Below are 57,671 nucleotides of genomic sequence, written 5' to 3'. Positions count from 1 at the left end.
ATCATCCAGGGTTGTTCGAAAATCGTGAATCAGAAGCTCCAGTTCTTTCGCGGCGGCATTGACCGAGTCGCTGGTTTGATCAAACGAAGCGTATTTTTTCGATTGGGAGAGGGTTCCGCCCGGACGGAGCGAATCGGACGAATCGCCCACGACGATATTGATCACTTTGGCCCCCAAAAGGGACTCTTGCGTCACCAAAAGGGAGGAATCTTCGGGAATTTCCACCCCTTCGTCGATTAAAAGGGCCAGTTTTACCCGCTTCCCTTCAATCCTAATCGACTCCACATCTCCGATACTCACTCCGTTCATGAGGACATGCGTATGTTTCTCAAGCCCGGAAGCGTCATCAATGTAGGCATGGATCGGATAGCCGCTTTGCCCCCATTTACCCAGTGATGTGACTTGGGTAGAGAGAAACAACAATGCACCCAGTGCCATAAGGACAAAAAGACCGATTTTTGCTTCGAGTTTCATACCCACCCTCTTTAGTTATTGGTTAGTTTATAATTAAATGCCGATCCGCCGATCGGTTTTAAAATCACCGTAATAAAAACATACGTATCGTTGACCGAATTATTGACAATGGCATTGGTCAAAATCGGCCGCCTATTCTGAACCAGTTTCAAACCGAAATCAAAACAACGCGTCGTATAGAGGAAACCGGCTTCACCCCGTTTCATCAAATCCGCCCGATAATCATACGCTACCAAGCCCGAGAAACGGTAGTTGCGATTGTATTGATAGGCCGCATCCGCCGTCCAATAACTGGCATAAACCGGAATCGTATTACGAATCTGGTCCGTATAATAATGGCTCACCCCTGCCGTTACTGTTTCGCCATTATAGCGCACTGTGTTTTGTTCTTTTGCAATAACGTTTCGATCATGGTTGTATGCCGTCTGATTGTAAAAAGAGATCTCTTTGGTAATCTCCCATTCCAATTCATTCTGAAGTTCTCCATACGCATTTCCCTGATCGTTGTATCGGAAGTTTTGGGATATCCGGTCAACGACAAACGATTTCCCCTCTTTAAGCAGATAATTGTTCAAACCTAAAGCCAGCGAATCGCTCGGTTCATTCAGGGTATAGTATTCGCAGGCCGGATTGGTATTCCCGACTCCGCAGGCGCCGTTATAGGTATCGTAATAGCCGTTATAATAGCGTTTACCGGCAAACGTATAACTCACATGGGGGTTCATGACATGGGTCATATTATTCGTATATGGACGGACCAGAGTGGAGCCGAGATTGACCGTATGATCCAATTGCGCGTAGATCCCCTGCTCATACAGACTACTGACGTCGTCGGATCGCTTATTTCCGTAAAATCCGATCATCTTTCCCGTTGCATTAGCGGTATAGCTGAGATCAAGATACTCATTCAACAAAGAGCCCTGCAGCGTCAAAGGGATATTCAGATTTCCTTCCACCGCCTTTTTCCCTTCAGCCCTGTAAAAATTCGTTGCCGTAGCGTCTGCATTCATCAAAAGGTGATTGTTCAAGAAACTTTCCAAATAACGGTGATAATGCAGACTCGGAAGGGTTTGGATCGTTTGGGCATTATTATTTTGGTCCAGATATTGGTAATGCTTAAGATAACTCCCCAGATAATTATCTTCACTGCTGTAATAGGTATTGATACGGGAGATGACCTGATTGGCAATCACATTTCGCGTTTCGTCGCTGTGCTGCAAATTCAGATAATCAACATCGTTCATCCATGAACCGTTGACATAAAGCCCGGATGCCCCCTCAAGCGGCAAATCAAACCATTCGCGTAAAGGCTCCGTATGCCGATACTTAAGTCCGTAACCGTAATGTTGAAGATGGGCCAGATTTTTTTCTTCTTTATACGATGAGTGTTCTTGAAAATACCCCAGCCGTATCGACCCTTGAGATGAAGGGGTATCGATAAAACGGATATCACCGTAAAGCCCTTCACCTCTGGAAGTCCGGATCTGAGGACGCAATTCGACGTCCCACCAATTACGGGGAGCAAAATAGATCGGCTGCTGGTAATAAAAACCTTCCGATCCTGAAAATCCGAAAGAGGGGACCAATAAGCCGGTACGACGCTTGCGATCGGTAGCATATCCGAAATACGGGAGATAAAATACCGGAAGAGCGCCCACCTCCAGTCTCGCATTGTAAAGATCCACCCAGCTGCTCTGCATATCGTATTTTGCACTACTAAAACGGATTTTCCACAACGGATCGCTTGAATTACAGCCGGAAACCGATCCGCTGACCAAATCAATCTTATTATCGCACCCTTGCGCTTCGGCGGTACTCATCCATACACCCGTCTCCTGATCAAACATATAATAGGGTTTTAAATAATGGGTATCTTCTTGAATATTGTAGGCGGCATAATCGCTGATAAGGTGGTACTTGCCCTCTTTAAAAAGGTTGATCGAACCTTTCGCTTCTACAAGCGTACGGTTGCTATCGTAAACAATTTCATCTGCACTTAAAATTTGATCTTTGTACGTTATCAACGGATCTTCACCGATATGGGATAACGATCCGTTCATATCAACAAAGGTACCGAACAGTTCTACCCTCTCACCCGCATATAAGAATGCCGACGCAGCAAGGCATAACCCTAACGTTTTATGCATCGACCACCAACGTCCTCGCACTTAAATCATGCCAGCTGCGTCGATAAGGGTCGATCATCGCCCATGCAAAACCAAAATAGAAAAGTGCTTCGCTGACGACCCTGAACACACTGCGGTTAAACGCACTCAAAAAGCCGGGAGAAGAGAGTGTTGAGAGTTCGAGTACACGAATTTTCATCACAATCTTGCCGAGACTGGCACCATACTGCATCGTAAAAAACGTTTGATACAGTATTTTAATAGCCATGTATTCCAAAATAAAATTATTGGTTAACGCAAGAATCCCCTCTACCGTATTAACCTTCTGGATCGAATCCCATAAAATGATCATTAACAAGGTCGAAAGTAAGATTTCGTCGATCCCGAATGCAGCTGCGCGCTTCCGTATCGAAGAGAGGCTCAACCGTTCACGCTCTAAGAGCGTTTCGATTTTATCCTCCATTATCGGAGAGCCTGATAGGCTATATCAGTACGAAGTTTTTTACCGGCAAAATGGACTTGACCGCACAGCATATAGGCACGGTCACGCGCTTCTTTGATGCTCTCGCCGACACCGACACACACCAAGACACGTCCCCCCGTCGCGTAGAGTTTCCCCTCTTCCGAACTTACCCCGGCATACGCGATATGGGTGTTTTTGGCAATATCGTCGTGATGAATCTCATCAACGACAATCTCAGCCGGTTCGGAGTTGTCATACGGGTAGTTTCGGCTTGCCATCACGACACCGACGGCAAATTTGTCATAAAACTCTACCTTTAGCGATTCGAGCTGTTTGGTGGCCGCTTTGTAAAAAAGTTCACTGGCAGGTGTTTTCAACAGCGGCATCAGAATTTCACATTCCGGGTCCCCGAAACGGACATTGAACTCCAACGTAATCGGTTCGCCGTTTACGATCATAAGACCGATAAAAAGGACCCCCTCAAACGCAGCCCCCTCCTCTTGCATCCCTTTTAGGGTAGGACGGGCAATACGCTCTTTCACTTTCTCATAAATAAGATCGTTGACCAGCGGGGTCGGCGCATAGGCCCCCATCCCTCCGGTATTTGGTCCTTCGTCATTATCCAAAAGGCGCTTATGATCCTGTGCAGCAGGAAGGAGGATAAAATCTTTCCCGTCGCATAACGCAAACATCGAAAGCTCATATCCGTCTAAAAACTCTTCAACGACCACCCGTTTACCGGCATCGCCAAACGATTTTCCGCTCAGCATCTCCGAAACGGCCACCTTGGCCTCTTCGTAACTCATCGCGATAATCACCCCTTTTCCGGCACACAGACCGTCGGCCTTCACCACGATCGGCGGTGTCAGACTCTCGATAAATTTAAACGCGTCGCCGATATGATCGGTTTCGATGTAGCGCGCCGTAGGGATGGCATATTTAGCCAAAAAGTTTTTCATATAAACCTTTGACCCCTCCAGCTGTGCTGCCGCTTTCGAAGGACCGAAAATAACAAGCCCTTTTGCTTTGAACACATCCACAACACCCTCACTCAGAGGCCCCTCGGGACCGACAATGGTTAAATCGATCGCGTTATCTACGGCAAACTGTGCCAACGCCTCATACTCTTTAATCGCAACGTTTTCGCCCAGCATCGTCGTTGCACCGTTTCCGGGGGCAAAATAGAGCTTACTGACAGCCGGATCTTGTTGCAACACCCTCCCGATAGAAAACTCTCGTCCGCCGCTTCCGATGACCATTACACGCATACAATACCTTGTAAAATGAATTTGTTCCATTGATAATTATCTCATTTCAAGTCCGGGGCGAAATTCAAATGAGATAAATGCCCAGGCGGGCGTTTCGCAGTAGCTTCGGTTCTCAAAGCCGAATAAAGTTACTCGAGCGTCTATCCGGCGGCAATCTCTCGCTTAACGCTCAGACAAGATCACCGACACACCAAGACGTCTACGGCTGTAACTCGTTGAATATGTAGAACCCTCAAAATGCGATTGATCGCTGCGCCCAGAGAGGATAATTATAACCTCAAAAAGCTTAATATGGCTCATGAAAGTTTAATAATTCGCAATTGTACGCGCTATTTTCACACAGGAAGCGACGCTTGCCGAATCGCTTAACGTTGCATCTACCCCTTTTGGAAGTCTCTTTTGCGTCGTTTTTCCGATCACTACAATCTTCTGATCCGGCAAAATTTCATACCGCGCCATAAAGCAATCGATACTTGAGGGGGAAGTAAAAATCAAAACCCCGTTCGACTCAATCGGCGAAAACACCCCCTCTTTATTGCATACCGTTTCGTACATGATCGCCTCATCTATTTCAATTCCTTGTTCGCGCGCCGTTTCAACCCATTCCGATGCGATCACTTTTGGGCGTAAATAGAGCCATTTTCCACCACTTCCTTCCAACGAAAGAGACTCCGGGATCGATTTCCCGTATCCGTCCGCCATACGAATATCATCTCCGCCCGCATTGCGTACCGCAATGGCCGTCGCTTCGGAGACACACATACACGGCAGTCTTTTCCAACTCTCCGAATAGGGTTCAAGCGATTTAACCGCCTGTTTTGAGGTAAAAACAAGCCCGTGATAGGCAGAAAAATCAATATCGGGCGTTAAAAAACGGATTTTAAGGATAGGGATATGGAGTACTCCCGGATAGGGAGTTTGCGAAATCAGATAGATAGGCCGCACAGCGGTGCGCCTTATTCCCACTCGATCGTTGCGGGAGGTTTGGAGCTGATATCGTAGACGACACGGTTGATTCCGTCTACTTCGTTGATAATCCGACGGCTGATCCGTTCTAAAAGGGTATGCGGCAAATGGGCAAATGTCGCCGTCATACCGTCAACCGCTTCAACGACACGGACACATACCGTATTATCATAGGTGCGGTTATCTCCCATAACGCCTACGCTTTTAACGTTAAGCAATACCGCAAAAGCCTGCCATGTTTTCGTGTAGTAGCCGCTCGCTTTGAGTTCATCCAGTAAAATCGCATCGGCTTCGCGCAGAAGATCCAAATCACCTTTATTGACTTCACCCATAATACGGATACCCAGACCCGGGCCCGGGAACGGATGTCGGTTCACCAATGAGTCCGGAAGCCCCAATTCAAGCCCGAGTTTACGCACTTCATCTTTAAAAAGGTCCCGTAACGGCTCAATCAGTTCAAAATCCATCCAATCGGGCAATCCTCCGACATTGTGATGGCTCTTGATCGTCACGGAAGGACCGTTTACCGACACCGATTCGATCACGTCAGGATACAATGTCCCCTGCGCCAGGAATTTAATGCCGTCGTGTTTTTTTGCCTCCGCTTCGAAAACTTCGATAAAGGTGTGCCCGATAATTTTACGCTTCGTTTCCGGATCCGTAACACCGACCAGCTTACCGAGAAAATTTTCCGATGCATCGGCGACAACGAGAGGGACTTTGAGGTGAACTTTGAAAATATTTTCAACCGATTCGCGTTCCCCTTTTCGTAACAATCCGTTGTCAACGAAAACAGGAATCAACTGATCCCCGATCGCTTCGTACAATAACGCTGCAACAACGGAAGAGTCCACCCCGCCGCTGAGGGCACAAAGGACTTTTCCCTCTCCGACCTGCGCACGGATTTTCACAATCTGTTCTTTGAGGAAATGACCCATATCCCATTTTTCGGTAATACCGCAAATTTTACGAGCAAAGTTGCGGAGCATCAGATACCCCTCTTCCGAGTGGTTAACCTCCGGGTGATACTGCATCGCATAGACCATTTTCTCTTCGTTGGCAATTGCGGCATACGGAGAGTTTGGAGAATAGGCGATAGGGACAAAACCTTCCGGCAGCACATCCACTTTATCAGAGTGACTCATCCATACGGCACGCTCATCTTCGCACCCTTGAAACAAGACCGAGTGCTGCGTCATATCGATTGTCAGTTCCGCTTTGCCGTATTCATGGTGATCGCTTCGGATTACGGAACCGCCGAAATCGACGGCAATACGTTGCATCCCGTAGCAGATCCCCAATACCGGAATTCCGAGGGTATAAACCCCTTGATCCACCTCATAAGCGTCCTTATTGTAAACAGAAGAAGGTCCGCCGCTGAGGATGATCCCTTTTGGATTTTTTGCTTTGATACTATCGATTTTAGTGTGATACGGAAGTACCTCACAATAAACTTTATCTTCGCGCAAACGGCGAGCGATCAACTGTGTATACTGTGAACCAAAATCAAGGACGATAATATTGACATCTTTCAAAGGAGAGCCTTTACGTGGAGATAATCGGGAGGGTAAGCTTGTGTGTACCCTTTGCGTTAATGAAAGGGTACCCTAATGTAATTAATAAAAGCCTAAAACGATAAACTGAACATACCATACTGCAAGTGATACAAAGTATCCAGCCAAAACGGTCCAAGCGAGTTTGATATGGGATGAAAAAGTATAAATACCGTGCATTTTTCCCATGACGCCGACCCCTGCCGCACTTCCGAAACTGATGAGCGATCCGCCGATCCCCGCTGTCATCGTCACCAGCATCCATTGCGCTTGATCAATTGTCGGATTGGCTTTCAAAACTGCCGACATTACCGGTACGTTATCCACGATGGCCGAAAGGAAACCGACACCGATATTGACAATCGTAGGATCGAAAATTTCGTAAAGCTTCGCCGCATATTCTAAAAATCCGATAAAGTGCAATGCCCCTACCGCAGCCAGAATACCGAAGAAAAAGAGCAAAGTGTTATTTTCAATTTTACTCATTGCCTGAAAAATACTGACGTCGACATTGTGTCTTTTTTTCAAAAAAAACATATACAGCTGAAGTATCGCCAAACCGAACAGCATCCCCCACATCGGCGGAAGATGGATCATCTGTTTTCCCATAACGGCCAATGCGATTGTTAATGCCCCGAAAACGATGATCATCTTCCCCCCCTTGAGAATTTCAATCCGTTTAGCTGCTTCGGGATCACCCTCTTTGTTCGGATCCAGATCAGGGACATACCGACTCAAGAAATAAGCGGTTACCGCCCATCCTAAAAATGAAGCCGGAAAGAGATACAAGAATTCCCCGAAAGCCCCTTTTTCCGCTGCCCAAACCATCAATGTCGTAATATCCCCGAACGGACTCCACGCACCGCCGGCATTCGCCGCGACCACAACGTTGATCGCAGCGGGTACCAAAAATTCTTTGTTTTTATTGTCGATCGTCAGCAAAACCGTCGAAAGAATCAACGCCGTCGTCAGGTTGTCGGCTACCGGAGAGATAAAGAATGCCAACAATCCCGTAATCCAGAAAAGTTCGCGGTAACTGTACCCTTTGGCAATCAATTTCGATCTCAACGCACTGAAAACCCCGCGCTCAATCAATGCTTCGATATAGGTCATCGCCACAAACAGGAAAAAGAAAATTTCGGCAATTTCCAAAATCATATGATCCACTTCGTGCTCAAACGGAGTGAAATCGACCCCTACGACCGCATAATAGATACCGATTAGCACAAACATCAATGTTCCGACAAAAAGGGCCGGCTTTGCTTTGTCGATGTGGTATTTTTCTTCGGAAGCGATAAAATAGTACCCCACCACAAAAATGGCGAGAAGGAGCCAGCCAAACGGGTGCCCTACCAGATTTATCGCCGTTACGTCCGTTCCGTCCAGTGTCATTTATCCATTCCTTGGGTTATAAAATGGACCCCTATCGATTCATCGCGGTTCAATGCCCCCTCAATAATCGCACGGGCACTTAATAGACGAAGCTTCAACAATCTTCCGATCTTCTCTCTCAACATAGCTTCAACCGCCTCTTTTGCATAAAGCAACCCTTCCGGGGTCCGGACGATTGAGACATTATCCCACATAATATGGCGCAGGGCATCTTTTTTATCTTTATCCCCTTCCAATTCCAATACCTCATCGGAAACGTCAAATACCCTCTCACAGCTTTGGATCGGTGTCTCTAAAATCGACTGTACGGCCTTCGATGCGAATACCAACCCTTCTAACAAAGAATTACTGGCGAGGCGGTTAGCGCCATGCACCCCCGTGCATGCCGCTTCCCCCGCTACATAAAGCCCTTTAATTCCGGGAACACGCGCATCCAAATCGCTCTTGATCCCGCCGATGGCGTAATGAAACGCCGGGGAGATCGGAACACGCTCTTTTGGCAATTGAAACCCCAGTTCGCTCAGTGATTTATAAATATTCGGAAAACGCTCTTTAAAATACTCGACTTCAAAATTCTCACACGAAAGGTAAACCTGTTTGGAGGCCCGTTTCTTGTAATCAAAAATAGCACGGCTGACAATGTCACGGGGGGCTAATTCTCCTCTCGGATCATATTCAAACAAAAATCGGTATCCGTTTTCGTCGACGACATGGGCCCCCTCCCCCCGGAGAGCTTCGGTCAAAAGAAGCTTGCGAGCCCAACTGTTGGCAACGAATACCGTCGGATGAAATTGCATCATCTCCATCGATTCCAGAGGGATCCCATGTTCAATACAGATTCCGTGAACATCTCCGCTGATGGTATGGGCATTGGTATGGTATTCGTACAAAGAGCCGACACCGCCGCTGGCAATGATCACATGATCAGCATAGATAAGCTTTCTTTTTTCTTCGGTCATCACCTCTACCCCGCAACACTGCCCCTCACGAATCAACAAATCGGTAACCGTCGCATTGCTGAGCATAGGATGGGAAATATTGGTCAGTAAAAAATAGTGCAAATGGCGTCCGGTCGCATCTCCGCCGGCATGTAAAATCCGGCTTCGCGAATGGGCCGCCTCTTTAGTATAGAGAAGATTCCCCTCTTCATCACAATCAAACCTAAAACCGCGTTCGATCAGATCACGAATAACCTCTTGGGAATGTTGGCTCATAAACTTCACGGCATCTGCATTGCACAATCCCGCACCGGCATCGAGAGTATCGCTGATATGGAGCACAATATCGGTATCATCATACGCCGTGGTCACACCCCCTTGCGCATAATAGGTATTGCATTCCCACGGATAAGACTTATTGATCAATAACACTTTCAATGATTTCGGAAGATTAAGGGCAGCATAAAGCCCCGCTATCCCCGAACCGACTATAATAACATCATAACGCACCGCGTGAGCCTTCATCAGAGATCGGTTTTTCGTAATAGGGGGGAGCTTTATAGCCGCATCCGCCAAAACTGAATAGGACGAATAAAATGAGTGCGTACCGCATATACTGCCATCCAATAAAAATTCTGCTTCGCCAAACATAGCTTTCGCTACTATAGCGGCACGTCTAACCATAGAGTGCTATACGTTTGGCATTTAAAACATGTAGGGGGATGTTATAATAGCTTCAATAAATTATTGATTAAGTGTAGATTATGATTGAACGCATTCGCTCTTTACCCCAATGTGCAGGAATTTATCAGTACCTCGATGCAAAAGGGAGAATTCTCTACATCGGAAAAGCCAAAAACCTTTCCAAGCGGGTAAAAAGCTATTTTAATCTGACCCCCACTCTCTCTCCCAAAACAACCCTCTCCTTGCGTATCCAGAAAATGCTCTCCGAAACCGTTGCCCTCCATACCATCCTTGTTGACAATGAACATGATGCCCTGATTTTGGAAAACTCCCTGATCAAACAACTACGCCCCAAATACAATATCCTCTTGCGTGATGATAAAACCTACCCCTATTTGTACGTCGACATGGAGGATAAATACCCCCGTTTCGACCTTACGCGCAAAATCATCAAAGGAAAATCGATCCGTTATTTCGGACCCTACTCCAGCGGGGCGCGGGACATTCTCGACTCCCTCTATGAATTATTGACGCTGGTACAAAAGAAAAGTTGTCTCAATTCCAAAAAAGCGTGTCTTTTTTATCAAATGGGGCAATGTCTCGCCCCGTGTGAATTTGAAGTAGAGCGTGAAACCTATCTGCAGTTTGTCCGTCAGGGAATCGAATTTATCAACAATAAAAAACTTCTTATCCGAACACTGGAAAAAAAAATGGAGGGCTATAGCGAACAGCTCCGATTTGAAGAGGCATTGGTATTGCGCGATCGATGTGAACGGATCGGTAAAAGCGAACTCAAATCCCGGATTGACCTTGCCTCGACGGAAGCATTCGATATTTTTGCCATTGCAACCGATGCGAACCGGGGATGCGTTGTCCGAATTTTTATCCGGGATGGGAAAATTGTCTCCGGCTCTCACGATTTCTTTGTTCTGAATGAGGCCTTTTCACTGGATGAGGCCTATGAACGGGCTATAATAGGATTTTACGGCACACAAAAGCCCCCTATCATTGCCCCCATTCTAACCGCCCACCCTTTTGAGTCCCGTGAATGGATTCAGGAGCATCTCACCCTCCTTTTCGAAAAAAAAAGCACCATCGATACACCTCAAAGAGGGAAGAAAAAAGAGCTCATCGAATTGGCCCTTATCAACGCCAATGAACTGTTGCGCACTCCGAAGACACAGAATGAAACCCTTTTGGAAGCAATCAAAGCGCTGTGTCAACTCGAAAAAATCCCTTTTCGGGTGGAAATCTTCGATAATTCCCATCACGGAGGCTCTGCAACGGTCGGGGCAATGGTTGTCTACGAAAACGCTGCATTCGAGAAAACCTCTTATCGTACCTATCACCTGCATGAGCGGGATGAATACGGTCAAATGAGAGAGATGCTACAACGACGTATTGAGGGATTTGAGTCCAATCCGCCTCCTGATTTATGGGTACTCGACGGAGGCGAAACCTTACGTACCTTAGCCTTGGACCTTCTTGCTTCCAACGGTATCCATCTGGAAGTTGTCGCCATCAGCAAAGAAAAAATTGACGCCAAAGCACACCGTGCAAAAGGATCAGCCCGTGATATTCTCCACATAACCGACACTACATTGCGGCTGGAAAGCAGTGACAAACGGCTTCAATGGTTCCAACTTTTACGGGATGAAGCCCACCGGAGCGCCCTTACATTCCATAAAAAAAGCAAACTCAAACTCGACCGCCACTCCAAACTTCTTGCCGTAAATGGTATTACCATGCCTAAAATTTATAAGCTTCTCGAATATTTCGGCACGTTTGAAGCGATCGCAAAAAGTGATTTTGAGACACTCTGCGACCTCATCGGCACAAAAGATGCCAAAAACATTCAAAATTACTATACTTCAGAGGAGTCTAAGTAATATTTTATAGAGTTTATGCCATATTCCACCAGCAAATGTTTTCAGCAGTTATTTAGCAAAGGGGTTCATTGCCATGGAAAAACCTACTCCGGTAGACGAAGAGTATTTTTTCGAAGGTCGCGCTATCGTCAGTGAAACGGATACGAAAGGGATCATTATTTTTGCAAACCGTAAATTTTGCGAAATCTCCGGATACACTGTCAATGAATTAATCGGACAGCCCCATAATATTATCCGCCATCCCGACATGCCAAAAGCAGCCTTTGCTCAAATGTGGAAAACGATCCAAGCCGGTACGTTATGGCACGGTTTGGTCAAAAATTTACGTAAAGACGGTAAATATTATTGGGTTGATACCGAAGTAGCCCCGATGTATGATGAAAACGGTAAGCTCAAAGGGTACATGGCGGCACGTAAACCGGCTTCTCGAAAAAATGTTGAAGAGACCGCTGCGTTGTACCGAAAAATGGTTGAATCAGAACGATAAGGGGAATACGAGTGCTATTTTACAATCACAAACAAGAATTTATCGGAATTGATGAGGAAGGGCTAAAGCTTCTCAATTATACGTCAATGGGGAAACTGTTAGAAGTTTGCAGTGACGTTTCTGATTTGTTCGCCAATGAACCCGGTTATATTCACCGGTTTAAAAATTTCGGATGGATCGATTTTTTGCTTCATGCCGATTCGGATGCCACGTCGGCCATCGTTCACGGCAACGGGCGAACCTTTTCGTGTACTCTCAGTGTACAAAAACTGTTTTTAATTTCAGAACCTTCCCAAAACGGCTATATTGTCGAAATGACCCATATCAAATCACTCAGCGGTGATGAGATAAAACCCCATATTATCCCTTCTCCGACAGCGCAAAAAACTCCATTCGTCCCCCCTCTCGAAAAACCGATCCCTACCGAAGTGAGTGCTGAGCCTTTCGGGCTTCCTGATTATACCCATCTTACCCCTACGCCCCTCAGTGAACCGGGCACGCTTGATGTCCCCACCTTTAACGAGGAAGATTTTCAAGATGAAACGCACCATGATCTCGAACCGTTAGAAGATCTCTACACCAAATTAGCCCATACTCCGGAAGCAAAACCTGCAGAGAAAAAAACAGAACTGCCAACCGTTTCTAGAGAGACGGTTCAACCAACGGTTCAACCAAAAGCGACTGAAAGTTATTATACCCAAGCCGAGCAGGCATTTATCAATACGCTTAAAACAGACAAAGCCTATCGTTTCGATCCGCATATCGCGGCTAATGAATTGGGACTGCCGGTCGATTTGATCGAAGAGTTTATCGGTGATTTTATCCAACAATCGCATGAATTTAAAAGTGAGCTATTCGAATCGGCGCTTAAAGGGGATCTCAACAACCTTAAAATTCTTTCCCATAAACTCAAAGGAGTTGCCGCCAATCTACGTATTCAAGATGCATTTGAAACCCTTAGTGTCGTCAACACCTCCAATGAACCTCTCGAAATCGAAGCGAGTCTCAAATATTTTTACGCCATTATTGCCAAACTCGAAGGGAAAGAAGAAGCACTTCTCAGTGAAAAATCCATAGCTCAGGCACCAAAACCGTTTTCAGACGAAACCCCGTCATCTCCTTCGGAAGAACCGGACAATGACATTTATAATTTCAGTCTTAGAGATGATAATGAGACAATCAAAGAGAAAGAGTTCCTCGATCAATCTCATGACCTCTTTAAATCCCACGATGTTGAACCTCTTGACGAGAATCTCTTTAAATCCCACGATATTGAACCTCTCGACGAAGACCTCTTTAAATCCCGTGATGACGAACCTCTTGATGAGGACCTCTTCAAATCCCGTGATGACGAACCTCTTGATGAGGACCTCTTCAAATCCCGTGATGACGAACCTCTTGATGAGAAATCTTTCTCTACAAATGAACACGAAGTTCTAACAGAAGAACTTCATGAACCGTTAGCGGCACCGATCCCTTCCGTTCCGGAAGAATCGGAGATTGTCCTTCATTATGATATTATTGCTAATGCAGGTGCGCTGGGACTTGAAGTACCGTTTTTTCAGGAATTACTGGATGAGTATAAAATTGAAGCTGTTGTTTCTGCTGAAAAAATTGCCGGAGCAGTCAGTGCTTTTGATACCCATTTATGGAAACGGATCGCCGGAGAGCTCAAAGGGATCAGTGACAACCTCCGCTTGAATGAGATATCGGAGGAACTCGCTATTTTGTCTCGTACCAATGATGCCCAGGAAGCGCATAAAGCGTCTAAACGACTTATCGGCTTCATCGCGAAATTATAAGAGGAAACACCATGCAATTACGACTTATAAATCGACTCCGTCTGATCAGTCTCTTTCCGATTCTGATCTTATTTTCACTAGGAAGCTATTACGTTTACAGTTCGTATGTCAGTTATCAAGGGGCACAACTGCTCCAGACACGACTGGATGTCAACAAACAGCTCAATGACCTGATCAGTAATATCTCGCGCGAACGGGGAATGACGGTTATGTATATGGGGAGCGCGTCTTCCACGACACTGAAATCTCTCCATGCGCAACGTACTATCGTCGATCACAAAATTGCTGCGTATCAGAAACATCTTGCATCGCTTCAAAGCAACCATACAGCAGAGAGTCCCAAAGCCGCCGCCGTATCCGCATTGGTTACCAAACTTCAAAAAGGGATAGTAAAATATCGCCCTCTGGTCGACAACGGTACTGCCGATTTTGATAAAATATTTACCGATCTCTACGGAAAGTCACAAGAAGCGCTTATTAATGAACTCGCTGAGCTTGCGACACTCCATGTAGATGATGAAGTCAACTCCCTCTCCTCAACCTATCTCTCATTGGTGCGTGTTAATGAGTACAGCAGTATTGAACGCGATTACATTACGTATGTCCTCTCCCGTGCCACTCCCCTTTCGGAAAAAGAGTTAAATCAGTGGGTCTCCATTATTGCCAAAGCCGATGCCTTCAATCTTGAAGGGATCCGAAATAAGGAGATCCAGTCAAAATTCAGTACTACCCTTTTCAATGAAGATAATACCGAACTCTATCTGGATATCACCGCAGAACGTACCAGTATTTTGCAGGGGAGCCCGACCGGAACGTACCAAACGCAGTCGGGTATCTGGTTTGCAATGATTTCCGAGAAAATAGATGCAATCAATGAAGCAGAAAAAGTATTGATCGATGCAATGGATGAGCGGACATCGGTTATTCAACACGATTCGATCCAACTTCTGATCATTGCGATTGTTGCATGGATTCTTGGGGTATTACTGGCCATTTTAGGCTATTTGTTCTCTGCTGAAATTACTACCAATATTAAAAACCTTGAATTGGTTCTAAAGCGGGTTGCAACCAATACCCACGATAATGAAGCAGAGGCACTGAGTCAATCGATCAATCTTGATACGGCTGTCGGAACGGCGCAAGCCTACGCCTTGCTCGAACGTATTATTGAACAAACGCTTAACGATAAACAGTACGCGCTTGAAGCGTCTGAAGCCAAGTCGATGTTTCTGGCCAATATGTCTCACGAAATCCGGACACCGCTCAACGGTATCGTCGGATTCACCGAATTGCTCAAAGATACCGAACTGCACGATGAACAGCGTGAATTTATCGATATTATTGAAAAAAGTTCTGAAAATCTTCTCGAAATTATTAATAATATCCTTGACCTCTCTAAAATTGAGAGCAATAAACTTGAAATTGAAGAGATCGTCTTTAATCCGATGGATGAATTCGAAAGTGCGGTTGAAGTGTATGCGGTACGTGCTTCCGAAAAACACATCGACCTTGCCTGCTACGTTGATCCGAGTCTTGAGCGCCCACTCAAAGGGGACCCGACCAAGATTAAAGAAGTTATTATCAATCTACTCAGCAATGCGGTTAAATTTACGAATAGCGGCGGTTCGGTCAGCGTTGATATCCGCCGTGAAGCGTGCGATCGTCTCAATCATGCACGTGTCCGATTTCAGGTTAAAGACAACGGTATCGGAGTTACCAGTGAACAAAAATCCCGCATTTTTGATGCATTTTCCCAAGCCGACACATCGATTACCCGTAAATACGGCGGTACCGGTCTTGGTCTAACCATTTCCAGCCGATTTGTTGAATTGATGGGGTCTAAACTTGATCTTGAGAGTGAACCGGGAAGCGGAACCACTTTCTTCTTCACCCTTGAATTTGAAGAGATTGAGACCCTTAATGAATCGCTTAAATCCTCTTTTTCCAATATCAATGCCGTTATCTTAGAAAGCAACTCGAAGAAAAAACTCCAAACCACCTATTTAAAAGAGTATCTGGACTATTTCGGCGTCAGCTACACCACCTTTCATGAACTTAGCGAACTTAAAATTTTAGAACGGCAAGTCAATTATGACCTCCTCTTTATTGACAACGACTATACGGTTGATGAAGATTTAGTGGATTATGCTTCGTCACAAGAGCAACTTGTCCTCATTACCAAATCATACTACATGAAAAAAATCGATTCGATGGGAATCGATATTTTCAAGGTTCTTTATGAGCCTCTCAACAGCTCTAAAATTCGTACGACACTCGAATCGTATGAGGCTGAAGCCTTTAGCAACCGTAAACAAAAAGCGACCCGACGTAAAAAATTCGATGAAAAGAACTCCCGTTTTGCCGCTTCGGCTCTGGTTGCCGAAGACAATATTATTAACCAAAAACTGATTCGCCGTACCCTAGAAGATCTTGGATTTGAGATTACCATCGCCAATAACGGCCTCGAAGCGTTCGAAAAACGGAAAAACGGCAATTATGATATTATCTTTATGGATATCCAGATGCCGGTACTCGATGGTATCGAAGCGACGCAGGAGATACTTGACTTTGAGGAAGACTACGATCAACACCATATTCCGATCATCGCATTAACGGCGAATGCACTGAAAGGGGACCGTGAACGTTTCATGGCCGCCGGAATGGATGAATACACGACAAAACCGCTAGTCCGTTCTGAGATTATCTCACTGCTTAATAATTTTCTAGCCCATAAAATTATCGATATAAAAGCCATTCCAAAAAGTGCTCAAGAGCTGAATGCTCCTGCCGAAAGTGAAGAAGAGGCTGTGATCGAATCGGAAACTATTTCGAGTGAGACGATTGCGGAAGAGAGCGGGATCAATGAAATTTTGCTGACTTCAATAGAAGCTGTAGAACCTGAAAATCACCCTAGTCCGGAGAGTCCTGCCGCAGAGCCTGCTGTTCTTGACGTACCACGCCCTTCGGCCTATGATGCTGATATCGTTATTGCCAAGAACAATACGATAGAGATGAAACTTTTTTCAAAAATTCTGGATGACTTGGGATATACTTATAAAAGTGTCAACAGTGCCGAGAAACTTATCGACGAAATTACCCATAGACGTTATAAGCTTGCACTCTTTGATAAAACGTTAAATGAACTCAATCTAAAAGATTTGTATGATATAATTAAAGCTAACAATAGCGATATATCTCTTGTCATGCTGATTGATCCAAGTGTAAAAGCCGAGGCGGATGATGCGCTCTACGTACATGAGATTATCAAGAATCTTGTCAACAAAGATCTTTTACGTCTAGTATTTGAAAAATTTATCTAAAATAGGAACAACACAATGGGCGATAAAAAACTAAAAGTACTTGCTGTTGATGACGATATGATTAATCTCAAGCTTTTAAAAACCATGCTGATGAAAGCGCCTAATGTCTCGCAAGTTGTCGAGGCAAAAAACGGTGCGGACGCAATAGGGGTTTTAAAAAGTCAGGATGATATTGATATCATTTTGCTTGATATCATTATGCCGGTGATGGGTGGGATTGAAATGCTAAAAGTGATACGTGCCGATGAATCGCTTCGTCAGCTCCCGGTCATTATCCTGACTACCGATGAAACCAAAAAAACCGAAGCGTTAGAGTGCGGTGCAAACGGTTTTCTGATGAAACCGGTTCGCGAGAAAGATGTCCTCTCCAAAATTGCCCAGCTCGCCCTCTAAATTCTCCTCAGATAGAGTTTCTTAGCTCTATCTACCTTTTAACTGATGTTACGCGCTTTTCGCTCATAGCCCATCAAGTGGCAGGGACGGCCCAGCCCCGGCACTTCGTGTATCGGCTCCTAAGCTAAAAAAGCCAAGCAATTGGCTTTTTTGACGCTTTTCACCCATACAATCCCCTGAAGCTACCCGCATCTTCCGGATGCGGGAGATTACTGACCTATTTCGCCCCTTTTGAAAAAGATGCGTAAGGTCAGCTTTTAATTGAGTCTTTTCCTTCCCCGGTTCGGTTTTGTTTCACCCTTATACCGTCTATCTTTAACTGTCTATACGCATTTTGTCATCCCGTACTTGATACGGGATCCATCTCTTGCATTGGATTTTGTGTCGTAGCACAAAATGACGAGAGTATGCCTAGTTAATAAAGTTTGGTATTAATCTTTGAATATTCCCTCCCCTATAACTTTTGCCAGGTACGCTTGTGAACACGGATCGGTTCGGTACTGATATTACGGTCGGTTACTGCGGTATCGATTAACATTGTCGTCTCTTTGAGCGTATTAACCGCCAAAACATTAACACACGCAGCCGGTGCCGTACCTCTAAATGAATAGCGAATGGTCACATTGGCATCGAACATAGCATGTCCGGTTGCATCGTTTACGGTAATATTGATATTTTCGAGACAATTGCCTCCGCTTGTATCAAATCCCTGTGCCCGCATCACGGCAAATTCGGTGGCGCTTTCATTTAAAAGCTCAGCTTGAGCACGGAGATAATTGTCGCTGACCGACTTGCTCGCCACCGATGCATTGCTCAACAATAGAGCACCCCCACCTGCCACCAACACAACGACAAAAATCGCCAGTATCATTGCAAAACCGCGACGTTTAATACCGTACATGGACACTCCTTTCACGGCATATCTGTTGAGAAGCACTCACCGATTCACTTAAATTGGCATCTATCCCCGTCATACAAATTTTGAGCTTCCATATCATCCCGCGATCGTTGATATTTGCATTATTCTGAAAATCCTGTGCATTGTAATGGATGCTGAAGTGGGCCACATTCTGTCCCAGAAGATTTTGACGTGTTGTCGTATCAGTGTACGTTTCTCCTAACCACGGACGAAAATTGCTGTACATCTTAAAATCACCGTTATCCAAAACACGAAAGGCATAAGCGGTCCGCATTAAGTATTTTTGTTTTCCATCCGTTGCAATATTGCCCGCGACCAACGGAAGCGTTGTCGCGGTCGGAGCACCCGTAATCCTATGATACCCCTCTGTTCCTCCCCCGTTCCAGTTAAAGCGAGTACAGGCATTGACGTTCATACTGTCGGCATCATAAACTGCCGAATTATTCAAATCGGATGTCGGATAGAGCGCGGTAATAATCGTATCGGCTGCCGTATAGTCTGCATCAGGTGCACTTAAAATGTTATTGTTCTGGAGCAATGTATCTTCACTCCATCCTGGCTGCCCGTTGATTCCCCGGAGACTGTCATTATCCACGGCAACAAACGCAACGGTAAAATCACCGTTATTGGTCCCCGGTGTCCCGTAACACGTATTTGAATTGGTTTCATCCAGATTGACAATGGATGCGTTGATGGCTGTTTCAAAATATTTTGAGAGCTGTTCGAGTATGTGATCGGCATCGGCAACCTGTTTGGTATACTCATGAGTGCGAAAAATATTCTCATAATATTGACGGACGGTGTCAAGAGCGAATCCACCGACTACCCCCATGATCACAATCACAAAAAGCAATTCAATCATCGTAAAACCGTTTCGGCGTATGGAGGTTTTCATTAATTGCCTTTATTGGATTTAAAAAATGTCAACACCATATCCGTTTGAGTATCGGGATCACTGAAGCGGGTTACGACACGTTTGAGATGAGTCGCCGCCACGGATGGAGAAGGCTCCATAGCAGTTGATGACCCCAATACCCACGTTGCGGTTGCCGTATTACCGCTAACGCTTACGGTGGAGGGGACATAGCTTACCGCATAACTGGCCGTAATGGTATAACTCTCTGCGCTCGTAGTGTTGATCTCAAGATTTTCACTCCCGCCGTTTAAACGTTCAATTCCGCGAGAAAGGTTTCCGTCCGGATAGGATGACAATATTGCCGAAGGCGTTCGGTTCTGATCATCACACTGCACCGTGGAGTCGGCATTGACTCGGTACCACACGTTCCCGCTTCCGCGTGAAGTACAGTTCAAATCACCGGGAATCCAGAGCGGACCCGAACCGGAGGCGCTGTAATTTCCATCCCATCGCGCCTGTGATTTGTCCATAACCCACCCCGAGAGGCGGGACATAACATCCTCATCGATGACGCTCCCCTTGCTCGATTGGGCCGCCACCGCCATCATGGAGGGGATGGAGAGGAGGCTGATCGCAATGACGACAATCGCGAAAATCAATTCGATCATGGCCATAGCCGAACGCATAACGACTCGCTTCATCGGATAGCCGGAGCATAATCGCTGGTACTTTTCCAGCTCCCGTTGCTGCCGCTCTGCGTTGAGGATTTACTGCTTTTAGTCGATTCCAAACCGCTTTTTGCACTGCCGCTGGTACCGACCACCGGAGAGACAGAGATATTAAAACACGGGTGCGTTAAACAATTTTGATTTCCGGTAGGATCGACATAGGGGGAAGCATTTACACCATACCACAGCCATGGGGAGGTACTCATATGGGCTTTGTATCCGCCGATCGCATAATGGGTAAAGTTATAGGTTTCGATACCGCCAACCGATGCTCCATTGGTCGGAAGGGCACCGTAATTTTCCACTACAGAAACCGTTGCGTTACCATCGCTAGTATCGCTGTGCAAACTATTCACAAACCAGAGAGGATCATTTCGACTCGGAGACAAAGCAGTCCCTCCCAATGTTTGGGCATCAAACACTTCATACCATCCATTTACGCTAAAGGGAACCGTATCTCCGAAGACTCTGACATCGCGGGGGATGAAACGGCCGTATACGAAAGAAGCCGTATTAGGCGGATTGATCGCTGCATTAACCTCATCAATGGTATTTACATCGATATTGGTAATGTCAACATTAAAAGGGGAAAGCTGTTTGGTTTCATTCCGGTCAAAATTGATTTTTACATGCAATTGAGCGGAACCATTATGGTCTGTCGAAAAAACTGCCGGAGTCAGACTGGTCAGATTTAAATCCGTCCCAATATTTTTGCTTGAATCGCCGATCACCGTTGAATCAAAACCGTATTGATACCATGCGCTCGTCAAATTATCTATAAATAGTGGGGTATAGGTTATCTTAATATCCTTTGCTTTCGCATAACATAATGAATTATAATACGTTGCATCATGATTCAAAGCCGTTTTAGCCGTAATGTTCAAATCAAGCAACGCACTCATATTATAATCATTGCCCGGGATTTTAGGATTGGAGAGGTAGGTGAATTTTTCATTATTGAAATTTCGAAAATTGGCAGTAAGATCGAAATGGTGGGGAACAAATCTCACCTGTTTCACCCCTTTTATTAAACATCCGACCGGCGTTGTCGTCCAATCATCCGAACCAAGAATACATCCACCGTTTGCCTGATCCGTTTCGGTCCAGTTACCATCTAAAACGGTTACATCGATATCCATAACATTATCATATACAAAATTTGACGATGATGCTTGACCACTTGTAAAAGTAAGGGATAGTGATTCTGAACCGTTTGCTGGACACGTTATCATTGTGGGTGCAAGTGTTTTAAGAACACTCGTGTTGGGCAAAGTTCCAAGCACAGTATCATAATTTCCTACCGGATTTGTCGATGTCATTGAGGTTGTATTCACATCCAAACGATACGTCTGTCCAGCAACAAGAAGCGGCGTCGTTGAATTGGTTTCAACAATAAAATTTTTAGGTCGAATTGAAAAAGTATCTGAAAATGATTTTGCCGAGATGGTATCATTATGTTTTCCAACAATAAACTGCATCGTTTTGGCAGCGCTTGCGTAATTCACATCAAAACAGGTTGTTGCACTGCCCGATGGGATCATAAGATTGGAAACAAGTTGCTGATTGTAACCGGTGTAATTGGTAAGATTTACATCCACTGCAACACTGCTCGTTAGTGGAAGAGCACTCTCATTGGCACTGGTTCCGGCCAACACGCAAAAGCGTTTATTGATTAAGGGTGCCACTTGCGTTTTAATCAGTTTTTTGGGCCATTTTACGCTCCAGGAGGCCGTTGAACTATCTTCGGTTACACGAAATGCCCCGGATAGAGATGGTACATAAGGGCTACAGTTTCCGTTAACCGTCAAATCATCAATTTCGTGAATATTATTAGATCCACCGGTTGAGCCGGTAAAAGCAAGGCGCACATACGTCGGGCTTGCCCCCTGAGACGCGATAGCATCAAATTTATCGATCACAAATTGATATCCGTTCCCTGTCCCTGTATCGCGCTCTAGTGAGATATAAAGATGTGCAGGATCACGCGCATCCACCGTCATACGAAACTTATCCCCAGGCTTAGGGGTACTTCCAGCCGTATCGATCGACGGAGTCATCGTAGTAGTTCCTGCCAAATAGGTATAGCCTGTTTGATTACTCCCTTTCCCGCGAATCGCTACAGCATCTGAAATGAATCCCGTCCCACCTAAACGTCCTTCAGTAGGACTTGAATAATTCCCATATTCGTCAATCCCTAATCCAAGCCATCCCCCTTGAAATCCCGGGCATCCGCCCGATACCGTACAATCGCTTCCTGGATTGCTTTTTTGTGCATATCCCAGAGATCCGCCGAAAGCTCCAACCGTCGGTGTTGCACCAACCGCTGAATCATACAAAACAAGTGCAATACCGTCTGCTCCGTCACCTGCGTAAGCATAGTGGGTAAATTCAGCAATAATGAGATTTTGAGATGCACTGAATTCATAATCTTTTGTAATTGCTGTTGCTCTATTACCTACGGCATCTGTCAGTTGCATTCTGTTATTCACATAACCGGGTGTATAACTTCCACTGCTTTTGAGTACACGCCAATTATTTGCTGTTGCTGTTCCGCTATTAAAATCATCCTTATAACACAACGGTGCTGTTGTTTGTGCAAGAATGGTTACCGTCGCAGGGGTAATCCCCAGCAATGTACCGGAAGGCTGCGGATTACTCAAAACAACCTGAAACGTCTCATCCAGTTCAATCGGCTGATCATGGATAATGTACATCGGCACGGTTACACTCGTTTGTCCGCGCGGAATAGTCACCGTCGCACTTTGTGCAATATAGTCCTGTCCTGCAATTGCTGTACCGTTTTGTGTATCATACGCTACGGTGACATCATAAGCAGCCGCTTTGGATAATCGAATCGTCATCAATATCGTACTGGTTGATTCAAACGGCAAATTGATATCTTCACTCGTTTGATAATCTGCCGTATCGAATCCGACGGTAACTGCTGCTGCACATACCTGACCACCAAGACGGTCGGCTCTATCGGCATCATAGGTTACGCTATAATTTTGACCGCTGAATGTAAGTGTCCCCTCTGCCGTGATCCCACCCTTAAGACTAGCAGCATTAGCATTATTACTATTGGTGTAATTACCCTTAACGTAATAAAATCCCTGCCATGTCGCATTTCCTCCACCTTGATTGGACGTAGTCATATCACCGCCCGTATACATAAAAAAGGTAGAGGCCGTCGTTACATAGGCAATATCAACGTTGTTGCCGGGATTGGTAAAATCTCCCTGAATAAAAATTCGGACATCCCCATTGATCTTTATGTTGTTTTTGTTATTTCCATTTCCCGAAATCGTCCATGACTTAATATAATAATCCCCTTCATTGAAGGTCATCGTATCTACATTAACATTATTCATATCCCCGATCAACATTACTTTACGCGAATCATTACTGTAGCTTGTCGACGGATTAAACGTAATCGTTCCCGAAAGATTCAGATTAGGCTGATTTAAATCGCTCAACGTATTGGTCCCGGTCAGGCTCACCGTATCCGTTCGATTCGTGATGTAAAGTGGAGCCGTATACATCGAGGTTGGATTGACACGAGCGCAATCACATCCTGTGCCTGGTGTTCCATCATGGCATCCTGTACGGGGATTATTACCGACATGTGCATCGGTCCATGCTCCGGTTGGATATGAAATACTACAACTGTTATAAATTCCGTTATTTTGTGTTGTAAGATGACTAAACGTTGTCAACGGAGTGGGAAAAAGGTTACACATACTATCAGCTGGGAGTTCGGGAACCGTCCCTGTCGCCGCAGAAGTTATTGTCAGGATAAAAGGATCGGCATTCGACGTACCGTCTTTATCGGTCGCCGTCGCCGTAAAACTGAATGTTCCTGTTTGTGTTGGTGTACCGCTGAGGGTACCGGTAGATGTGTTAAAACTGAGCCCTGTCGGCAAGGTTCCGTTCAGAGCGTACGACAAGATCGAATCGTTTTCCGTACGTGTAACATTTCCGCTGATATTCAGCGTAAAAGGGGTATTTTTGATGCCATTTTGATCGGGAATATTCCCCATCACCGGTGGAGAACCGGCTATCACGGTAACCGACGCACTGTTATTGGCACTGTTGCTTTCACTCACACTGTTGGCTGATTCGATGGTAGCAGTATTTACAATCGTACCCGATGAAACGACATTGGCTACAATCGTGACAGTTACCTGTGCGGATGAAGCAAAATCCTGCGTTCCGGTACACGTCACCGTCTGACCGCTGTTGGTACAGTTAAATGAATTTCCCTGATCGTCACTGTCCGATACCCATGTCAAACCTGCCGGTAATGTGTCGGTAATGGTTATGTCCGACGTTGTCGGCCCGTTATTTCTCCCTATAATCGTAAACGTTACGTTTTCTCCCACCAGCGGCGTCGCATTATTAACAGCTTTGGTGATTGAAAGATCCGTTAAAACAAGATCATCATTGCGTATGGTGACAGTTTGAGGAGGGGATGGCAACGTAAAATTTTGCTTATCTGTATTATTCTCAACAACGTTAACAAAAAAAGTTTCGTCCGATTCCACCGCACTGTCACCATTTATCGTTATTGTAAACGTTTTACTTTTAGTAGTTGTATTTTTATTGAATGTAAAATCAGAATCCAATTTCTCGTAATCGTTATCATTCGTTCTTGCGGTGTCGTCAGACGTTTTAATCGTCAATTTTAAGTCATCATTATTAGGGGCCACATCAATACTCACCTCACAGCTAACCAACTGTGTACCCGCATGCCTCTCATCGAGACTGGAAGGGGTACAACTTAACGAAATAACTGGGGTATTGCTTGTCCATGAGGCAGGTGGACCTCCCCACCCCGACACGGCAAATATCATTACCACTCCAAAAGCGGCAAACATCCGTGAAAGCGTTTTATAGAGACTGGATTGCCGCGCTATACTCGCACTAACGGGTTGTATCGATTGCCGCGTCATTTCGCTTCCGGTAATAACGGGAATTTTTACGGTTTTCATCTTATCCTCCTTGGGATTTTTTATAAGTTCCACTCATTTTCGCTAAAAATACCGAGTATCTCAATCCGATCTTTAGCCGTATTGATCCGATAAGGGATCACATATCCGTTAGCAACCAACTCTCTGAGATCGTTATCTTTTGATCTGGACGATTGTCGGCATTTGTAGGGAAAATGAGGTAAATTCATCATTTGATTATTCAAATCACTGCTGAACTGTTCGGCTCTTTTAAAAGAATTTTGAGCGATAAAGTCGATAATCATCTCTAACTCCGCAAAGAACCGGTCTGTTTTATCCACTTGCATATTTCAGCCTCATTCTCTCCATCATCCGATCCATCCCCTCTTTGAACGGAGTCAATGGCATCGTCCCCTCATCAATCTCTTGGATTCGCCTTTTAAGCTCCTGTGCCAATGGATCATTTTCGAGATCAATCTTTTGAGATTGCTCATCACTTTTCAATGGCTCTATCGTGACAACATCTTTGAGTTGTTCCAAAAACCACATCACTTTTTCGACTGCTGAATCTTCGATTTTTAATGTCAATGTTTTCATCTGATCCTCCTCGGGATTCAAAGTCCAGATCAAGCAATGAGAGAATTTTTTTTACTATCTCTATCGCTTTTTGCGACTCTTTTAATGTAGGTTGTCCACCCGGTAACAATCCAAAACTTGCCGGATAACGTGACTCGATATAAACACTGTCAATGTATAGCAGATCATCCACATCCATAGGCTGATCGATTACGTCCGCTATCAATTCGTACAGTTTTTTGGTATTGTGTATCCGAGGCACATCTGCTCCGCTGGCTTCCATAATCCCCTTAAAAAGCTTCTCTATGCATTGCTGGGAATGAAACAATACGATATTGGTCAAATACTCATCACCGTCAAGCTTTTTAAGCGTATAATAGTCCCGTTTGGCAAATTCAATCCACTCGTTATGCAGCGGTTTCAAGCAAAACCCCCTTTGCATTGATTTCCCGGACAAATGAATGACCGCTTTCTTGCAGATCTTCCCACTCTTTTTTTGTATACGCCAACACGTCGATCGGCAAGCCGATCTCGTCCAGTCGTTTGGCAATCTGCATTTTGATATCGATCCGTTCCGAAAAACTTTTGTAGGTCTCTTCGTTATTGATAAACAAAAGATCAATGTCACTCTCTTCATCCGGCTCACCGTACGCATACGATCCAAATAAAATAAGTTTATACGGACGAAGCGGCATTAATCTGGCAACGATCTCTTTTTGGAGTTGTTCGTCCATTGGTATATTTTTCATCTGATCCTCCTCGGGATTTTCAATACACATCGTCGTGTGTTCCGATATTGAATAAAACGATTTCATCGTCTACAATTTTCAGAATCAAAACGATTCGATATTCATACGTCAAACTGACCGCATGATACTCAGACAAATTACCTTTCAATTGATGCGATTTTAACGATGGCTCAAAAATATCAAAAGAAAGTTTCTCTAAAACATCCCCATACTTATCGACTAAATCAGGATGTTTTTTGAAAAACTTTGTCTCTTTTGACGCATACCGCTCGGTTTTACGCAATTTCACGTTTCAATTCCGCAATATAACCATCGATATCACCGATTTCGATGGTTTCAAGCTTGCCCATTTTGTAAAGTTCTAAGTCTTCCAGAAGTTCGCTTTCCATTAGCGAGTTATCCTCTTTTGGTTGAACTTCAAACTTTTTGATCAAATCGCTTTTTAATGAATTTATAATCGTCATCACTTGTTCAAACTTGCTGTCTTCGATCTCTAGCAGAACGGTTTTCATCTGATCCTCCTCGGGATTTTAGTGCACGCACAATCAGGGCTCGGTAGAAAATGTCCGTATCCCCAACTTTACTTATCCGATACTATCGGTAAAAACGCCCCTTTTCTAAAACCGATTAGTGGAGCACGCCAGTGCGAAGATTGTAATCCCAACTACATTAAAATGCGTTTAACCGGTATTTATAATTGTTTTTTATTTTGCTAACGGATTTTACGCACCTTGTCTAAACAAGTGCGAAAAGGTTAGTAATCTCCCGTATCCGAAAGATACGGGAAGCTTTAGGGGGTTGTAGGGACTTCAGTCCCTGCCACTTTCCGGGCTATGCGCGAAAAGTGCGTAACATCAGTTGTTAAAAAAAATATCACCGTTTCGTAATCCTGTGCTATAATCAAATTTCAACCCAAAACAAGGTGGACCTTATGAATATCTCTCTCGTCGGACGTCACATCGAACTCAGTGACGCAATCAAAGACCATTTAATGCATTCTATTGATACTCTCAGCAAATTCAATCTCGACATTATCAGCGTCAATGCCGTCGCTGCGATGAACGAACGAAAAAAAGGGGTTTTGATCGAGTTTACGATCACTATCGCCGGTAAAAATACGATTGTGATTACCCAGCGCGACGACGATATGTATGCCGCGATCGACATTGCGATCGACCGTGCCCAAAAAGCGCTTCGACGGCTGCATGACCGCCAAAGCGATCATAACCATACCGGAATCAACGAGGCTAAAATCGCTGCCGCTTCCACGGTAGACCTCCATGCCGTCGGTGAAGCGCAAGAAGATGAGATCGTTCCGACCGAACTGGAGCTCTACAAACCTCAAGAGGTTGCCGAGGTACTCGAAAAACTCAAAGAGAGTTCCAAGGTTTTCGAGGTCTTTATCGATAACGACGGTAAAATGCGCGTCTTGTTCAAACGTAATGACGGGCGGTTCGGGCTTTATTAACTATTGTTACGCATCTTTCGGATACGGGAGATTAACTCCCTAAGACTGAAGCCTGCCCCTAAGGGGGCAGAAAAATTTATTCCCCCTATCGGGGAAGTTATTCCATCACGCTTTTTTGAATCTGTCTCGCAAACTCTCTAAAATCTTCCAAATACTCTAAAAAATCAATCAATTTGAGATTATCGATAACCGCATATTCATGAACCAATAAATTGCGTAAACCTATCATCCGTATCGTTTTATCCGCTATTATTGCGTCAATGTATTCTTTATTTGCCAACGCACCGATACACTCAGCGTAGCTTTTTGGATGGGCGAGATTGTAGTGCGAAGTTACTTTGCAGGCGACATCGATGATAATTTGTATTGATTCGAATAAGCCGTAACGAACCTCCCATTCCGTCCGTTTTGTGGGTAAATGACCGTTTAACTCTTCTTTGATCGTTTCCAGGAGGATTAAATTATCACTAAGCTGTTTTAATTTTTCCAAAATTTCCATGCTGCAACTCCTCGATCAATTTTTCATTTTGCGTTCTGAGTATCGGTTCAAAATCAAAATATTCCAAATAACTGCGGGTTTTAAATGCCTCATAAAGCTGAGTATCATGACATATAACGATTTCATGCATACCCGTAATATTGTAAGCCAATAAAGGATTTTTAGAGGGAAGCCCATTCAAAACCACCAAATCAATACGATGATCCGTAGCACTTTCCAATTCAGCCACAATTTTCCCGATCATCATAAGATCCGGTTCATTCTTGAAACCTATAGCAAGATCGATATCACTATCAAAACGCGTATTCCCCCTAACCTGTGATCCGAATAAAAGGAGAATCCGAATCTCATCATATTGACCCGCTACACTTTGCACTGCTTCTATTAAATGTGAATTTTTCATCACATCATTATACCTTATTCAACCACACCTTGACCTCTTTCACCACCGCTTCGTCTTCTCCCGTATCGACCCACCGGAATTTTTGACCGCTTTGGACTCTCCCCTCCAACAGATCACCGCTTCGCCGAAATTTTAGATCGAGTGCGGCGATCTCAAACCCGCTCATACAGCGGCTGAACGACTCCAACCGTTCGTTTTTTCCCGCCGTATTGGTATACAGATAGCAGTATCCCTGTAATCCCGTCCGGCTCACGCGTCCTCGCAATTGATGAAGCGTCGAGAGTCCCAGCCGCTCTGCACCGACGATAATAACGGTGGAGAGGCGCGGAAGGGAGATCCCCACTTCCACGACCGTCGTGGCGAGGAGAATAGAGCCTTGGGTGCGAAATTCGAGTAATACCGACTCTTTCTCCTTGTCCCGTCCGTGGGTTACGTAGACATTCTCAAACTTGCTCTCCCAAAATCCCCGTGCTTCGTCGATGCTTTGGTAATTGATACTCTCGCTTTGCTCCACCAGAGGATAGACGATCAACACCTGATGCTCCTGAGCAATCTCGGAACGGATATGTTCCAGAAGGCGAGAGAAATCCGGTTTACGGATGATCTGCGTTGCTATATTTTTCGTATAAGGGGTTTGAACGATCAAACTGACATCAATGTGAGCCGAATCGATCATCGCCTGGGTGCGGGGGATCGGCGTGGCCGAAAACTGTAAAAAATGGGGTGGAGTGTCATTGTCGGTCAATTTAGAGAGGGCGTGGCGCTGCGCGGTACCGAAACGGTGCTGTTCATCCACCATGACCAATCCCGCTTCGGGAAGATCCCGATGCAAAAGGGCATGGGTTCCGATGATAAAATCAAAGCCCTCTAGGGACCCTTTTTTCGTCGCGTTGGTCACCAGGGCAATATTCAGACCGGGGAGGAATTTTTGGGCCTCTTCGTAAAGCTGCGCCGCTAAAATCGTCGTCGGTGCCATCAGAATGGAGCGGTAGGGGTGCATCATAACGGCCGAAGCCAGTATCACCATCGTTTTTCCCGAACCGACGTCCCCCATAATCATACGGCGGGCGGCACTCCCCCCATTCAGATCTTTTTGGACCGATTCAATCGCACGCAACTGATCCTCGGTCAACGTAAACGGAAGGGTTTGAATCCACCGCTTTACATCCCCCGCCGCACGGTAACGGGTCGGATGAAACCTCCGTTTGAGACTTAAACGGCGCATATAATCAAAAAGCTCGGCAAATTTAAGGGCATGCAGCTGCCGTTCATTAAGGGGGGATACAAGTGTCGGAAAATGGATCGCACACAGTTCACGCGCCAACGGCTCAGGGATCCCCTCTTCCATCAGGATCTCCGGTTTCATATACTTCTCCACCGTTCTACGCATCACATCAGCGCGTAAAGGTGTCTTATAGATGGGGACGATTGAGCCTACCGCACTGATCTTCAGCGGATGGATCACCTGCCACCGTCCCTGCTCCAGCACCGCTTTAGCGCTGTAAAAACCCCTCTCCCCTTGGGTAAACTGATGGATCATATAGGGTTTTGGATGAAAAATGATCCCCTCAATCGTCTCTTCCAACGTATGGGCAAAAAATGTGATTTTGAGGGTTTTGGGGGTACGGACCACCTTCTCTACGGTCGCATCGATCACGCAAGAGGCATTATGGGTGAGGTGAGTACTTAGGCGGCGGTCTTCGAATGATGCGGGGGCAATAAGAGAGAGCTCGATGACGCTGCCGATTCCCAATCGGCGGAATTTATCGGCCTCTTCAGACGAGAGTACAGATTGTTTCATGCAATTTTCCTCGGGATTCTTCAAAGCGCGGTTTACTGCGCGCGGGCTTCCTGCCGAAGGCAAAGTGCCCTCCGGGTGAAACTCAGCGTTAGCGTAGCCAACGGGGCTTTGCTCCGGTGGCGTAATGCAATTTATTTCGTCACAATGGCATAACTGAGATTGCGGATCTCACCATGGCGTTTAATAAAATCGTTCAGCTCATCCAAGGTAAGTCCGCGAATCAGTTCGAGTTCCTGAAGCGTATAGCCCAAAGGTTTACCCTGATAATATTCACTGAAAGTACGTCCCAACCGTTGGGAAAGGGTCTCGACACGGAGCGGTTCGGAACCCAGTAAAAATTTTCGGGCCTGATCGAGTTCATTTTGCGTCACCCCGTCACGGACAAAGGTATCGATCACTTCGACAACCGTTTTTTTCGCCTCGGCCTGCGATTCCAGTTTGGTTTGGAGGTATCCGCTGAAATAGGTGTGCGTTTTGGCAACACTCAGACGTGAATAAGCCGAATAGGCAAGTCCCCGTTTGACCCGGATCTCTTCCATCAAACGGCTTCCGAAACCGCTGGTTCCCAGAATAAACATCGCGACGCGTGCTTTATAATATTCAAGATCCCCTTCGCGCATATCAAACGGTGAACCGAAATAGAGATAAGCTTGTTCCGTATTCGGACGTTTAAGCAGCGACTCTTTGGGTGTTGTACGCGGATCGTAATGACGTTCACCACCTCTCTTGCCTGCCGACAAAGAGGCCAGAAGTGTACTCACTTTTTGTTTTGCCTGATCCACACTGATATCACCGCCGATAACAATCAGAGCATTCGAGAGGACAAGATGGCTTGAGGCAAATTTTCGGACATCCTCAAGGGTAATTTTATGAATACTTTTTTTCGTCCCTATGTTGGGGATCGCTATCGGAGTCCCCTCAAACACCACCGCTTTGAGCTCATCGGAAGCGACACTGTCAAAATCGGCCTCTTTGCGGGAAATTTCACTTAGCGTCATGGTTTTGACTTTATCCAGTGATTTTGACGTGAAATTGGGTTCGCGCAGCTGTTCGTCCAAAAGGGATAACCCTTGATCGAACTCCTCTTTAAGCGTTCCGAGTTCAATGACAAAAGTTTCATTTCCGGCGGTTGCGCTTAACTGAATCGCACGTGCATCCAATGCATCGGCAAAGCCTACGGCCCCTTTTTTCAACGATCCTTCATTGAGCATTTTAGCGGTACATTTGGCCAGACCGCCTATTTTACCTTCGTCAATACTTCCGCTTCCGGTAAAGATGATCTGTACCGATACGATAGGGAGACGTTTCTCCTCTTCAAAAATAAAAGGGATTTTGACACCCTTTACCTCAATAAAATCCAATGTACTTGCCATAGCCAATTGCCCTAAAAATAAAATGGTTACTAAAAGCCGATTCATACTACGGCATCCGAACTTCTGCCCCGAACGGGGCTGGCTTCAGTGCCAAAGCGACTAGCATAGTCCGATGGGCTTTGCTCATCGGGCGTAAAAATTTCTAATAGATCGTAAGCCGTATTACGGATCGCCGGTATCTCACCGATATCACGGATAAGACGAACCATTTCATCTTTTGCCATTCGAAACCCCGCCCCAGCGCTTCGGACGACATTCTCTTCCATCATCGTCGAACCCAGGTCGTTTGCACCGTAGAGCAGTGCCATCTGACCGATATACGGCCCCTGTGTCACCCATGAGCTCTGAATATTGGGGAAATTGTCCAAAAAGAGGCGCGAAACGGCTAAAAGACGTAAATAGCGGTTGGAAGATTGCTTCTCGATTTCAGGGTGTTCTTCCATCAATTGAGTATTCAACCCCTGAAACGACCACATGATAAAGGCACGAAAACCGCCCGTCTCATCCTGAAGATCCCGGATCAGATTCCAGTGTTCGATAATCTCTTCATCGGTCTCTACCGTCCCGTACATCATTGTCGCGGTCGATTTTATCCCCAGTTTATGTGCTTGGCGATGGACGTCGATCCACACCTCGCTGTCTATTTTTTTGGGGGCGATGATATCGCGCACCCGGTCGCTGAGGATCTCAGCCCCCGCACCGGGTATCGAAGCAAGCCCCTTCGCGTGAAGGCGTGAGAGACACTCTTGAATCGTAATATGGGAGACTTTTGCGATAAAATCGAGTTCGATCGCCGAAAAGCCGTGAATCGTCACCGTAGGGTATTTGGTATGGATATGTTCGACGAGATCTTCATACCATTCGATTTTCAGCTTCGGATGGACACCCCCTTGAAATAAGATCTGGGTTCCGCCGATTTCGAGGAGCTCGTCAATCTTTTGATCGATCTCGTCAAACGTAAGCACATACGCGTCTTCGTCTTTTCCGTGACGGTAGAAGGCGCAGAATTTGCAATCAACCCAGCAGACGTTCGTGTAGTTGATATTGCGATCCACAATGAACGTCGTGATCCCATCGGGGTGAAGCTCTTTTTTCCGGACTGTTGCCATTTTTCCGAGTTCTTTGAGATCAGTGTGGCGGATCAGCTCAAGCGCCTGTTCTTTAGAGAGTCTCATAAGCGGTTACTTGTCTCTGGCGATCGCGTCAAGGACGCCGTTAATGAATTTAGGCGATTGCTCGCTTCCGAATGCTTTCATCACTTCGATCGCTTCATTGATAATGACGGCCGAATCGAGTTCGCCGAACATGATCTCATAGGCACCCAACCGGAGGGTCGCCCGCTCAATCGAACCAAGACGGTCAAAATCCCAGTCTTTAAGATGTTTTTCGATCGCTTCGTCCACTTTACTCAGATGCTCGGTCACCCCTTTAAACAGATCAAGGGCAAAATCACGCTGCTTGTTACGGATTTTTTTCTCTTCGAGGATCTCGTCACTGAAATCGGCAATACTCTGGTTTCCCAAATCGTACGCATACAAAAGGCTGACAACGGCCATACGGGCTTGATGACGCGTTGCCATTATCCGATTTCCTCATAAAGATCTAACATCTCGATCACAACCGTCATCGCTTCGAACCCTTTATTCCCCGCCTTCGTACCGGCACGCTCAATCGCCTGCTCGATCGTGTCAGTCGTCAAAAGTCCGAAAGAGACCGGTTTTTTGTGTTTCAAACTGACCGTTGCGATCCCTTTGGTCGCTTCGGCGGAAACGTAATCGAAATGGGGAGTCGAACCGCGAATGACAGCACCCAATGCGCACACGGCGTCATATTTGCCGCTGCTGAGGAGCTGCTCGATCACCATCGGAAGCTCGAATGCGCCGGGAGCCAAAACATGGGTCAGTTCATCAGCGTTTCCGCCGTGTCGTGCATACGCATCTTTCGCCCCTTCAACAAGTCGATCAACGATAAAATGGTTCCAACGCGTACTGACGATGGCTACTCTTTTATCCGTACGAACACGAAGTTGTCCTTCGATTAACTTCATAAAAAATCCTTTTTTATTGCATTACACTATCGGAACACGTCCTGATAGACTACGTTAACACTGGGTTCACCTCGGCGGTGTGCCCAATACACCAAATGTTCTTTTTTATTATTTTATCGCATCAAGCTGCAATAATTTTTCGCTGAGTTCTTCCAGTTGTTCTAATTTTAGCATATTCGGACCGTCACTCAAAGCGCAAATCGGATCAAAATGGGTTTCGAAGAAAAATCCGTCCACCCCGACTGCGGCTGCAGCGCGGGCCAAATGAGGAACCATTGAGCTATCCCCTCCTGTTTTTCCGGTGCCGGTACCGGGCATCTGGACCGAATGGGTCGCATCAAAAATTACGGGGGCAAACTGACGCATGATGACGAGGGAGCGCATATCGACGACCAGATTACCGTATCCGAAAGAGGATCCACGTTCACACAGCAATACGCCGTGCTTTAGGGATGCTTCGTAACTGAGTTCATCGCATCCGCGTGTTTTGAGCACTTTCATCACCGAGTATTGCATATCACCCGGGGTCATAAACTGCCCTTTTTTGATATTGACGATCTTGTCGGTTTTCCCCGCCGCCACCAGCAGATCGGTCTGTCGGCACAAAAATGCGGGAATCTGGATCATATCGATCACTTCGGCCGCGATAGGGACCTGATAGCTCTCGTGAACGTCGGTAACGATCTTGTAGCCGAAATCCTCTTTCACTTTTTGGAGAATTCGAAGCCCCTCTTCCAAACCCGGCCCACGGTAGCTCTCCAGTGACGTGCGGTTGGCTTTGTCAAAACTCGATTTAAAATAAAAATCAAAGCGCGGATCGTTATGATAACGCTCCAATGACTTGGCAATTTTAAAAATGGATTCTTCGCTCTCGATGACACACGGTCCGGCTAATAATATCATCCGTACTCCTATGAGTTAATAGCGGTATTGTACTTAGATAACATTAAAATCCCTTACAGTGTTATCCAACCATTGCCGCAGAACAAACAACAGCAGAGCTAAAGGCCCACTGAAAATTATACCCACCCAGTTCTCCGGTCACATCGACCGTCTCTCCGATAAAATAGAGCCCTTTTACCCGGCGGCTTTGCATCGTAGCGGGGTCAATCTCTTCGCACGCCACTCCCCCCCGGCACGCTTCCGCTTTACTCAAGCCAAACGTCCCGGACGGTGCCATAGCGTAATTACGGATCAGTGCAAGCTTTTCCCTCTCCTGCGGCGTCAAACGGTTGCACGGTTTATCTTCAAGACCGATCGCTTCCAAAAACGATTTCATAAACCGTTTCGGCAACGGCAATGCGGTGCTGATGAGTTTTTTCTCTTGTATCAGCGTATTCAGATCAAAATCGGGACAAAAATCGATCACGATCTCACCGCGATGCCAATACAGCGATGCCGAGAGGACGACCAAACCGCTAATCCCCTTGTGTGCAAATAAAAAATCTTCGTCCACTATTTTTTCCGCAACGCGGATACGGGCCGGGAAACTGATTCCGCTGAGCTCTTTCATCCAGAACTCTTTGCTCTGGAGGGTAAGTCCGACCAGTGCGGGGGAAAACGGAACTGTTTTAAGACCGTAACGTTGGGCAATTTTGAGGCCGATATCGGTGGCTCCGAGCTCTTTATAGCTTGCTCCTCCGGTTGCGACGACCACTTTAGCGGCCTGAAATTCCCCTTTGTCGGTTGTCACCGTAAAAGGGGAATTTCCCTCTACACTGAGGATTTTATGGCCCAGCAGCAGATCGCACCCCTTTGCCCTTCCTATCAGGATCGAAATAATTTCGTCGCTGCTTTTGGGACAAAAATAGTATCGCTCTTTACGTATCACGGGACGTAACCCGCCACGGTAGAAATACTCCAGCAGCTTCTCTTTGGGAAAAACCTCCAATGCATAGGAAACAAGCGCCTCATCCCCAAGATAATGGGTGGCATCCACTTTTACATTGGTAAGATTGCATTTCCCCCCGCCGGAAGCTTTTAGCTTCAAAGCGGGGCGGGAATTGCCTTCAATGATCGCTATTTTTAGAGCGCTGTTTTCCCGAAGCTGTGCGGCACACATCAATCCGGCTGCACCCGCTCCAAGGATGATCACATCGTAAGCTTTCATCTCAACGCTTTACCAGCCGAAGCGCCAGCGCCGTTGTCAGCAATGAAATGGCGAGAATGTGTTCCAAACCCAGCACCCGATATCCCGTCAAAAGATGAATGATGATCAGAACAATCCCCAGATAGATCAGACGGTACCATGCCTTGATCCACGGAGCTAACGCCAAAACGACCAATGCCGCCATCCCCGCTATCAAAAATGGATGGGTAACCGACAACCGGCTCAAAAGCGCGGGTGAAAAACCGTGGGATGCGAAAAAGAGCCCCAGATGCAAAAATGCATACCCCACCGCAAACCCTCCTAGCAGTTTCTTGAACGGAACAAAATCAAACCGGACAAAGGTACGCAAAGGGGTAATCCAGAATGCCGCAACAAATAGCCACAGAGAACTGAGCCCCGCCAGTTTGGAGAGGTAATAGAGACGGTGCGACGGATGGGGAAATGAAAACCCGAATGCCGCTTCGAGACTCACGCGGAGCGACTCGAACCACGCCATCTCCCACCCGTCCAGAAAAATCGCACTCATGAGGGCAAATGGAACCAATGCCAAAAATATCAGAACTATACGCATGATGAAAGTGTAGCCAAAAAATGATTGGCTATAATTAGACAATAATTAATGCAAGGCTTTTTATGTCCAAAAAACTTCACATTGTCTCTCTCGGGTGTACCAAAAATCTCGTCGACACCGAAGTGATGCTGGGGCGGCTCAAAAATTACGAGATGACCCAGACGTCCGAAGAGGCCGATGTCATCATCGTCAACACCTGCGGTTTCATCGATGCGGCCAAACAAGAGTCGCTTAACACGGTTCTGAGTCTCGATGCCGGACGCAAAAAAGATTCGGTTCTCGTCATGGCGGGTTGTCTCTCCGAACGGTACAAAGAGGAACTCTCCAAGGAGCTCAGCGAAGTCGATATTTTTACCGGTGTCGGCGATTACGACAAAATAGACGAACTCCTCGCCGCCAAACAAAGCCGTTTCAGCCCCGAAGTCTATCTGATCGACGGTGCCGAGAGGGTCGTGACGGGATCCACCTATCACGCCTACATCAAACTCTCCGAAGGGTGCAATCAACAATGCAGTTTCTGCGCCATCCCTTCGTTTAAAGGGAAACTCCACTCACGCGATTTAGAGAGTATCGCAAAAGAGGTCGAAGGGCTTGTCGCGAAAGGATATGTCGATTTCAGCTTCGTCTCCCAGGATTCGAGTTCGTACCTACGCGATCAAAATATCCAAGACGGGCTTATCCACCTCATCAAACGGATCGAACTAATCGACGGCGTCAAAAGTGCCCGGATCCTCTATCTCTACCCCTCGACCACAACGCTGAAACTGATTAAAACAATCGGCGATTCAAAAGTGTTCCATAACTACTTTGACATGCCGATCCAACACATCAACGATGAAATGTTGAAAATCATGAAACGGGGATTCGGTAAAGATAAAACGCTGGAACTGCTGAATGCAATGAAAGCATTGCCCTCCTCGTTTATCCGTACCAGCTTTATCGTCGGTCATCCGCAGGAAAGCGAAGCCATGTTTGACGAGATGGCAGAGTTCGCGGGCAGTTTCGGATTTGATCGCCTCAATGTCTTCAGCTACTCCGACGAAGAGGGGACAAGCGCCTACACGATGGAAGAGAAAATCGCCCCAAAAATCATCAATGCCCGCGCTAAAAAACTGGGAAAAATCGCTTCGAGCGTTGAAGAAACAAGCCTTCAGAAACTGGTTGGTCACGAAATTGCCATCGTTATCGACGGGATGAGCGACGAACACGAATACCTCCTTAGCGCACGTGCCCTACTCTGGGCACCGGACGTAGACGGAGAGATCTATGTCAACGACCGTGAGATTGAAGGTGAACTCACTTTCGGAAAAATCTACCGCGCCCGCATCACCGAGATTGCCGAAAAACGGCCGCTGGCGACCGTTACGGGCGATGCTTAATCTTCTCCATCTCGATCGTTTAAAAGAGGGGAGAGTTCTCCTCGCCTTCTCCGGCGGGGTCGATTCGAGCGCCCTCTTCCATCTCCTCATAGACAATCACATCGCATTTGATATCGCCCACGTTAATTATCACACCCGTGACACGAGTGACGCCGAAGAGCAAAGTGCTAAGGCACTTGCCGCACATCATGGGCTTACATGCTATACCCACTCATGCCGATTGGGTGAAACCAATTTCGAACACCGCGCCCGTGAGGAGCGATACACATTTTTTGATTATCTGATGAAAAAACACCGCTACACCTATCTCCTCACTGCCCATCAGCTCAACGATCGGCTTGAGTGGCTGATGATGCAGCTTTGCCGGGGTTCCGGACTGCCCGAAATATTGGGGATCCGTTCACACGATCGACGCGACGAAATAGAGATTTTACGTCCTCTATTGGAATGGGATCGCGAATCAATCGAAGGGTATCTGCGCGAGCGCCGTATCTCTCACCACATCGATGAGAGCAATGCCGATGAGCGTTATACCCGAAACTTTTTTCGTCATCGCTACAGCGCTCCGATGATGCGCGACTACCGTGATGCCATCCGTCGAAGTTTTCGCTATCTCGAAGAGGACAACCAATCACTGATAGAAGCAATGGAATTTAACCCCTCGGAAGAACTCTTCTATGCCAAAAATCCTTCGAATATCCGTTCATTGGTATATGGAATTGACACTTTTTTTAAAAACAGAGGGTATCTCCTCAGCCAACATGATAAAGAGGGACTGAAAAAAGGGGGAGAGCATATCATAGGGCGTCATACGGTCGTATCGATCGAACGCGAGTATACGTTTATCGCTCCGTATGAGCAAAATGTGGTAATGGACAAAGGGTTTCGGGAAGAGTGCCGAGGATTAAAGATTGCTTCAAAACTTCGAGGGTACCTCTATGGTGCCCCTGAAGCCATGAGTATTATCCGTCGATTAAAAGGCGCTCCAACACCTCTTCGATCCGACTGACGCCGACAATCTCGACAGAAGCTTTCACCTCATCGGGGATATCGCTCAAATCACGCTCATAGTTTTTCTGCGGTATCAGGGCCAGCTTCATCCCCGCACGATGTGCAGCAATCAGCTTCTCTTTAAGCCCGCCGATCGGTAGAACGTTTCCGGTCAAAGAGACCTCCCCGGTCATTGCAATATCGGCACGTACTTTTTTATCGGTAAGGATCGAGGCAATCACCGTCGTCATCGCGATTCCCGCACTCGGGCCGTCTTTGGGAGTAGCTCCGTCAGGTACATGGATGTGCAGATCGAAGCGCTTATACACTTCACTCGCTTCAGGTACCGTATTGTTTTCGCGCTCCGTCACGGTTGTCGGGATAATCGCATGGTCCACGACAATCTTTCCGCTGTCGATAAGGGTTTTAACGACGGAAAGGGCGATACGTGCCGATTCTTTCATCACATCTCCCAAACTTCCGGTCAACTGCAAATTGCCTTTGCCGTTAATCCGTATCGCTTCGATTTTCAATACGTCGCCCCCTACGGATGTCCATGCCAAACCGTTCACTACCCCTATACGGTCCACGTGATCGGTTCTTTCAATCTCAAAAACGGTTTTTTCCAAAAACTCTTTCAGATTTTTCAAACTGACGTTTACTTTTTGCGTCTTCGAATCTTCCAGTATCTTTTTCGCCGCTTTACGGACAATATCGGCAATACGACGGCGAAGATTACGGACACCCGCTTCACGGGTGTGTTTCTCGATCACATCGGCCAATGCCGTTTTCGAGATCGCCAGTTCGGAGGGTTTTAATCCATGTTTTTTCAGCTCCTGAGGGATCAGATACTGTTTGGCAATCTGGAACTTCTCCTGCGGCGTATACGAGCTGACCATGATAAACTCCATCCGGTCGCGTAACGGCCCGGGAATCTGCCCCACATCGTTTGCCGTCGCGATAAAAATCGCTTTGGAGAGGTCGAGATTAAAATTGAGATAATAATCCCTAAAGTGGGTATTTTGTTCCGGATCCAAAATTTCAAGGAGAACGGCAGTCGGATCCCCCCGGTTCGATTTTGCCACTTTGTCAATCTCGTCGAGAACAATGACCGGATTCATTTTTTTGGCCTCGATTACCCCTTGGACAATTCGGCCGGGCATCGCGCCGATATAGGTACGGCGGTGTCCCCGTAATTCATTGACGTCTTCGAGTCCCCCCAGCGCGATCCGAACCAACGGACGCTTAAGGGCCGTAGCGATCGAATTCGCCAGTGACGTTTTACCGACCCCCGGAGGGCCCGCAAAACAAAGAATCGCTCCGCGCCCCTCTTTATCGGCATGCCCTCTGAGTTCAAGGAGCTCTTTGACCGAAAAATATTCCAATATCCGTTCTTTCGGTTTTTTAAGGGAGAAATGGTCTTTGTTAAGCTGATTCTCGACATCGTGCACGTTTAAAGCTTTTTTCGCCTCTTCCCCGTACGGAATATCCAACACCCATTCCAAATAGGTCTGAATCATCCCCGCATCGGCACTGTCCGGATGCATCCGCGCAAAACGCTCCAGTTGCTTATTGATCTCTTTGTAGGCATCGGGATGCATTTTCTCTTTTTTGGCATCCAGTTTTTTACGGAACTCTTCGATCTCTTCGTCCCGATGGGTATCGGTCCCGAGCTCTTTTTGAATCTGCTTGAGCTGCTCTTTGAGGAAGTACTCTTTATTCACTTTCTCAATACGGGTATGCACTTTGGAACGGATCTCTTTTTGGAGCTTCGACGCTTCGGTCTCCTCGATCAGTTCATCGATCAGCATCAAAAACCGTTTTTCGGGATCTTTCTCAATGAAAAGGGTATAAGCATTCTCTTTTTTAATCTTAATCGAGCTACAGATGAGATCCACAATACGGTTGTATTCGTGATTCTCCTCAATGGTACGGAGTAAATCGGGGGGAAAATAATTGCTTACCTGCGATAAAGTGCGTACTTTTTCACGAAGTACTTCCAAAATCGCATCCATTTTTAGCGCATTCACACTATCGGACTGAATAATATCGACATGCGCCCGTAACGGATTCTCATGCACCATATGCTGGATTCGTCCTCTTGCTAGTCCCTGAAAGAGTACTTTTATACGCCCGTCCGGCAAAACAACCTTTCGCATAATCGAACCGATAACGCCGGCATCATAAACAGCATCCCCTTCACGCTGCCCTTCATGTTCAGGCTTGACGGGGCAGACTATGACAAGTGAGTTGTGCTCAATCGCTTCGGCAGCCGCCGCAATATTTTTCTCATCGTTTAAAAAAAGCGGTGAAATCATAAACGGATATAAAAAAAGCTCATCTTCCGCAATAACCGGCAAATCGGCAGGAAAAGAGTTGTAATTACTAAGTTGCATGTATCCAAATCCTTATAGATTAAAGTTCTTTCATAACTGATGTTACACACTTTCCGGGCAGAGCCCGGAAAGTGGCAGGGGACAAATTGTCCCCTGCACCCCCCTGAAGCTACCCGCATCTTTCGGATGCGGGAGATTACTACCCTTTAGACAAGATGCGTAAGGTCAGTTCTTAACTCATTTTTTAACGCACCGGAGAGATGCTGGGATGCCGCTTGCATCAACAAAATGATGCAAAAATGTTCGACACCTTTCATTTCTCGTTCGAAAATTATTCCTTTGAAACGTCCGAAGTAGCATTATCATCCATCGATACCACACTGCGTGTTTTAGGGATCATAAAGGCATACCAGCTGCTGGTGCCGTCTCCCTCAAAGATCGCACGATACCATGGAACTTCCGGTGAAACAATCTCTTTGGGATCGATCCATGTTACCGGGGCAATCGAACGATAAGCGGCAGCCCCCTTAGGTTTATCCAAACGTTCGTACAGTTGTGCAATCTGTTCGTTCAGTACCCCTTTTGCAAGGTGCAATTGTGTTTCCATGCTGTTGATGATCGGCATGTAGGCCGAACGGGGATAGAGCGTTTTAAACGTATTAACCCCTTTGAGGGTCTCATCAATCAATCCCTGATCCCGCCCCGGATTCGGCAATGCCAGAAATTTGGATTTAATTTTCAAAAATTCGGCATATTCCCGACCTTCGGGAGTCGCATAGCGACGGATATATTCATTTAAAAAATGTTCGGCAAGCAAATACTCTTCATGTGCCATATGTGCCTGCGCCATGATCATCGTCGCCTCAGGCAAAAACGGTGAGCTGACATGTTCACTTTGCAATGAACTATACGCGCTATCACCCTTTTCGAGACTTCCGTTTGAAACGGCAGTCACCATTTTATCGTACCAGTAATCGGCAGGCTTGTTAAACTCTTCCACCTCTTTAGCGCACCCGCTAAAAAAAAGGATAACCGCTGCGACTACCGTCCATGATCGAATCATCATTCAAATTCCATTATTTTAATTTCTGCTTTTTCTAAAGACACCCATACGTGCCGTTTCGGCACGTGCGGTCAAAGCGATTTCATCCCTTTGACGTTCAAAAGTTAGAGCTATTTTACCAAAAAGAGATTAAACACGACTACAAGACGTTGAAACTTTTAGATTGATGTGTTAAAATCTGGCTAATTCTTAAGAAGAGAGGTAATTATGCAGTTTGATTTAAAACTTCCGCTGCTCGGTTTCGAATCAGTGAGCAAAATGGAACTTCAAAAAATAGATGATATTTTTATGCGGCTTGAAAGTATCGGTGAAGGTCCGTCGTTTACCCTTGTCAACCCGTTTGCCTTACGTGAATACTCATTTGATATCCCCAGTTCCCTGCAAGCATTGATGGAAATCACCTCTGAAAGTAATATTCTAATCTACAATATACTTATACTCCACACACCGATTGAAGACTCCACGATTAATTTTGTCGCTCCTCTCATTTTCAATACCGATAATCAGACAATGGCCCAAATTATTATCGATAATCGTGCCGATTTTTCCATTACCGATCCTATCCGCAACTATTTGTCAGTGAATACGAATGACTAAACTAATCACCTTCGTCGGTAACGGAAAAATGGCGCTTGCCCTCGCGAAAGGGCTGGTAGAGACCCATCCGATTGAAGTGATCGGGCGGAGTGATATGGCTCTGAAACGGTTTGAAGATGCGTTGGGTTCGCCCATCAAAAAGACCCTCTATTCGGATGCCGACATCATGGGCAAAACCCTTTTTTTATGCGTCAAACCCTACAACTTACCTGAAATCACCCCTTATCTAAAAGGGAGAGCCCGCGTCCTTTATTCGGTACTGGCAGGGACAACCCTAAACTCTCTTCAAGCCATACCGGCAGAACATACGGTTCGTGCGATGCCGAATCTTGCCGCTGAAGTAGGGATGTCGATGACCTCTCTGGTCGGGGATATTAACGTCAGTACCGAGGCAATCGCCCTTTTTGGCGCTATCGGTAAAACACTATGGCTATCCAGCGAAAAAGAACTCGATATTGCCACCTCCCTTGCCGGAAGCGGCCCTGCCTATCTTGCCCTCATAGCCGAAGCTTTATGTGACGGTGCGGTACGGGAGGGGCTAAAACGAGACGATGCCATGGAGCTGATGCGAGGACTTTTCGGAGGGTTTGGCAGCCTGATTCAGACTATCCATCCCGCACTCCTTAAAGACAATGTCATGAGTCCCGGCGGAACAACCGCAGCCGGTTACGGCGCTCTTGAAAAATCGGGGGTACGTGAGGGGTGCATGGAAGCGATCCGTCTCGCTCATGAAAAAGCCAAGGGGATGCGTTAAGTTTTCTCTTTTTTACCCGTTTTTGGATTGTTGTGTACTTTCATCGTGAAACTGGAGCGGATCTTATCCCCGTCTCTTTCGAAATAGACCGGGAAATTGACACCGATAATCCAGTCGCTTTTATTAACGCTCTCCAAGAAATGGTAAAAGCTTTGGGGAGAAGTGATCTTGGAGGTCGCATTCACCTCATAGACTTTAAACATCCCATCCTCCGAACGTGCCGTGACTTCCGTTAGATAAAGATCCTGAAACTCTTTTTTGTTCAGTTTGGTAAAACGCTCCGCATTAAAAGGGGTCCTAAATGCGCTAATGATATGGCGATTAGCCCCTTTCAACTCTTCCAGCCTATCGCGTGCCTGATTGTAATCGCGTTGTGCACGTTCAAGAGACTGCATCTCTTTTTTACTCTCCAACCTAAGGGTTCGATACTCTTTCCCTTTGGGAATGAGTAGCAAAAACGAGAACAGGAGAACAACGAGCAAAAGGGTCAACGAAAGCAGTATCATCACAATGGTTTGGCGGCTCATTCTACCCCTTTTGTTTCATTCTCATCATCCAGATAATTCGATGAAACAAAACGATACCAACCGTTTTCAATCGGATAAAAGCTGGTGTAGGTACGGTGGAATATTGAGCGTAGCGGTGCATGAAGCATGTATTCGTACGTATCTTTGTTCGGTGTCATTCCATACAAGATCAGAGATTTCTCATCCAATTGCGCACGCGAGAGGGTAACGCTGTCGGGAACAAGATCAAAGAGGTTACGGATACTCTCTTTCATCACCGTATTATCCGTCGTCACCTGTTCCGCTATTTTTGCTTTAGCATCAATCTGAACGATTTGATCTTCAATAAGATGGGCAGCATGCTTCAATCCGTCGGTTTTCTGAGCAATCGACGCCCGTTCCCGATGGAAATCGTACGTTTTATAAAATAAAAACAGATACGCCCCTACCAACATCATAATCGTAACGGCAAAGAAAAAAAGGACCATCCGCAATTCCGTACCGATGAGGCGTTTGGGACGCGGAGCAATAAAACTGTGTTTCATAGCCCCTCTTCCTCAATCTGAGAAAGTGCGATCACTACATCGCCAAGCTCGATCTTCCGAATCATCACGCTCAAAAACAGTTCCTCTTCCAGGAAGCGTTTGAGCTCTGCACCGCTACCGTAAGCATCGGCAATATAAACCTTCTCAACAAAACGGTTATGGCAGTGCTCTCCGGCATAAAATTGCGATAACGTCTTCTGAATCAGTTCGAACCGGCGATAATCTTTGTTAAACCGGTCCATCTGCTCTTTCATCTCTCTTCCGTTCGCTTCATGGACCGGCTGCTCCTCTGAGGTCTGGATATCTTCACTAAATTCGACAATATCCTCAAGTGCGTCCAAATCCTCGATATCGCTTAAATCGTCAAGATCATCAATAATGTCCAAATCATCCAAACTCTCTATATCGTCAAGACGGATCCCGTGCTCTTCCTCCTCGTGCATAATATCTATGTCAAAAGAGACAGGAACTTCTTCCGTCATTCGAGAAGGGTTCATCGGGTAATGATGGGCAAATTCGAGTCTCCCTTTCTCAAAAAACGCTACCGAAAACGAATCTTTTTGGGCCAACGCATAAAGGGCGAAATCCCCCCCTATCTTGTCGGCAAAAAATTGTTCAATGACCGAAAAAGGGGAAAAAATAAAATCCAGACCTACACGATCATACCGATTTTTCAGAAATTCAATCTCCCGTACCGAAGCGTAGATCATCCACTTTTGATTTCGGCACAACGAAACGGCCCCTTCTTTATTGACATCGAGTAACGAGCACCCCTCAATTGCCCCCTGATTTGAATCCGGATTGAGGATTGAGATGTAATACAGTGCAGAACGTTCGATAAATTTTCGAATGTAGGCAAACAATACGGCAGTAGGCTCCGGATCATCAAAGTATCTATGCTCTTTGTACAAAAGCTTTTTGTTTTTCACCCCTACAATGATTACATCACACCCCTTCTCTTCGGGGATCAGAGCAACGTGGATTTTCTGATAAAACTGTTTTAACACGTAGTATCTCTTGCGCATAACGGGTGCGATTTAAGGTAATGATCCATTTTCAGCGCGTTTCCCAATTTGGTATAAATCTGTGTAGTCGCCATGCTTTCATGCCCGAGTAATTCACTAACATCGGCAATCCTGGCTTGATTATTTAATAATTCCGTCGCGTAGGCATGCCGCAATTGGTGTGGAGTCACTTTTAACCCCACCTCTTTAAATGCCTTGGTAATGGTATATCTTAGACTATTTTCGCTTAATTTTTTACCTTTTTCCTCAAAAACAAATTCCTGCACCGGATATCTCTGATGATAGTGTCCGATCATCGTATAAACCGGTTCCAACAGGGGCAAATCACGCTCTTTGGCCCCTTTCCCGACAACCCGGCACCATCTTGCCGAGATATTGTCTACCCGCAAATGGGTCAACTCGGATATTCGAAGTCCCAGAGTATAAAGGAGGGTAATGGCCAAAGCAGCCGTCGGATCGGCATGTTTCAGCGCATGAAGAATATGTTCATGTCCGATCGGCTTAGGGAGGGTTTTGGGGACTTTTACACTCTCGTCCCCCTTTAATTCAATCGTTTCATCATGCTGCTGAAGGTATTTCATAAAACTTCTAATCGCACTCAACTTTCTAGAAATCGTTTTCGGACTCTGCAAAGCGATACGCAAGCGTAGCGGCATAAGATTGATCTCTTTTGCATCAAGATCGATTTCAGCCCATTGCAGCATCTCATTAATCGACTCGTCGTAACTGGCAATCGTCAGTGCCGAGTACCCTTTAAACCCGTCAAGGTATTTCAAAAACTCCTCTTTTTTACGCATCAAGGCAATTGCGCTCATGGGATGGCATGGATCATTAATGCTTTCCGGACAACCTCTTTGGCTTCATCGATCCCAAGCCCTTCCAGATTAATCGGTTCGGAAGCGTAAAAGTCAAGTCTCCCGAACGGTTTGGGAATAACAAATCGATCCCAGCTTGAGAGTTGCCAATACGACGACGGAAGACAATGAAAAACAATCACTTTTGCATGACGTTTTTGTGCCATCACCACAACTCCCTCACTCACCTCATAGCGCGGCCCTTTCGGACCGTCTGGGGTAATACCGATATCGTATCCTTCCGTAAGGGACTTAAGGGCTTGAATGAGGACTTTGGCACCCCCGCGCGTTGTGGAGCCCCGTATCGTTCCCAGTTTAAATTTATGCATGGTTTCGGCGATGATTTGCCCATCAAAATGTTCACTAATCAGTACATTTACTTTTGGAATAATACGAAATTTGGAGTAAAGATAAGGCTGCATCAACAAATCAGAATGCCAGAAAGCAAAAATAAGGGGTTCTTGAGGAATCACGGTGGGGAGATGGAAACGTTTGCTGTTGCTCAGATACAAAAAACGTATCAGTAATGCCCCAAGGGAAGGGACAATCCATAAGGCAATGGTTCGAAGGATCTTTTTACGCAAGAATTTCTCCGTATTGTACGAGACGGGAAACCTCCGTAATTTTGACTTTTGCAATTTTTCCCAGCCACTCTTCGCACCCTTTAACCTTGATCATTACATTGTTGTCACTCCGCCCGGCAACATAACCGTCATTGCGAAGCTCTTCAAAATAGACCTCAACCTCTTTGCCCAGAAGGGTTGTTTTCATCTCATCGAGAATCGTATCCTGAAACGCCTGCAACCTACTCAACCGCTCTGATCCTACCTCAGAATCAACCGTATCGGTAAACCCTTCCGCTTCGGTAAGGGGACGCGGAGAGTATTTAAAACTAAAGACCTGTTCAAAACGGACCTCACGCATCACGTCCAGCGTCTCTTCGAAATCTTTATCGCTTTCACCCGGAAAAGCGACAATAATATCGGTACTGATACTGACGTCCGGAACCAGTTCGCGCAATTTTGCCGCACGATTTAAAAACCACTCTTTGGTATATCCCCGCTTCATCGCTTTGAGAATCTCACTCGATCCGCTTTGCAGCGGCATATGCATCGATTTGCAGATTTTCGGATTACGGGCAAACTCTTCGATAAATTCATCATCCATATGGAGAGGATGGGGCGAAGTAAACCGGATTCGCTCTACCCCCTCCACCGCACTCACCCGGCGCAGCAGTTCGGTAAAATTCATTTTCTCATGATTACCCGAAAAACGGCGACCGTAATTATTAACGTTTTGACCCAATAAAAAAATCTCTTTTACCCCATTCTGAGCCGCTTTACGCGCCTCGGCGACAATGAGATCGGCAGGGATGGAAATCTCATCCCCTCGTGTCTTGGGGACAATGCAAAACGTACATTGTTTATCGCATCCGATAGAAATGTTGATATAGGCCTTATAAGGGCTGGAGCGAAAATCCTTAAACGCGAATTGGGATTCATCATAATCGATCTCCACCTCCACCGCTTTATCACGGTGAAGGACCTCGCCGATTTTGGATACATTCCGCGCACCCAGAACAAAATTGACATAAGGGGCACGCTTAATGATCTCTTTGCCAAGATGGGATGCGGTACATCCGGAAACACCGATTTTTGCCCCCTCTTTTTTAAGCTTATTGAATACACCCAGTTCGGAAAAGAGTTTATGGACCGGTTTTTCACGGACAGAGCAGGTATTGATGAGGATTAGATCGGCTTCCCGCGCATCATCGGTCAGTTCATACCCCTCCTGAGCATTCAATTCGGCAATCATGTGCTCCGAGTCACGAACATTCATTGCGCACCCGAGCGTTTCGATAAAAAGTTTTTTGGACATTTAAGTTACCTTAATCCTTAAAAGACGACTCTCGTCATCCTCGGGCTTGACCCGGGGATCCATCCCCAAAATTCAAAGCTGGATTTACCCGCAGGGGGCACAATGCCCGCTTTCGCGGGAATGACGAAATTAGAGAAAAATAGATTTATAATATATGCACTTCGTACATATATTCGTTTGCAGAGAGGCCGAAACGGACTTCCCGCATATAAAAACTCTTCCCTTCCCCTTCAAAATGGTCTTGAAGAGCAAGAAGATCTTTATGTGAATTCTCGCGATCAAAATAGAGAATCAGCGAATTGCTTTTTTCGACCATCTCCGTAATTTTTTTAAGATCGATTTTTTTAGGCTTTGTATCATGCTCACTTCGGGCAAGTTTCAGTTCCATATGTATCCCTTTCTCCGTTTTTAGCGTTCTTAATAGTAACTGACCTTACGCACCTTGCTTTAGTAAGCGCGTCAAGGGGAATTTTCTCCCGCATCCGAAAGATGCGGGTAGCTTTAGGGGGTTGTAGGGACCCCGGTCCCTGCCACTTTACGGGTTTTACCCGAAAAGTGCGTAACATCAGATAGTAAGACATTGTATCTCTCTTTCGATAAATATCCTATTAAGAGATTTTTTTGTATAATACTGGTCCTTCATAAAAAAGACTTCCCGCACACCACCATTTTTTTATGAGTCACCCTAATAAGGATTTTACTGTGGAAAATATTTTAGATATTATCGATTCGATTGCCAACGAAAAAGGGCTCAAACGCGAGCATGTCCAAGAGGCGATTAAAACCTCATTTATCCAAACCGCCAAACGGCTTATTAACCCTACATTTGCGTTTGAAGCCGATATTGATGATCGGACCAAGCAGGTAAAATTACGTCAAATCATCACAGTTATGGCCGATGATGCACCCGAGTTGAACGGGGGAGAAGCCGGTGCATATATGGGTATCAGTGCGGCGCAAGAGATCGATGATGAAGCCGAAATCGGCGATCAGCTCCAGATGGAGCATGATATCGAAAGTTATGGCCGAAGTGCCTTTGCAACCCTTCACCGGGAAATCGAATTTCATATCCAGCGCCTCGTTGAAAACGAACTCTACGATAAATACAAAAGCAAAATCAACCAAATCGTCTCCGGCCGTGTTACCCGAGTCGATAACGACCAGAATACCGTGATTGAAATCGATGAGATCCGTGCGATTTTACCGATGAAGAACCGTATCAAAGGGGAGAAATTTAAAGTCGGCGATGTTGTCAGCGCCATCGTCCGCCGCGTCCATGTCGATAAATCAAGCGGTATTTCAATGGAACTATCCCGTACCGCCCCAAAATTTCTCGAAGAGCTCCTTGCTCTTGAAGTTCCCGAGATCAAAGACGGCATCGTCATCATCGAAAAATGTGCCCGTATCCCGGGTGAACGGGCTAAAATCGCCCTCTATTCCATCCGTCCCCAAATCGATCCGATCGGGGCAACGGTCGGAGTACGCGGGGTCCGTATCAATTCGGTCAGCGATGAGCTCTGCGGAGAAAACATTGACTGTATCGAATACAGCGCCTCTCCGGAACTCTTCATATCCCGAGCAATGTCTCCGGCTATCATCAGCGCCGTTACGGTCGAAGAGAGCGAAAGCGGTGAGAAAAAAGCGATTGTCACCCTCCCGAGCGATCAAAAATCAAAAGCCATCGGCAAAAGCGGAATCAATATCCGCCTTGCTTCGATGCTGACAGGCTACACCATCGAGCTTAACGAGCAAGGAAGCTCTGCTACCTCGGAAAAAGCAGCTGAAGAGAAAAAAGAGGGGCTTAGCTCTTTGGAAGCACTTTTCGGGAATTAAAATATTCTCATACTTTTCTGTTTAGCCAGAAAAGTACCAAAAGAGCATACCGTGATCCAAGAACGCTCGCTCCTCTCGGCACTGCTGCCTTCGGAGCGGCTCTAGGTATTGGATCACGGAACTTTTATTTTTAATAATTTTCGCATAGCGAAAATAATCGACAACCTGTCCCCTGAGCATCCTTGTAAGCCACGCGCGTAGGCAGACGTGCCGGAGTCGCGTGAGCGATTTGCTCGGGGGACGCTTTTCTTTTGGTACTTTTCTTTTTTAAAAAGAAAAGAACAAATAAAAAATTATCGCCTTACAAACGGATTCAATTTCAAAAGCACCGCATCGGCAATCTGGTTACCGATCAGCGTCAAAAACGCACTCATCATCAAAATTCCCATAATAACCGGATAATCCCGACTCATCGCAGAGAGATAAAAAAGCTGCCCCATCCCCTCTATCCCAAAAATCGATTCCAGTATGACCGATCCGCCGATAAGCCCCGGCAATGAGAGGCCCAACATCGTCACAATCGGCGGAAGAAGATTGGGGAGGATATAGCGGCGGATAATCATCGATTCGGAAATTCCCCGAGCGCGGGCGAAATAGATATAGTCGCTTTTTAAAATCTCAAGAGTCAGCGAGCGGATATAAAGGGTCAGACTCCCGATCCCTACCAGTACCATCACTCCGATCGGCAAGGCCAAATGCCATGCCATATCGATATAATACCCTATCCCCTCCGGCGGTTCCAATGCATGCAGACCGTTGATCGGAAACCATCCCAGCATAACGCTCAGCAGCAACATTAAGAGGAGTGCGAGATAATACGAGGGCATTGCAAAACTCAGAAGCGAAAGCTGAAGAATCGTATGGTCCGTTACACTCTTATAACGCAGAGCAGCCCGGACACCCATCCACAGCGAAAGGGCAAATGTTATCACCATGGCTATCAGATTCATCCACAGCGTTACCGGCAGGCGTTGTAGAACGACGGTACTTACTTTTTCTCCGCTGACAAACGATATTCCAAAGTTAAGCTGAAAAAAGTTTGTGGTCCAATCGCTATATTGTTGCAGCAACGGCTTATCCAGCCCATAAATCGATTTGAGCTGTGCAATCGTCTCCGGCGTCATATTGGGATTGAGCTCCCCCCCCATAAAACTGTTCGGCGCCATATGAATCGCCCCAAACGAGAGAATTGAGATTAAAATAACCATTAAAAGAGTATACGCAACGGAGCTAAGAAAATATTTCATACAACTATTATAGCAAAAAACAGGAAAGTGTGCAGAAGAAAGGTCCACCCCAAAAAAGGGGTGAAAAGTCGAAAATTAGAAATTCACTTTTAGCATTGCAAGAACGCTGTCATAACGAGAACCGGTTGTGTTACCCACTTTGACATTTTGGTCTTTCGCATCGGTGCTGATGTATGCCAATGTAGCATCCAACGGTCCGAATGATTTAGACGCTGACAAGACAAGCTCAGTTACGTCATGATCCGCACCTGCTAAAACTGTAGCACTTTTATTATTGATATCTGTATATTGAGCAAACAATTGCGCAACCCCCGCATCGTAATCAGCAGCCACTGCGAATGATTCTGCACCGGCAGCACCTACATAACCGTAGTTCCAGTATGCTTCAGTATACAATTTAGACTGCGCTGTACCGAGGTTATTTGTCGCGACGTTCGCAACTTTTAGTGTACCGTCTGTGTCAGCTTTTGAATACGATGCTCCCACTTTTAGTTTTGGAATCGCTTCGTACGCCACTCTTGCCGCATACGCGCCGGAATCTTTCGTACCGGTTATTTTTGTGTTAATAGCAGCGTATTGAGCACCGAGTTTCAACCCTTTGACCAATTGGCAATCAACATCCCCCTGCAACCAGTAAGCACTTGCGATGTTAGAAACATTGTAGCTCCACCCTTGGAAAGTAAGAGGTTTGAATGAATTATTAAGAAATCCAACGGTATAAGCGCCATTCTTCGCAAAAGTTGTAAAGCTTGCATCCGCACCGACAACACCGGCATCCAATGCCAAACCAACACTGTCAAGCACTGATTGGTTTTTTCCTCCTAATCCTGCCATACCTGCTGCATTGGTACCGTTGCCTTTCCCAACCCATCCGGCGACGATTGTTGTATCCGCAATCTCTTGGCTAACAGCGACAATCGCATCAAACGTATTTGGAACTACTGACCATTTTTCAGAGAATGCTAACGGAGTATCAAGCTCCATGCGGCCCAATTTTAAGGTTGTTTGGCTAAGAGTTGCGGCTACCCACATCTCACCCATCCATGCTTTATCATCAACTTCAGGATAACCTGCACCCGTCCCCGGTCGTACAGTGTGTGCACCTGTCCAAGTAGCATCTACAAGATTATTTTCCAATCCAAGAGTACTAATCGCATACCCAGTTGCACCGAATGAAACGTTTTTCATCAAGTTACCGGTAACGCCAATACGTAATGCAGCATCCGCAGCACTTGTCCCTTTGGAAAAAAGGCTATTACTTTTAGCCCCTGTTACTGCATTTGTAGTATCAGCATTTTTTGTAAAATAGTAAACTTTTGCATCACCGTCTACTTTTACATTGTCCAATGCGAACGCGCTTGCACCTAGCAGCACCGCTGCCGCAAGACTCATTTTAACTAACTTCATTAATTCTCCTTAAGTTCAACTTGACCTAGTGTTTTTGTTTCGTCGAGGTTAATTGTAACGCCGCTATTCTTAAACACTGCTGTAATTTTTCAACTCTTATTTATTCCTTCTCAATCCGTTTGGGATTCCCTAAAATAGGATTGTGACAAATTTATTACAATAACCTAGGACTCTTTTTATTATCCATCCTCAGAATAATATGGTATATTACGAATTAGTTCAAAAAACTCAAAAAGAATATAGGAAACATAATGCGCTTTTTTATCCTTATCGCTTCAACCCTTCTCCTGCTTGCGGGGTGTTCCGGTCATTCTGCCGTCGCCCCTTCGCAAAACAGCGCATTACAGGCAATATCCCCAAGCACAACGGCGGTTTCCGAAGGGGGCAGAATGCAGCATGCATTGGATCTTTGGCTTAAAAATGAGTGGGCACCCCTCACGGGTTCCGGCACTCCCGCCGACGCCGCCAGCGTATCAGCTCCTGAAGTTTCTCACTCTTCAGTACCTCTGAAAACTGAGAACTCCGCATCTCAGGAAGAGGATACCTTTACCCTTCAGCACTATGTTGACAAATGGGAACGCTATAATGAAAACAAAAAGAAGCAAGAAGAGAGTCAAAAACAGGAACCTTCCCATATAGATGTCGTTAAACAAATACCCATTATCGGGAAGTAATGGTGATCTTTAGGAAGTTGTATGGGTAAAAAGCGTTAAAAAAGCCAACTGCTTGGCTTTTTTAGCTTTGAAACCCGCCTACGTACTGGTGGGCCGTCCCTACAACTTTGCGGGCTCTGAGCGGAAAGTGCGTAAGAGAAATTTATGAAAAAGGGTCGCCCCTTTTATTTTATTTTTGTTCGTCCCAGATAAAAACGCTTTTGCCGTCACTGTTTTTCTCAACAGCCGCCATCCCCATAATGTTATAACCGGCGTCAACATAATGGATCTCACCGGTAACACCCGATGCCAGATCACTCAACAAATACATCGCCGAATTGCCGACCTCTTCAATGGTAACATTTTTACGCATCGGAGCATTCGCCTCATTCCAATTCAGAATCTGTTTAAAATCACCGATACCGCTAGCGGCCAATGTTTTAATCGGTCCCGCGCTGATAGCATTCACCCGCTGCCCCTTGACACCCAGTTCTACCGCCATATAGCGTACGGTTGATTCCAACGCTGCTTTTGCAACCCCCATAACATTATAATTAGGGATATATTTCGGCCCACCGAGGTAACTGAGGGTAATTATCGATGCACCGGGCGCCAATACGGGTTCGAGACGGTTGGTTAAATCAATCAACGAATAGACAGAGATCTCCATTGCAATCTGAAACGCGCTTTTCGAGGTTTTCATAAACCCTTCGGTAAGAGCCTCTTTGGGGGCAAACGCAACCGAATGGACCAAAAAATCAATTGTGCCGAAATCGGCTGCAATTTTTGAAGCGATCGCACCCATATCGCTCTCGTCCGAAACGTCAAGTTTGTAGACCGGAGAGTTATTGAAGCCTGCGGCAATCGGTTCGACCCGTTTTTGAAGCGCTTCATTCAAATAGGTAAACGCCATCTGAGCACCTTGTTCATGAAGTGCTTTGGCTATCCCGTATGCAATCGATTTATCATTGGCCAATCCTACAATCAACCCTTTTTTACCCTTCATTATCATTCAAACTCCTTTATAGTTTTGATACGCCATCGGAGCTAAGCCCCGAATGGCTATGCTTGCGTGCTATTTAAATTCTTAAGCTTTATCTGTATTTAATTGTACCGCTTCCGCGATCATTTCACAAAAATCATGGGCACTCAAAGCGGCGGAACCGACCAAAACCCCATCCACATTGTTAAGGGCCATGATCGCCCCCGCATTCTCCACTTTAACACTGCCCCCATAAAGAATCGGGGCAGTTGTTTGAAGACGCAACGCATCGTGCACACGTTCAATCTCCTCCATGGAAGGGGTAAGCCCGGTTCCGATTGCCCATACCGGCTCATATGCAATGATCAGATCGGGATAGGTTAAATCTATCCCCTCAAACTGAGCTTCTACATACGCCATTAGCTTCCCTTCCCCCTCTTGCCGTACAGCCAAAGGTTCACCGACACAATAAACGATAATAAACCCCTGCTCGGCAAAAAAGCGAAATTTCTCGGCAATCAGTTCTTGAGATTCTTTCATAATATGGCGTCGTTCACTATGCCCGATCAGGATAGTCCGTATATCAAATTCTTCAAGCTGTTCAAGGGCAATCTCTCCGGTGTAGGCACCATTTTGGACCGGGTACCCATTTTGTACTCCGATGAGCACATTTCGTGAAATATGCTCCAACGCCGTAAACGGTGGAAAAACGATGACGGTATCTGAAATATCATTGGCACTGACAAATGACTCAACAACCGCCATATAGGCTTGAGTCTCCTGGCGTGTTTTATTCGCTTTAAAATTGGCGGCGAGTATCATTACATTTCCTCATTTCATTCGGAATAACGCCATCGGAATATATCCCGATTGGCTACGCTAACGCTGTGTTCTCTTCTGCAGAGGACCCACGCACGCTTGCGTGCTTTTATCTTTAACACTCAGGGTGTAAAATTCATTTTTTCATCAGAGGTTTTACTCCGGGTAAAACTTTCCCTTCCAACAACTCCAATGACGCACCGCCTCCTGTCGAGATAAAAGTGATCTCCTCATCCAAACCGATCCGTTGTACCAAATCGGCCGTGTCCCCGCCACCGACTACGGTTGTTGCATACGAATCGGCCACAAAATGGGCAATTTTATTCGATCCACGGGAAAAACGATCCATCTCGTATACCCCCATCGGGCCATTCCACAAAATCGTCTGAACATCCGCAAGTACCTGACGATACAGCCTTACCGTTGCCGGACCGATATCCAGTCCCATCCACCCCTGCGGTATCTCTTGAACCGAAGTAAGACGGCTAGCCGCATCGGGAGCAAACTTTTCTGCCGCGACCACATCTACCGGCAGATAAAATTTCACACCGAGACGTTTTGCTTCCTCCATAACCTTGAGTGCTTCGTCCATCAAATCATCTTCAACAAGAGAGTTTCCGACATTATGTCCGAGTGCTTTCAAAAACGTAAAAGCCATCCCCCCCCCGATCAGAACCTTATCAACGCGGGGAAGAAGATTAATAAGAGCTTCCAGCTTACCAGAGACTTTACTCCCCCCCACAATTGCCGCAAACGGGCGTACCGGACGTTCAAGCAGCGTACCGAAAAATTGAATCTCTTTTTGAAGTAAAAATCCTGCAGCTTTATGGGCATCATCAAAATATTCCGTAATTCCCTCTACCGAAGAGTGGGCACGATGACTTACCCCGAATGCGTCATTAATATACACTTCAGCCATCGATGCCAGTGCTTTGCTCAATATCGGATCGTTTTTCGTCTCCCCTTTTTCAAAGCGAAGATTTTCCAGCAACAGCACCTCACCCCCCTGAAGTTTTTCAGCAAGATGCTTAGCACTCTCACCGATCACATCCTCCGCCATCTGAATATCAATTTTAAGCAATTGATGCAATCGGCGGGCAACCGGTATCAGCGAATATTTCGCATCAAACTCCCCTTTAGGACGACCGAAATGAGATGCTAGAATAACGGCACACCCCTGATCCAAACAAAACTGAACCGTCGCGATCGCGGAACGGATACGGCGATCATCGGTGATATTGCCGTAATCGTCCATTGGGACATTGAAATCACATCGGATAAAAACTTTTTTTCCGGTGATGTCACAATCTTTAATACTAAGTAGCTGCATTTTTTCCTCTTACTGTAAGATTAAAATTTATTTTACCATGATTTTTATAACACATCTGTACATATAGACTCACCTTTGCGGTGAATTCATCCTAAGGAGGATCTACTCCTGCGGTATGTATGCATGGATGTAACGTGCCATTTCCACGATTCGGTTGGAATAACCCCATTCATTATCATACCACGCCATAATTTTAATGAGATTACCGTCAATCACCTGAATCAGATCATCGGCCACTGTGGCACTGTAAGATGACCCTACAAAATCCTGCGAAACGCGAAAGCGTTCATCCACCTCTAAAATACCTTTCAGTTGCGTCGATGCAGCATGTTTGAAAAGATTACGCACCTCTTCGACCGTTGTATCCCGTTCCACCAAAACATTCAGATCAACCATAGATACATCCGGCGTCGGAACACGTACGCTTTGACCGTGAAGCTTCCCTTCCAGATTCGGAAGAACCAAACTGATTGCTTTTGCCGCACCTGTCGTCGTCGGAATCATATTGACTCCGGCTGCACGGGAGCGACGTACATCTTTTGGATGAGAAACATCCAAAATATGCTGATCGTTCGTATACGCATGAATCGTCGTCATCAGCCCTTTTTGTATCCCGAATGTCTCATCCATAATTTTGGCAATCGGCCCGAGACAATTGGTCGTGCACGA

Annotated in this window: 55 protein-coding genes (2 of these 55 running past the window's edge); 12 read left to right on the top strand and 43 right to left on the bottom strand. The window is 46.0% G+C overall.

Annotated features, from left to right (window positions below; translation table 11 throughout):
- The 8 genes from M0P91_RS01200 to nadB form a co-directional block, all read right to left on the bottom strand.
- A protein-coding gene (locus tag M0P91_RS01200; RefSeq protein ID WP_295063318.1) for an MlaD family protein crosses the window boundary here: on the bottom strand, positions 1-474 show its beginning. The gene continues 924 nt to the left of window position 1, outside the view; only the first 474 of its 1,398 coding nucleotides appear in the window; its start codon is at positions 472-474; the stop codon falls past the left edge of the window.
- Between the two features lie 11 nt (positions 475-485).
- Positions 486-2,621 (bottom strand): LPS assembly protein LptD, encoded by a 2,136-nt coding sequence (gene lptD, locus M0P91_RS01195; RefSeq protein WP_295063315.1) that lies wholly within the window; start codon positions 2,619-2,621, stop codon positions 486-488.
- Positions 2,614-3,063, bottom strand: a complete 450-nt coding sequence (locus M0P91_RS01190; protein ID WP_295063313.1) for an RDD family protein — start codon at positions 3,061-3,063, stop codon at positions 2,614-2,616. Before M0P91_RS01190 ends, lptD begins: the two co-directional genes overlap by 8 nt.
- Positions 3,063-4,331 (bottom strand): phosphoribosylamine--glycine ligase, encoded by a 1,269-nt coding sequence (gene purD, locus M0P91_RS01185; RefSeq protein WP_295063310.1) that lies wholly within the window; start codon positions 4,329-4,331, stop codon positions 3,063-3,065. The genes M0P91_RS01190 and purD overlap by 1 nt, the downstream gene beginning before the upstream one ends.
- 306 nt (positions 4,332-4,637) lie before the next feature.
- Positions 4,638-5,276 (bottom strand): uroporphyrinogen-III synthase, encoded by a 639-nt coding sequence (locus tag M0P91_RS01180; protein ID WP_295063307.1) that lies wholly within the window; start codon positions 5,274-5,276, stop codon positions 4,638-4,640.
- A gap of 11 nt (positions 5,277-5,287) precedes the next feature.
- Positions 5,288-6,832 (bottom strand): glutamine-hydrolyzing GMP synthase, encoded by a 1,545-nt coding sequence (gene guaA, locus M0P91_RS01175; RefSeq protein WP_295063304.1) that lies wholly within the window; start codon positions 6,830-6,832, stop codon positions 5,288-5,290.
- Between the two features lie 81 nt (positions 6,833-6,913).
- On the bottom strand, positions 6,914-8,242 hold the full coding sequence (gene nhaD, locus M0P91_RS01170; protein ID WP_295063301.1) for a sodium:proton antiporter NhaD: 1,329 nt from the start codon (positions 8,240-8,242) through the stop codon (positions 6,914-6,916).
- Positions 8,239-9,690: an L-aspartate oxidase gene (gene nadB / locus M0P91_RS01165; protein WP_295063298.1), complete on the bottom strand. Its 1,452-nt coding sequence runs from the start codon at positions 9,688-9,690 to the stop codon at positions 8,239-8,241. The genes nhaD and nadB overlap by 4 nt, the downstream gene beginning before the upstream one ends.
- A 254-nt stretch (positions 9,691-9,944) precedes the next feature.
- On the opposite strand from nadB, the gene uvrC reads away from it, so the two are divergent.
- The 5 genes from uvrC (at position 9,945) to M0P91_RS01140 (ending at position 17,755) form a co-directional block, all read left to right on the top strand.
- Complete coding sequence (gene uvrC, locus M0P91_RS01160) at positions 9,945-11,753, top strand: excinuclease ABC subunit UvrC (RefSeq protein WP_295063295.1); 1,809 nt, start codon at positions 9,945-9,947, stop codon at positions 11,751-11,753.
- A 73-nt stretch (positions 11,754-11,826) separates the two neighbouring features.
- The gene (locus M0P91_RS01155; protein WP_295063292.1) at positions 11,827-12,240 is read left to right on the top strand and encodes a PAS domain-containing protein; all 414 of its coding nucleotides are present in this window, start codon (positions 11,827-11,829) and stop codon (positions 12,238-12,240) included.
- 11 nt (positions 12,241-12,251) lie between these two features.
- Positions 12,252-14,042, top strand: a complete 1,791-nt coding sequence (locus M0P91_RS01150; RefSeq protein ID WP_295063289.1) for a hypothetical protein — start codon at positions 12,252-12,254, stop codon at positions 14,040-14,042.
- A gap of 11 nt (positions 14,043-14,053) precedes the next feature.
- On the top strand, positions 14,054-17,362 hold the full coding sequence (locus M0P91_RS01145; RefSeq protein ID WP_295063287.1) for an ATP-binding protein: 3,309 nt from the start codon (positions 14,054-14,056) through the stop codon (positions 17,360-17,362).
- A 15-nt stretch (positions 17,363-17,377) separates the two neighbouring features.
- The gene (locus M0P91_RS01140) at positions 17,378-17,755 is read left to right on the top strand and encodes a response regulator (RefSeq protein ID WP_295063285.1); all 378 of its coding nucleotides are present in this window, start codon (positions 17,378-17,380) and stop codon (positions 17,753-17,755) included.
- A gap of 454 nt (positions 17,756-18,209) precedes the next feature.
- Here the strand turns inward: M0P91_RS01140 and M0P91_RS01135 are convergent, their stop codons facing one another.
- From M0P91_RS01135 to M0P91_RS01090, 10 genes are read right to left on the bottom strand one after another with little or no spacing between them, the layout of a single operon-like run.
- On the bottom strand, positions 18,210-18,656 hold the full coding sequence (locus tag M0P91_RS01135; protein WP_295063282.1) for a type II secretion system protein: 447 nt from the start codon (positions 18,654-18,656) through the stop codon (positions 18,210-18,212).
- Positions 18,643-19,569 (bottom strand): type II secretion system protein, encoded by a 927-nt coding sequence (locus tag M0P91_RS01130; RefSeq protein WP_295063279.1) that lies wholly within the window; start codon positions 19,567-19,569, stop codon positions 18,643-18,645. The genes M0P91_RS01135 and M0P91_RS01130 overlap by 14 nt, the downstream gene beginning before the upstream one ends.
- On the bottom strand, positions 19,569-20,231 hold the full coding sequence (locus M0P91_RS01125) for a hypothetical protein (RefSeq protein WP_295063276.1): 663 nt from the start codon (positions 20,229-20,231) through the stop codon (positions 19,569-19,571). Before M0P91_RS01125 ends, M0P91_RS01130 begins: the two co-directional genes overlap by 1 nt.
- A complete protein-coding gene (locus M0P91_RS01120; RefSeq protein WP_295063273.1) occupies positions 20,228-25,249 on the bottom strand; it encodes a Calx-beta domain-containing protein in 5,022 nt (1,673 codons plus the stop codon). Before M0P91_RS01120 ends, M0P91_RS01125 begins: the two co-directional genes overlap by 4 nt.
- 20 nt (positions 25,250-25,269) lie before the next feature.
- Positions 25,270-25,554, bottom strand: coding sequence for a type II toxin-antitoxin system RelE/ParE family toxin (locus M0P91_RS01115; protein WP_295063270.1), 285 nt, complete (start codon positions 25,552-25,554; stop codon positions 25,270-25,272).
- Entirely contained in the window at positions 25,541-25,711 is a 171-nt protein-coding gene (locus tag M0P91_RS01110) for a hypothetical protein (RefSeq protein WP_295063268.1), read from the bottom strand. Before M0P91_RS01110 ends, M0P91_RS01115 begins: the two co-directional genes overlap by 14 nt.
- Entirely contained in the window at positions 25,701-26,207 is a 507-nt protein-coding gene (locus tag M0P91_RS01105; RefSeq protein WP_295063265.1) for a HEPN domain-containing protein, read from the bottom strand. Before M0P91_RS01105 ends, M0P91_RS01110 begins: the two co-directional genes overlap by 11 nt.
- Positions 26,191-26,532, bottom strand: coding sequence for a nucleotidyltransferase domain-containing protein (locus tag M0P91_RS01100; RefSeq protein WP_295063262.1), 342 nt, complete (start codon positions 26,530-26,532; stop codon positions 26,191-26,193). Before M0P91_RS01100 ends, M0P91_RS01105 begins: the two co-directional genes overlap by 17 nt.
- A gap of 19 nt (positions 26,533-26,551) precedes the next feature.
- Complete coding sequence (locus M0P91_RS01095) at positions 26,552-26,821, bottom strand: type II toxin-antitoxin system YafQ family toxin (RefSeq protein ID WP_295063260.1); 270 nt, start codon at positions 26,819-26,821, stop codon at positions 26,552-26,554.
- Positions 26,808-27,044 (bottom strand): hypothetical protein, encoded by a 237-nt coding sequence (locus tag M0P91_RS01090; RefSeq protein WP_295063257.1) that lies wholly within the window; start codon positions 27,042-27,044, stop codon positions 26,808-26,810. The genes M0P91_RS01095 and M0P91_RS01090 overlap by 14 nt, the downstream gene beginning before the upstream one ends.
- A 419-nt stretch (positions 27,045-27,463) precedes the next feature.
- On the opposite strand from M0P91_RS01090, the gene raiA reads away from it, so the two are divergent.
- Entirely contained in the window at positions 27,464-28,000 is a 537-nt protein-coding gene (raiA, locus tag M0P91_RS01085; protein ID WP_295063254.1) for a ribosome-associated translation inhibitor RaiA, read from the top strand.
- Between the two features lie 97 nt (positions 28,001-28,097).
- Here raiA and M0P91_RS01080 read toward each other — a convergent pair whose 3' ends face one another.
- The 10 genes from M0P91_RS01080 to M0P91_RS01035 all read right to left on the bottom strand — a co-directional run bounded on the left by M0P91_RS01080 (position 28,098) and on the right by M0P91_RS01035 (position 36,804).
- Positions 28,098-28,499, bottom strand: a complete 402-nt coding sequence (locus M0P91_RS01080; RefSeq protein WP_295063251.1) for a HepT-like ribonuclease domain-containing protein — start codon at positions 28,497-28,499, stop codon at positions 28,098-28,100.
- The gene (locus M0P91_RS01075) at positions 28,468-28,902 is read right to left on the bottom strand and encodes a nucleotidyltransferase family protein (RefSeq protein ID WP_295063248.1); all 435 of its coding nucleotides are present in this window, start codon (positions 28,900-28,902) and stop codon (positions 28,468-28,470) included. The genes M0P91_RS01080 and M0P91_RS01075 overlap by 32 nt, the downstream gene beginning before the upstream one ends.
- A gap of 7 nt (positions 28,903-28,909) precedes the next feature.
- Positions 28,910-30,703, bottom strand: coding sequence for an ATP-dependent DNA helicase RecG (gene recG, locus M0P91_RS01070; protein ID WP_295063245.1), 1,794 nt, complete (start codon positions 30,701-30,703; stop codon positions 28,910-28,912).
- Between the two features lie 131 nt (positions 30,704-30,834).
- Positions 30,835-32,121, bottom strand: coding sequence for a pitrilysin family protein (locus tag M0P91_RS01065; protein WP_295063242.1), 1,287 nt, complete (start codon positions 32,119-32,121; stop codon positions 30,835-30,837).
- Positions 32,118-33,251 (bottom strand): dehypoxanthine futalosine cyclase, encoded by a 1,134-nt coding sequence (locus tag M0P91_RS01060; RefSeq protein WP_295063240.1) that lies wholly within the window; start codon positions 33,249-33,251, stop codon positions 32,118-32,120. The genes M0P91_RS01065 and M0P91_RS01060 overlap by 4 nt, the downstream gene beginning before the upstream one ends.
- 6 nt (positions 33,252-33,257) lie before the next feature.
- Positions 33,258-33,656 carry a transcription antitermination factor NusB gene (gene nusB / locus M0P91_RS01055; protein ID WP_295063238.1) on the bottom strand — a complete coding sequence of 133 codons (399 nt, stop codon included), beginning with the start codon at positions 33,654-33,656 and terminating at the stop codon, positions 33,258-33,260.
- Positions 33,656-34,123: a 6,7-dimethyl-8-ribityllumazine synthase gene (gene ribH, locus M0P91_RS01050; protein WP_295063236.1), complete on the bottom strand. Its 468-nt coding sequence runs from the start codon at positions 34,121-34,123 to the stop codon at positions 33,656-33,658. The genes nusB and ribH overlap by 1 nt, the downstream gene beginning before the upstream one ends.
- Positions 34,124-34,231: 108 nt before the next feature.
- A complete protein-coding gene (gene kdsA, locus M0P91_RS01045; protein ID WP_295063234.1) occupies positions 34,232-35,026 on the bottom strand; it encodes a 3-deoxy-8-phosphooctulonate synthase in 795 nt (264 codons plus the stop codon).
- Positions 35,027-35,087: 61 nt separating this feature from the next.
- Positions 35,088-36,233 carry an aminoacetone oxidase family FAD-binding enzyme gene (locus M0P91_RS01040; RefSeq protein ID WP_295063232.1) on the bottom strand — a complete coding sequence of 382 codons (1,146 nt, stop codon included), beginning with the start codon at positions 36,231-36,233 and terminating at the stop codon, positions 35,088-35,090.
- A gap of 1 nt (position 36,234) precedes the next feature.
- Positions 36,235-36,804: a hypothetical protein gene (locus tag M0P91_RS01035; protein WP_295063229.1), complete on the bottom strand. Its 570-nt coding sequence runs from the start codon at positions 36,802-36,804 to the stop codon at positions 36,235-36,237.
- Between the two features lie 62 nt (positions 36,805-36,866).
- Here M0P91_RS01035 and rimO point away from each other — a divergent pair, with 62 nt between their 5' ends.
- Together rimO and tilS are read left to right on the top strand one after the other, a co-directional pair.
- A complete protein-coding gene (gene rimO / locus M0P91_RS01030; protein WP_295063226.1) occupies positions 36,867-38,183 on the top strand; it encodes a 30S ribosomal protein S12 methylthiotransferase RimO in 1,317 nt (438 codons plus the stop codon).
- On the top strand, positions 38,176-39,192 hold the full coding sequence (gene tilS, locus M0P91_RS01025) for a tRNA lysidine(34) synthetase TilS (protein WP_295063223.1): 1,017 nt from the start codon (positions 38,176-38,178) through the stop codon (positions 39,190-39,192). Before rimO ends, tilS begins: the two co-directional genes overlap by 8 nt.
- Here the strand turns inward: tilS and lon are convergent.
- Positions 39,146-41,569 carry an endopeptidase La gene (gene lon / locus M0P91_RS01020; protein WP_295063220.1) on the bottom strand — a complete coding sequence of 808 codons (2,424 nt, stop codon included), beginning with the start codon at positions 41,567-41,569 and terminating at the stop codon, positions 39,146-39,148. The genes tilS and lon overlap by 47 nt on opposite strands.
- A gap of 271 nt (positions 41,570-41,840) precedes the next feature.
- The gene (gene bamD / locus M0P91_RS01015) at positions 41,841-42,575 is read right to left on the bottom strand and encodes an outer membrane protein assembly factor BamD (RefSeq protein ID WP_295063217.1); all 735 of its coding nucleotides are present in this window, start codon (positions 42,573-42,575) and stop codon (positions 41,841-41,843) included.
- A gap of 204 nt (positions 42,576-42,779) precedes the next feature.
- Between bamD and fliW the strand changes: the two genes are divergently transcribed.
- Both fliW and M0P91_RS01005 read left to right on the top strand, forming a co-directional pair.
- Complete coding sequence (fliW, locus tag M0P91_RS01010; protein ID WP_295063214.1) at positions 42,780-43,169, top strand: flagellar assembly protein FliW; 390 nt, start codon at positions 42,780-42,782, stop codon at positions 43,167-43,169.
- Complete coding sequence (locus M0P91_RS01005; RefSeq protein WP_295063211.1) at positions 43,162-43,923, top strand: pyrroline-5-carboxylate reductase; 762 nt, start codon at positions 43,162-43,164, stop codon at positions 43,921-43,923. Before fliW ends, M0P91_RS01005 begins: the two co-directional genes overlap by 8 nt.
- Here the strand turns inward: M0P91_RS01005 and M0P91_RS01000 are convergent.
- The 7 genes from M0P91_RS01000 to M0P91_RS00970 form a co-directional block, all read right to left on the bottom strand.
- On the bottom strand, positions 43,920-44,450 hold the full coding sequence (locus tag M0P91_RS01000; RefSeq protein WP_295063208.1) for a hypothetical protein: 531 nt from the start codon (positions 44,448-44,450) through the stop codon (positions 43,920-43,922). The genes M0P91_RS01005 and M0P91_RS01000 overlap by 4 nt on opposite strands.
- The gene (locus M0P91_RS00995) at positions 44,447-44,974 is read right to left on the bottom strand and encodes a hypothetical protein (protein WP_295063205.1); all 528 of its coding nucleotides are present in this window, start codon (positions 44,972-44,974) and stop codon (positions 44,447-44,449) included. The genes M0P91_RS01000 and M0P91_RS00995 overlap by 4 nt, the downstream gene beginning before the upstream one ends.
- Positions 44,971-45,999 (bottom strand): hypothetical protein, encoded by a 1,029-nt coding sequence (locus M0P91_RS00990; RefSeq protein WP_295063202.1) that lies wholly within the window; start codon positions 45,997-45,999, stop codon positions 44,971-44,973. Before M0P91_RS00990 ends, M0P91_RS00995 begins: the two co-directional genes overlap by 4 nt.
- Positions 45,975-46,814, bottom strand: a complete 840-nt coding sequence (locus tag M0P91_RS00985; protein WP_295063199.1) for a tyrosine-type recombinase/integrase — start codon at positions 46,812-46,814, stop codon at positions 45,975-45,977. The genes M0P91_RS00990 and M0P91_RS00985 overlap by 25 nt, the downstream gene beginning before the upstream one ends.
- Entirely contained in the window at positions 46,811-47,437 is a 627-nt protein-coding gene (locus M0P91_RS00980) for a lysophospholipid acyltransferase family protein (RefSeq protein ID WP_295063196.1), read from the bottom strand. Before M0P91_RS00980 ends, M0P91_RS00985 begins: the two co-directional genes overlap by 4 nt.
- A complete protein-coding gene (gene miaB, locus M0P91_RS00975; RefSeq protein ID WP_295063193.1) occupies positions 47,430-48,731 on the bottom strand; it encodes a tRNA (N6-isopentenyl adenosine(37)-C2)-methylthiotransferase MiaB in 1,302 nt (433 codons plus the stop codon). Before miaB ends, M0P91_RS00980 begins: the two co-directional genes overlap by 8 nt.
- A 145-nt stretch (positions 48,732-48,876) precedes the next feature.
- The gene (locus M0P91_RS00970) at positions 48,877-49,119 is read right to left on the bottom strand and encodes an HP0268 family nuclease (protein WP_295063189.1); all 243 of its coding nucleotides are present in this window, start codon (positions 49,117-49,119) and stop codon (positions 48,877-48,879) included.
- Positions 49,120-49,433: 314 nt separating this feature from the next.
- Between M0P91_RS00970 and nusA the strand changes: the two genes are divergently transcribed.
- Positions 49,434-50,564 carry a transcription termination factor NusA gene (gene nusA / locus M0P91_RS00965; protein ID WP_295063186.1) on the top strand — a complete coding sequence of 377 codons (1,131 nt, stop codon included), beginning with the start codon at positions 49,434-49,436 and terminating at the stop codon, positions 50,562-50,564.
- A gap of 293 nt (positions 50,565-50,857) precedes the next feature.
- Here the strand turns inward: nusA and M0P91_RS00960 are convergent, their stop codons facing one another.
- Together M0P91_RS00960 and M0P91_RS00955 are read right to left on the bottom strand one after the other, a co-directional pair.
- Complete coding sequence (locus M0P91_RS00960) at positions 50,858-51,811, bottom strand: ABC transporter permease (protein WP_295063183.1); 954 nt, start codon at positions 51,809-51,811, stop codon at positions 50,858-50,860.
- Positions 51,812-51,886: 75 nt separating this feature from the next.
- Entirely contained in the window at positions 51,887-53,218 is a 1,332-nt protein-coding gene (locus tag M0P91_RS00955) for an OprD family outer membrane porin (protein WP_295063180.1), read from the bottom strand.
- Positions 53,219-53,469: 251 nt separating this feature from the next.
- Here M0P91_RS00955 and M0P91_RS00950 point away from each other — a divergent pair, with 251 nt between their 5' ends.
- Complete coding sequence (locus tag M0P91_RS00950) at positions 53,470-53,892, top strand: hypothetical protein (protein ID WP_295063177.1); 423 nt, start codon at positions 53,470-53,472, stop codon at positions 53,890-53,892.
- Between the two features lie 169 nt (positions 53,893-54,061).
- Here the strand turns inward: M0P91_RS00950 and fabI are convergent, their stop codons facing one another.
- The 4 genes from fabI to gap form a co-directional block, all read right to left on the bottom strand.
- A complete protein-coding gene (gene fabI, locus M0P91_RS00945; protein WP_295063174.1) occupies positions 54,062-54,883 on the bottom strand; it encodes an enoyl-ACP reductase FabI in 822 nt (273 codons plus the stop codon).
- Between the two features lie 75 nt (positions 54,884-54,958).
- Positions 54,959-55,675, bottom strand: a complete 717-nt coding sequence (locus M0P91_RS00940; RefSeq protein ID WP_295063171.1) for a triose-phosphate isomerase — start codon at positions 55,673-55,675, stop codon at positions 54,959-54,961.
- Positions 55,676-55,808: 133 nt separating this feature from the next.
- Entirely contained in the window at positions 55,809-57,002 is a 1,194-nt protein-coding gene (locus tag M0P91_RS00935) for a phosphoglycerate kinase (RefSeq protein WP_295063168.1), read from the bottom strand.
- Positions 57,003-57,104: 102 nt separating this feature from the next.
- Positions 57,105-57,671 carry the 3' portion of a type I glyceraldehyde-3-phosphate dehydrogenase gene (gap, locus tag M0P91_RS00930; protein ID WP_295063165.1) on the bottom strand. Its footprint extends 447 nt past the window's final position, so 567 of the gene's 1,014 nt are visible here — the last part of the coding sequence; the start codon falls outside the window, past its right edge; the stop codon is at positions 57,105-57,107.

The sequence above is a fragment of the Sulfuricurvum sp. genome, from assembly GCF_023229695.1.
Lineage (GTDB): Bacteria > Campylobacterota > Campylobacteria > Campylobacterales > Sulfurimonadaceae > Sulfuricurvum.
This window is presented reverse-complemented; position numbering and strand designations above follow the sequence as displayed.

Bases quoted from the DNA above. Each gene is read 5' to 3' on its own strand.
- lptD (WP_295063315.1), bottom strand. From the start codon at position 2,621: ATGCATAAAACGTTAGGGTTATGCCTTGCTGCGTCGGCATTCTTATAT.
- M0P91_RS01190 (WP_295063313.1), bottom strand. From the start codon at position 3,063: ATGGAGGATAAAATCGAAACGCTCTTAGAGCGTGAACGGTTGAGCCTC.
- purD (WP_295063310.1), bottom strand. From the start codon at position 4,331: ATGCGTGTAATGGTCATCGGAAGCGGCGGACGAGAGTTTTCTATCGGG.
- nhaD (WP_295063301.1), bottom strand. From the start codon at position 8,242: ATGACACTGGACGGAACGGACGTAACGGCGATAAATCTGGTAGGGCAC.
- uvrC (WP_295063295.1), top strand. From the start codon at position 9,945: ATGATTGAACGCATTCGCTCTTTACCCCAATGTGCAGGAATTTATCAG.
- M0P91_RS01155 (WP_295063292.1), top strand. From the start codon at position 11,827: ATGGAAAAACCTACTCCGGTAGACGAAGAGTATTTTTTCGAAGGTCGC.
- M0P91_RS01145 (WP_295063287.1), top strand. From the start codon at position 14,054: ATGCAATTACGACTTATAAATCGACTCCGTCTGATCAGTCTCTTTCCG.
- M0P91_RS01140 (WP_295063285.1), top strand. From the start codon at position 17,378: ATGGGCGATAAAAAACTAAAAGTACTTGCTGTTGATGACGATATGATT.
- M0P91_RS01135 (WP_295063282.1), bottom strand. From the start codon at position 18,656: ATGTACGGTATTAAACGTCGCGGTTTTGCAATGATACTGGCGATTTTT.
- M0P91_RS01130 (WP_295063279.1), bottom strand. From the start codon at position 19,569: ATGAAAACCTCCATACGCCGAAACGGTTTTACGATGATTGAATTGCTT.
- M0P91_RS01125 (WP_295063276.1), bottom strand. From the start codon at position 20,231: ATGAAGCGAGTCGTTATGCGTTCGGCTATGGCCATGATCGAATTGATT.
- M0P91_RS01120 (WP_295063273.1), bottom strand. From the start codon at position 25,249: ATGAAAACCGTAAAAATTCCCGTTATTACCGGAAGCGAAATGACGCGG.
- M0P91_RS01115 (WP_295063270.1), bottom strand. From the start codon at position 25,554: ATGCAAGTGGATAAAACAGACCGGTTCTTTGCGGAGTTAGAGATGATT.
- M0P91_RS01100 (WP_295063262.1), bottom strand. From the start codon at position 26,532: ATGAAAAATATACCAATGGACGAACAACTCCAAAAAGAGATCGTTGCC.
- M0P91_RS01090 (WP_295063257.1), bottom strand. From the start codon at position 27,044: ATGAAAACCGTTCTGCTAGAGATCGAAGACAGCAAGTTTGAACAAGTG.
- raiA (WP_295063254.1), top strand. From the start codon at position 27,464: ATGAATATCTCTCTCGTCGGACGTCACATCGAACTCAGTGACGCAATC.
- M0P91_RS01080 (WP_295063251.1), bottom strand. From the start codon at position 28,499: ATGGAAATTTTGGAAAAATTAAAACAGCTTAGTGATAATTTAATCCTC.
- M0P91_RS01075 (WP_295063248.1), bottom strand. From the start codon at position 28,902: ATGAAAAATTCACATTTAATAGAAGCAGTGCAAAGTGTAGCGGGTCAA.
- recG (WP_295063245.1), bottom strand. From the start codon at position 30,703: ATGAAACAATCTGTACTCTCGTCTGAAGAGGCCGATAAATTCCGCCGA.
- M0P91_RS01065 (WP_295063242.1), bottom strand. From the start codon at position 32,121: ATGAATCGGCTTTTAGTAACCATTTTATTTTTAGGGCAATTGGCTATG.
- M0P91_RS01060 (WP_295063240.1), bottom strand. From the start codon at position 33,251: ATGAGACTCTCTAAAGAACAGGCGCTTGAGCTGATCCGCCACACTGAT.
- nusB (WP_295063238.1), bottom strand. From the start codon at position 33,656: ATGGCAACGCGTCATCAAGCCCGTATGGCCGTTGTCAGCCTTTTGTAT.
- ribH (WP_295063236.1), bottom strand. From the start codon at position 34,123: ATGAAGTTAATCGAAGGACAACTTCGTGTTCGTACGGATAAAAGAGTA.
- kdsA (WP_295063234.1), bottom strand. From the start codon at position 35,026: ATGATATTATTAGCCGGACCGTGTGTCATCGAGAGCGAAGAATCCATT.
- M0P91_RS01040 (WP_295063232.1), bottom strand. From the start codon at position 36,233: ATGAAAGCTTACGATGTGATCATCCTTGGAGCGGGTGCAGCCGGATTG.
- M0P91_RS01035 (WP_295063229.1), bottom strand. From the start codon at position 36,804: ATGCGTATAGTTCTGATATTTTTGGCATTGGTTCCATTTGCCCTCATG.
- rimO (WP_295063226.1), top strand. From the start codon at position 36,867: ATGTCCAAAAAACTTCACATTGTCTCTCTCGGGTGTACCAAAAATCTC.
- tilS (WP_295063223.1), top strand. From the start codon at position 38,176: ATGCTTAATCTTCTCCATCTCGATCGTTTAAAAGAGGGGAGAGTTCTC.
- lon (WP_295063220.1), bottom strand. From the start codon at position 41,569: ATGCAACTTAGTAATTACAACTCTTTTCCTGCCGATTTGCCGGTTATT.
- bamD (WP_295063217.1), bottom strand. From the start codon at position 42,575: ATGATGATTCGATCATGGACGGTAGTCGCAGCGGTTATCCTTTTTTTT.
- fliW (WP_295063214.1), top strand. From the start codon at position 42,780: ATGCAGTTTGATTTAAAACTTCCGCTGCTCGGTTTCGAATCAGTGAGC.
- M0P91_RS01005 (WP_295063211.1), top strand. From the start codon at position 43,162: ATGACTAAACTAATCACCTTCGTCGGTAACGGAAAAATGGCGCTTGCC.
- M0P91_RS01000 (WP_295063208.1), bottom strand. From the start codon at position 44,450: ATGAGCCGCCAAACCATTGTGATGATACTGCTTTCGTTGACCCTTTTG.
- M0P91_RS00995 (WP_295063205.1), bottom strand. From the start codon at position 44,974: ATGAAACACAGTTTTATTGCTCCGCGTCCCAAACGCCTCATCGGTACG.
- M0P91_RS00990 (WP_295063202.1), bottom strand. From the start codon at position 45,999: ATGCGCAAGAGATACTACGTGTTAAAACAGTTTTATCAGAAAATCCAC.
- M0P91_RS00985 (WP_295063199.1), bottom strand. From the start codon at position 46,814: ATGAGCGCAATTGCCTTGATGCGTAAAAAAGAGGAGTTTTTGAAATAC.
- miaB (WP_295063193.1), bottom strand. From the start codon at position 48,731: ATGTCCAAAAAACTTTTTATCGAAACGCTCGGGTGCGCAATGAATGTT.
- M0P91_RS00970 (WP_295063189.1), bottom strand. From the start codon at position 49,119: ATGGAACTGAAACTTGCCCGAAGTGAGCATGATACAAAGCCTAAAAAA.
- M0P91_RS00960 (WP_295063183.1), bottom strand. From the start codon at position 51,811: ATGAAATATTTTCTTAGCTCCGTTGCGTATACTCTTTTAATGGTTATT.
- M0P91_RS00955 (WP_295063180.1), bottom strand. From the start codon at position 53,218: ATGAAGTTAGTTAAAATGAGTCTTGCGGCAGCGGTGCTGCTAGGTGCA.
- M0P91_RS00950 (WP_295063177.1), top strand. From the start codon at position 53,470: ATGCGCTTTTTTATCCTTATCGCTTCAACCCTTCTCCTGCTTGCGGGG.
- fabI (WP_295063174.1), bottom strand. From the start codon at position 54,883: ATGATAATGAAGGGTAAAAAAGGGTTGATTGTAGGATTGGCCAATGAT.
- M0P91_RS00940 (WP_295063171.1), bottom strand. From the start codon at position 55,675: ATGATACTCGCCGCCAATTTTAAAGCGAATAAAACACGCCAGGAGACT.
- M0P91_RS00935 (WP_295063168.1), bottom strand. From the start codon at position 57,002: ATGCAGCTACTTAGTATTAAAGATTGTGACATCACCGGAAAAAAAGTT.